General features: G+C 71.6%; 57 protein-coding genes, 1 rRNA gene and 2 pseudogenes (1 of these 60 cut by a window edge). 23 read left to right on the forward strand and 37 right to left on the reverse strand.

Going from position 1 to position 54,115, the window contains the following annotated elements; all coding sequences use genetic code 11:
• Positions 1-87 (forward strand): 5S ribosomal RNA (gene rrf, locus ABTY62_RS34970); the annotation flags it as partial.
• Positions 88-337: 250 nt separating this feature from the next.
• Here the strand turns inward: rrf and ABTY62_RS34975 are convergent.
• The 8 genes from ABTY62_RS34975 to ABTY62_RS35010 all read right to left on the reverse strand — a co-directional run bounded on the left by ABTY62_RS34975 (position 338) and on the right by ABTY62_RS35010 (position 9,597).
• On the reverse strand, positions 338-1,237 hold the full coding sequence (locus tag ABTY62_RS34975; protein ID WP_352133436.1) for a macrolide 2'-phosphotransferase: 900 nt from the start codon (positions 1,235-1,237) through the stop codon (positions 338-340).
• Between the two features lie 110 nt (positions 1,238-1,347).
• Positions 1,348-3,102 (reverse strand): type IV secretory system conjugative DNA transfer family protein, encoded by a 1,755-nt coding sequence (locus tag ABTY62_RS34980; RefSeq protein WP_352133570.1) that lies wholly within the window; start codon positions 3,100-3,102, stop codon positions 1,348-1,350.
• Between the two features lie 112 nt (positions 3,103-3,214).
• Positions 3,215-4,654 (reverse strand): ATP-binding protein, encoded by a 1,440-nt coding sequence (locus ABTY62_RS34985; protein ID WP_352133437.1) that lies wholly within the window; start codon positions 4,652-4,654, stop codon positions 3,215-3,217.
• A gap of 44 nt (positions 4,655-4,698) precedes the next feature.
• Positions 4,699-6,249, reverse strand: coding sequence for an SCO6880 family protein (locus ABTY62_RS34990; RefSeq protein ID WP_352133571.1), 1,551 nt, complete (start codon positions 6,247-6,249; stop codon positions 4,699-4,701).
• A gap of 2 nt (positions 6,250-6,251) precedes the next feature.
• A complete protein-coding gene (locus ABTY62_RS34995; protein WP_352133438.1) occupies positions 6,252-7,580 on the reverse strand; it encodes a hypothetical protein in 1,329 nt (442 codons plus the stop codon).
• Entirely contained in the window at positions 7,570-8,463 is an 894-nt protein-coding gene (locus ABTY62_RS35000) for a DUF8175 domain-containg protein (RefSeq protein WP_352133439.1), read from the reverse strand. The genes ABTY62_RS34995 and ABTY62_RS35000 overlap by 11 nt, the downstream gene beginning before the upstream one ends.
• A gap of 303 nt (positions 8,464-8,766) precedes the next feature.
• Entirely contained in the window at positions 8,767-9,075 is a 309-nt protein-coding gene (locus ABTY62_RS35005; protein ID WP_311724613.1) for a DUF8827 family protein, read from the reverse strand.
• 315 nt (positions 9,076-9,390) lie between these two features.
• Entirely contained in the window at positions 9,391-9,597 is a 207-nt protein-coding gene (locus ABTY62_RS35010; protein ID WP_014177694.1) for a DUF397 domain-containing protein, read from the reverse strand.
• A 235-nt stretch (positions 9,598-9,832) separates the two neighbouring features.
• On the opposite strand from ABTY62_RS35010, the gene ABTY62_RS35015 reads away from it, so the two are divergent.
• Entirely contained in the window at positions 9,833-10,858 is a 1,026-nt protein-coding gene (locus ABTY62_RS35015) for a C40 family peptidase (protein ID WP_352133440.1), read from the forward strand.
• A 200-nt stretch (positions 10,859-11,058) separates the two neighbouring features.
• Positions 11,059-11,784 (forward strand): phosphatase PAP2 family protein, encoded by a 726-nt coding sequence (locus ABTY62_RS35020; RefSeq protein ID WP_352133441.1) that lies wholly within the window; start codon positions 11,059-11,061, stop codon positions 11,782-11,784.
• A 111-nt stretch (positions 11,785-11,895) separates the two neighbouring features.
• On the opposite strand, the gene ABTY62_RS35025 is transcribed toward ABTY62_RS35020, so the two are convergent.
• Both ABTY62_RS35025 and ABTY62_RS35030 read right to left on the reverse strand, forming a co-directional pair.
• Positions 11,896-13,524, reverse strand: a complete 1,629-nt coding sequence (locus ABTY62_RS35025; protein ID WP_352133442.1) for an FAD-binding oxidoreductase — start codon at positions 13,522-13,524, stop codon at positions 11,896-11,898.
• A gap of 70 nt (positions 13,525-13,594) precedes the next feature.
• A complete protein-coding gene (locus tag ABTY62_RS35030; RefSeq protein WP_352133577.1) occupies positions 13,595-13,930 on the reverse strand; it encodes a hypothetical protein in 336 nt (111 codons plus the stop codon).
• A 97-nt stretch (positions 13,931-14,027) separates the two neighbouring features.
• On the opposite strand from ABTY62_RS35030, the pseudogene ABTY62_RS35035 reads away from it, so the two are divergent.
• Together ABTY62_RS35035 and ABTY62_RS35040 are read left to right on the forward strand one after the other, a co-directional pair.
• Positions 14,028-14,849, forward strand: a pseudogene (locus ABTY62_RS35035) (SCO4651 family lipoprotein); the annotation flags it as partial.
• Positions 14,850-15,270: 421 nt separating this feature from the next.
• Positions 15,271-15,459 carry a hypothetical protein gene (locus ABTY62_RS35040; RefSeq protein ID WP_311724609.1) on the forward strand — a complete coding sequence of 63 codons (189 nt, stop codon included), beginning with the start codon at positions 15,271-15,273 and terminating at the stop codon, positions 15,457-15,459.
• 43 nt (positions 15,460-15,502) lie between these two features.
• Here the strand turns inward: ABTY62_RS35040 and ABTY62_RS35045 are convergent, their stop codons facing one another.
• Positions 15,503-15,886 carry a metal-sensitive transcriptional regulator gene (locus tag ABTY62_RS35045; protein ID WP_352133443.1) on the reverse strand — a complete coding sequence of 128 codons (384 nt, stop codon included), beginning with the start codon at positions 15,884-15,886 and terminating at the stop codon, positions 15,503-15,505.
• Positions 15,887-16,080: 194 nt separating this feature from the next.
• Between ABTY62_RS35045 and ABTY62_RS35050 the strand changes: the two genes are divergently transcribed.
• On the forward strand, positions 16,081-16,701 hold the full coding sequence (locus ABTY62_RS35050) for a DUF47 domain-containing protein (protein WP_352133444.1): 621 nt from the start codon (positions 16,081-16,083) through the stop codon (positions 16,699-16,701).
• An 8-nt stretch (positions 16,702-16,709) separates the two neighbouring features.
• The gene (locus ABTY62_RS35055) at positions 16,710-17,708 is read left to right on the forward strand and encodes an inorganic phosphate transporter (RefSeq protein ID WP_311724606.1); all 999 of its coding nucleotides are present in this window, start codon (positions 16,710-16,712) and stop codon (positions 17,706-17,708) included.
• 169 nt (positions 17,709-17,877) lie between these two features.
• Here ABTY62_RS35055 and pstB read toward each other — a convergent pair whose 3' ends face one another.
• The 4 genes from pstB to pstS all read right to left on the reverse strand — a co-directional run bounded on the left by pstB (position 17,878) and on the right by pstS (position 22,123).
• On the reverse strand, positions 17,878-18,654 hold the full coding sequence (gene pstB / locus ABTY62_RS35060; RefSeq protein WP_352133445.1) for a phosphate ABC transporter ATP-binding protein PstB: 777 nt from the start codon (positions 18,652-18,654) through the stop codon (positions 17,878-17,880).
• Positions 18,655-18,685: 31 nt separating this feature from the next.
• Positions 18,686-19,762 (reverse strand): phosphate ABC transporter permease PstA, encoded by a 1,077-nt coding sequence (gene pstA / locus ABTY62_RS35065; RefSeq protein ID WP_352133446.1) that lies wholly within the window; start codon positions 19,760-19,762, stop codon positions 18,686-18,688.
• A 145-nt stretch (positions 19,763-19,907) separates the two neighbouring features.
• Positions 19,908-20,894 carry a phosphate ABC transporter permease subunit PstC gene (gene pstC / locus ABTY62_RS35070; RefSeq protein WP_352133448.1) on the reverse strand — a complete coding sequence of 329 codons (987 nt, stop codon included), beginning with the start codon at positions 20,892-20,894 and terminating at the stop codon, positions 19,908-19,910.
• A 98-nt stretch (positions 20,895-20,992) separates the two neighbouring features.
• Positions 20,993-22,123: a phosphate ABC transporter substrate-binding protein PstS gene (gene pstS / locus ABTY62_RS35075; protein WP_352133449.1), complete on the reverse strand. Its 1,131-nt coding sequence runs from the start codon at positions 22,121-22,123 to the stop codon at positions 20,993-20,995.
• A 337-nt stretch (positions 22,124-22,460) separates the two neighbouring features.
• Between pstS and ABTY62_RS35080 the strand changes: the two genes are divergently transcribed.
• Both ABTY62_RS35080 and ABTY62_RS35085 read left to right on the forward strand, forming a co-directional pair.
• Positions 22,461-23,651 carry a C40 family peptidase gene (locus ABTY62_RS35080; RefSeq protein ID WP_352133450.1) on the forward strand — a complete coding sequence of 397 codons (1,191 nt, stop codon included), beginning with the start codon at positions 22,461-22,463 and terminating at the stop codon, positions 23,649-23,651.
• Between the two features lie 358 nt (positions 23,652-24,009).
• Entirely contained in the window at positions 24,010-25,242 is a 1,233-nt protein-coding gene (locus ABTY62_RS35085; RefSeq protein ID WP_352133451.1) for a PP2C family protein-serine/threonine phosphatase, read from the forward strand.
• 105 nt (positions 25,243-25,347) lie between these two features.
• Here the strand turns inward: ABTY62_RS35085 and ABTY62_RS35090 are convergent, their stop codons facing one another.
• From ABTY62_RS35090 to ABTY62_RS35100, 3 genes are all read right to left on the reverse strand, one after another.
• Complete coding sequence (locus ABTY62_RS35090) at positions 25,348-25,692, reverse strand: DUF2516 family protein (RefSeq protein WP_352133572.1); 345 nt, start codon at positions 25,690-25,692, stop codon at positions 25,348-25,350.
• Positions 25,693-25,829: 137 nt separating this feature from the next.
• Entirely contained in the window at positions 25,830-26,456 is a 627-nt protein-coding gene (locus ABTY62_RS35095) for a hypothetical protein (RefSeq protein ID WP_352133452.1), read from the reverse strand.
• 18 nt (positions 26,457-26,474) lie between these two features.
• Positions 26,475-26,906: a helix-turn-helix domain-containing protein gene (locus tag ABTY62_RS35100; RefSeq protein WP_352133453.1), complete on the reverse strand. Its 432-nt coding sequence runs from the start codon at positions 26,904-26,906 to the stop codon at positions 26,475-26,477.
• Positions 26,907-27,166: 260 nt separating this feature from the next.
• Here ABTY62_RS35100 and ABTY62_RS35105 point away from each other — a divergent pair, with 260 nt between their 5' ends.
• Genes ABTY62_RS35105 through ABTY62_RS35115 form a run of 3 tightly spaced genes read left to right on the forward strand, consistent with a single transcriptional unit; the run spans position 27,167 to position 29,286 of the window.
• Positions 27,167-27,529, forward strand: coding sequence for a MarR family winged helix-turn-helix transcriptional regulator (locus ABTY62_RS35105; protein ID WP_014173936.1), 363 nt, complete (start codon positions 27,167-27,169; stop codon positions 27,527-27,529).
• Positions 27,526-28,959 (forward strand): MFS transporter, encoded by a 1,434-nt coding sequence (locus tag ABTY62_RS35110; RefSeq protein WP_352133454.1) that lies wholly within the window; start codon positions 27,526-27,528, stop codon positions 28,957-28,959. Before ABTY62_RS35105 ends, ABTY62_RS35110 begins: the two co-directional genes overlap by 4 nt.
• Positions 28,960-28,992: 33 nt before the next feature.
• A complete protein-coding gene (locus ABTY62_RS35115; protein WP_352133455.1) occupies positions 28,993-29,286 on the forward strand; it encodes a DUF1330 domain-containing protein in 294 nt (97 codons plus the stop codon).
• Between the two features lie 166 nt (positions 29,287-29,452).
• Here the strand turns inward: ABTY62_RS35115 and ABTY62_RS35120 are convergent, their stop codons facing one another.
• Entirely contained in the window at positions 29,453-30,124 is a 672-nt protein-coding gene (locus ABTY62_RS35120) for a class I SAM-dependent methyltransferase (RefSeq protein WP_352133456.1), read from the reverse strand.
• Between the two features lie 23 nt (positions 30,125-30,147).
• The gene (locus ABTY62_RS35125; protein WP_352133457.1) at positions 30,148-30,936 is read right to left on the reverse strand and encodes an IclR family transcriptional regulator; all 789 of its coding nucleotides are present in this window, start codon (positions 30,934-30,936) and stop codon (positions 30,148-30,150) included.
• Positions 30,937-31,144: 208 nt separating this feature from the next.
• Between ABTY62_RS35125 and ABTY62_RS35130 the strand changes: the two genes are divergently transcribed.
• From ABTY62_RS35130 to ABTY62_RS35150, 5 genes are all read left to right on the forward strand, one after another.
• Positions 31,145-31,621: a YqfO family protein gene (locus ABTY62_RS35130; RefSeq protein WP_352133458.1), complete on the forward strand. Its 477-nt coding sequence runs from the start codon at positions 31,145-31,147 to the stop codon at positions 31,619-31,621.
• Between the two features lie 130 nt (positions 31,622-31,751).
• On the forward strand, positions 31,752-33,248 hold the full coding sequence (locus tag ABTY62_RS35135) for an amino acid permease (RefSeq protein ID WP_352133459.1): 1,497 nt from the start codon (positions 31,752-31,754) through the stop codon (positions 33,246-33,248).
• Complete coding sequence (locus tag ABTY62_RS35140; RefSeq protein WP_352133460.1) at positions 33,245-33,940, forward strand: HAD hydrolase-like protein; 696 nt, start codon at positions 33,245-33,247, stop codon at positions 33,938-33,940. The genes ABTY62_RS35135 and ABTY62_RS35140 overlap by 4 nt, the downstream gene beginning before the upstream one ends.
• Before the next feature lie 58 nt (positions 33,941-33,998).
• Positions 33,999-34,781: a cyclase family protein gene (locus ABTY62_RS35145; protein ID WP_352133461.1), complete on the forward strand. Its 783-nt coding sequence runs from the start codon at positions 33,999-34,001 to the stop codon at positions 34,779-34,781.
• 91 nt (positions 34,782-34,872) lie between these two features.
• Positions 34,873-35,325 carry an Lrp/AsnC family transcriptional regulator gene (locus tag ABTY62_RS35150; RefSeq protein WP_352133462.1) on the forward strand — a complete coding sequence of 151 codons (453 nt, stop codon included), beginning with the start codon at positions 34,873-34,875 and terminating at the stop codon, positions 35,323-35,325.
• Here the strand turns inward: ABTY62_RS35150 and ABTY62_RS35155 are convergent.
• A complete protein-coding gene (locus ABTY62_RS35155; RefSeq protein ID WP_352133463.1) occupies positions 35,306-36,736 on the reverse strand; it encodes an aldehyde dehydrogenase family protein in 1,431 nt (476 codons plus the stop codon). The genes ABTY62_RS35150 and ABTY62_RS35155 overlap by 20 nt on opposite strands.
• Complete coding sequence (locus ABTY62_RS35160) at positions 36,729-37,838, reverse strand: homoserine dehydrogenase (RefSeq protein ID WP_352133464.1); 1,110 nt, start codon at positions 37,836-37,838, stop codon at positions 36,729-36,731. The genes ABTY62_RS35155 and ABTY62_RS35160 overlap by 8 nt, the downstream gene beginning before the upstream one ends.
• A 172-nt stretch (positions 37,839-38,010) precedes the next feature.
• On the opposite strand from ABTY62_RS35160, the gene ABTY62_RS35165 reads away from it, so the two are divergent.
• Positions 38,011-38,796 (forward strand): IclR family transcriptional regulator, encoded by a 786-nt coding sequence (locus tag ABTY62_RS35165; RefSeq protein WP_352133465.1) that lies wholly within the window; start codon positions 38,011-38,013, stop codon positions 38,794-38,796.
• Positions 38,797-38,904: 108 nt separating this feature from the next.
• Positions 38,905-40,017 (forward strand): MerR family transcriptional regulator, encoded by a 1,113-nt coding sequence (locus tag ABTY62_RS35170; protein ID WP_352133466.1) that lies wholly within the window; start codon positions 38,905-38,907, stop codon positions 40,015-40,017.
• A 25-nt stretch (positions 40,018-40,042) separates the two neighbouring features.
• Here the strand turns inward: ABTY62_RS35170 and ABTY62_RS35175 are convergent, their stop codons facing one another.
• Positions 40,043-41,437, reverse strand: coding sequence for a threonine synthase (locus tag ABTY62_RS35175; RefSeq protein WP_352133467.1), 1,395 nt, complete (start codon positions 41,435-41,437; stop codon positions 40,043-40,045).
• A 164-nt stretch (positions 41,438-41,601) separates the two neighbouring features.
• Positions 41,602-42,243, reverse strand: coding sequence for an NADPH-dependent FMN reductase (locus ABTY62_RS35180; protein ID WP_352133468.1), 642 nt, complete (start codon positions 42,241-42,243; stop codon positions 41,602-41,604).
• A 61-nt stretch (positions 42,244-42,304) separates the two neighbouring features.
• Here ABTY62_RS35180 and soxR point away from each other — a divergent pair.
• A pseudogene (gene soxR / locus ABTY62_RS35185) lies at positions 42,305-42,730 on the forward strand (redox-sensitive transcriptional activator SoxR); the annotation flags it as partial.
• A gap of 59 nt (positions 42,731-42,789) precedes the next feature.
• Here the strand turns inward: soxR and ABTY62_RS35190 are convergent.
• Positions 42,790-43,692, reverse strand: a complete 903-nt coding sequence (locus ABTY62_RS35190; protein ID WP_352133469.1) for a TIGR03564 family F420-dependent LLM class oxidoreductase — start codon at positions 43,690-43,692, stop codon at positions 42,790-42,792.
• Positions 43,693-43,703: 11 nt separating this feature from the next.
• Positions 43,704-44,705, reverse strand: coding sequence for a zinc-binding dehydrogenase (locus ABTY62_RS35195; RefSeq protein WP_352133470.1), 1,002 nt, complete (start codon positions 44,703-44,705; stop codon positions 43,704-43,706).
• Between the two features lie 115 nt (positions 44,706-44,820).
• On the opposite strand from ABTY62_RS35195, the gene ABTY62_RS35200 reads away from it, so the two are divergent.
• Entirely contained in the window at positions 44,821-45,420 is a 600-nt protein-coding gene (locus tag ABTY62_RS35200; RefSeq protein ID WP_352133471.1) for a TetR/AcrR family transcriptional regulator, read from the forward strand.
• Positions 45,421-45,453: 33 nt separating this feature from the next.
• Here the strand turns inward: ABTY62_RS35200 and ABTY62_RS35205 are convergent, their stop codons facing one another.
• Positions 45,454-46,701, reverse strand: a complete 1,248-nt coding sequence (locus tag ABTY62_RS35205; RefSeq protein ID WP_352133472.1) for a GNAT family N-acetyltransferase — start codon at positions 46,699-46,701, stop codon at positions 45,454-45,456.
• A 73-nt stretch (positions 46,702-46,774) separates the two neighbouring features.
• Positions 46,775-47,464, reverse strand: a complete 690-nt coding sequence (locus ABTY62_RS35210) for an RsiG family protein (protein WP_352133473.1) — start codon at positions 47,462-47,464, stop codon at positions 46,775-46,777.
• 152 nt (positions 47,465-47,616) lie between these two features.
• Between ABTY62_RS35210 and dtd the strand changes: the two genes are divergently transcribed.
• Positions 47,617-48,042: a D-aminoacyl-tRNA deacylase gene (gene dtd, locus ABTY62_RS35215; RefSeq protein ID WP_352133474.1), complete on the forward strand. Its 426-nt coding sequence runs from the start codon at positions 47,617-47,619 to the stop codon at positions 48,040-48,042.
• Positions 48,043-48,074: 32 nt separating this feature from the next.
• On the opposite strand, the gene ygfZ is transcribed toward dtd, so the two are convergent.
• The 3 genes from ygfZ to ABTY62_RS35230 are packed head-to-tail and all read right to left on the reverse strand — an operon-like array spanning position 48,075 to position 50,180.
• The gene (gene ygfZ, locus ABTY62_RS35220) at positions 48,075-49,040 is read right to left on the reverse strand and encodes a CAF17-like 4Fe-4S cluster assembly/insertion protein YgfZ (protein ID WP_352133475.1); all 966 of its coding nucleotides are present in this window, start codon (positions 49,038-49,040) and stop codon (positions 48,075-48,077) included.
• Positions 49,041-49,078: 38 nt separating this feature from the next.
• Complete coding sequence (locus ABTY62_RS35225) at positions 49,079-49,567, reverse strand: Fur family transcriptional regulator (RefSeq protein ID WP_352133476.1); 489 nt, start codon at positions 49,565-49,567, stop codon at positions 49,079-49,081.
• 49 nt (positions 49,568-49,616) lie between these two features.
• Positions 49,617-50,180 (reverse strand): heme-binding beta-barrel domain-containing protein, encoded by a 564-nt coding sequence (locus tag ABTY62_RS35230; protein ID WP_311724576.1) that lies wholly within the window; start codon positions 50,178-50,180, stop codon positions 49,617-49,619.
• A gap of 305 nt (positions 50,181-50,485) precedes the next feature.
• Here ABTY62_RS35230 and ABTY62_RS35235 point away from each other — a divergent pair, with 305 nt between their 5' ends.
• Positions 50,486-50,848: a DsrE family protein gene (locus ABTY62_RS35235; RefSeq protein WP_311724575.1), complete on the forward strand. Its 363-nt coding sequence runs from the start codon at positions 50,486-50,488 to the stop codon at positions 50,846-50,848.
• 43 nt (positions 50,849-50,891) lie between these two features.
• Here ABTY62_RS35235 and ABTY62_RS35240 read toward each other — a convergent pair whose 3' ends face one another.
• The 6 genes from ABTY62_RS35240 to ABTY62_RS35265 form a co-directional block, all read right to left on the reverse strand.
• On the reverse strand, positions 50,892-51,152 hold the full coding sequence (locus tag ABTY62_RS35240; protein ID WP_352133477.1) for a DUF3099 domain-containing protein: 261 nt from the start codon (positions 51,150-51,152) through the stop codon (positions 50,892-50,894).
• 181 nt (positions 51,153-51,333) lie between these two features.
• Complete coding sequence (locus ABTY62_RS35245; protein WP_311724573.1) at positions 51,334-51,621, reverse strand: DUF1416 domain-containing protein; 288 nt, start codon at positions 51,619-51,621, stop codon at positions 51,334-51,336.
• 58 nt (positions 51,622-51,679) lie between these two features.
• On the reverse strand, positions 51,680-52,519 hold the full coding sequence (locus ABTY62_RS35250; protein WP_311724572.1) for a sulfurtransferase: 840 nt from the start codon (positions 52,517-52,519) through the stop codon (positions 51,680-51,682).
• 162 nt (positions 52,520-52,681) lie between these two features.
• Positions 52,682-52,762 (reverse strand): putative leader peptide, encoded by an 81-nt coding sequence (locus tag ABTY62_RS35255; protein WP_352133573.1) that lies wholly within the window; start codon positions 52,760-52,762, stop codon positions 52,682-52,684.
• 254 nt (positions 52,763-53,016) lie between these two features.
• A complete protein-coding gene (locus ABTY62_RS35260; protein WP_352133478.1) occupies positions 53,017-53,712 on the reverse strand; it encodes an LmeA family phospholipid-binding protein in 696 nt (231 codons plus the stop codon).
• Positions 53,713-53,800: 88 nt separating this feature from the next.
• Positions 53,801-54,115 carry the final stretch of a hypothetical protein gene (locus ABTY62_RS35265; RefSeq protein WP_352133479.1) on the reverse strand. The gene runs 1,032 nt beyond the window's last position, so 315 of the gene's 1,347 nt are visible here — the last part of the coding sequence; the start codon falls outside the window, past its right edge; the stop codon is at positions 53,801-53,803.

Genomic DNA, 54,115 nt, shown 5'->3' on the forward strand with positions numbered 1-54,115 from the left:
GGTTACATTCCGAACCCGGAAGCTAAGCCTTTCAGCGCCGATGGTACTGCAGGGGGGACCCTGTGGGAGAGTAGGACGCCGCCGAACAATTTTTAGCCTCGGTCCCGAGTATCGGAAGATACTCGGGACCGAGGCTTTTTTATTTCATCGACGGCCGACCGGGCCGCCGCGTGTCCGAGAGCCGGACAGGTGGTACCTGGGCACACGGGTCCCGAGCAGGAACGAGGGAACTAACCGGGGCGTGACCCACCTCATGTGCCCCTAGGGATCTCCGGAAACGACGACGGCGCACCTTCCCGCCCTGGGAAGGTGCGCCGTCTTCAGACCGGGCGGGGCGTCAGGCCTGGGGGTTCAGCATTGCCGCCGCGGTGGCCAGGTCGGTCTCGGCGCCGGTGGTCAGCGCGTACAGGGCGTACCCGATCGGGGAGGCGTCCCACAGGTGCTTCGCCTGGGCTGCCAGGCCGGGGTGGACGTGCCCGCCCGCCTGCCCGTACGCGATGAGGGTGGCTTGTAGCATCTCCTCGCCCGCGGCGCCGTACTGGGCGGACAGGTCACGGGCGGGGTCGTCCACGCGGGCGGTGGTCCAGTCCAGGACCCCGGTGATCGTGCCCTCCTCGTCGAACAGCACGTGCGCGGGGTAGATCTCGCCGTGGGTCATCACGGTCTGCTCGGGCCAGCAGGTGTCGTCCTCGAGCCAGGCCTGCCAGGCATCGGTCAGGGCGGGGGAAACGGTGAAGGCCTCGCTCACGCGGGCGACGTCGTCCCGCCACGCCTGACGTACCTGGGCCGGGGTGCGGACCTCGACGCCCGCGGCCTCGGCCTGCTCCGGGGGGATGGAGTGCAGACGGGCAAGCAGGCGTCCCAGGCGCTCGGCGTAGTCCGGGCTGGCGGGGTCCATGTGCCAGTTGGGCGCCCCGGCGTCGGTCAGGGTCAGGCCCGGGGCGCCGGGCAGGGCCGGGTAGGCGATCAGCTCGGGGGAGCGGACCTGCCAGTCGGGGACCGCGACGCCGTCCTCGGCCAGGACGGGGGCGACCAGGCCGAGGATGCGCGTCTCGGCGGCCATGCCCTCGGAGACGTCGGCGCGGCGCGGTACGCGCAGCACCCACCTCTGGCCGGTCGCGTCGGAGGCCATGACGACGCGGTAGTCCAGGCCCGCCTCGTTCACGGTGGCGTCCTGCGCGGACAAGTGCGGGCCGTGGGCGGCGGCCAGGGCGATGACGTCATCGATCATGCTCATGGGACCACGCTCTCACTCGCGCCTACGCCACCTCCAGCTCTTTTCCTCACCAGCCATACTGACAGGCCACGTTCGGAACATCCCTCAGCAGTCGTCCGCGTTGTGGCGGTTCAGCCCACCAGGGTTCGGTGGGGCCACCGTGCGCGGGCCTGCTCCTGGGAGCGCATCAGCGCCAGCGTGGGCAGGCCCTGCGACGCGCCCTGGGCCAGCAGGTCCGGCAGTTGGGGCAGGGGTGCCACGGCCGCGACATCGTCCAGGACGAGGGTGAGTGGTGGGTCGAGCCGACCGGAGGATGACCGTTCGGCCATGCGCCGGCCGTGCTCGACCACGTGTGAGGCGAGTGCGGTCAACAGGGGCATCGCACCCGGATGGGTCCGTGGGTCCTCGATGGACTCGCCCATCACATACAGCGTTCCCCCTTCGCCGATGAATGACTCCAAAGCGAGGGAGTCGGACCGGCCGGGGTTGCAGGCGTCCCTGATGTGGATCGAGGACAGCGCCGCCAGCGCACGGGCCGTCAGCTCCTGGGCCATGTCGCGGCGTTCCGGGTGCGCGGTGAGCATGGCCTCCAGCTCACCCGCGGAGCCCCCGGCGGCCTTCGCGTGCGTCCGCAGGATCCGCACCGGCTCATGCGCCGAGTTGCCCTGCGCCCAGCGGTGCACATGACGGAACGGGCGGCCGTCCACGGCGGCCGCGTGCAGCCAGCAGCGGAGCATGGTCTCCGCTGCCTCCACCATGGGCCTGTCCGCGGCGTGGAGCGGGCGTACGGGGGCGAGGAGCGCGGTGGCACGGGCGGCCGCGGCATCGCGGGACTCACAGCCCGCCGCGGGGTTCCAGCGCAGCCGGGCCGGGGTGTCGAGAAGGTGGGACGGGTCGAAGACATGGGCGGGGCCGAACTTCGCGCGCGCGTCCTTGGTCGTCGCCCACAACGCGGGGTCGCTGGTGACGACCAGGACCGGGCCGTCGGCCTCCAGGACGGCCTCGGACGCGGCGTCGCCGCGCTGTGTGCCGTAGAGGACGCGGGAGTGCGTCGGCTCGGCCCCGGGGAACCCCGGGCCGCCGCGTGGGGTGGGGACCGGCTGGAGCGCCGCCGTGCCTGATGAGGCGGGCGTCTCGGCGATGTGGTGGTGGGGCGCCGCGGTGCCCGCGTCGCCGTTGCCGGCGTGGCCGTTCCAGGGGCCGTACGGGGCTGTGGGTGCGCTGGGGTGTCCGACTCCGGGCTGTCCGGCGACCGGCGCGGCCGGGCGCGGCTCCGTACCGTTCGTCGCGCAGTCGGCCTGCTGCCCGGCTTGCTGTCCGATGGATCCGGGACCGCCGGGCGTCAGGCCGGTCGCCGAATCGGCTCGATAGCCCTGGAGGTTGCCGTCGGGCCGTGTGCCCGGCGCGGCCGCCGCCCCGAGGGCCCCGGCCTCCTGCCCGGAACCTGGCCCCGGCCCTGACCCTCCCGGCCCGGCCGGACCGTTCCCGGGGACGTACTCGTGTCCTCCGTCGGCCTCACGCCTGTCCTCAGGACCGCCAGAGTGCCCGGTGTCCCGCTTCGCCGCCGCGGCGTCCTGCCGCTCCGCGCGGCGCCTGGCGCGCACCGCGCGATAGCGCGTGGCGGTGCCGATGACGAAGACCGTCAGCACGATCAGCACCATCAGCTCGCTGATGAACAGGCCCCAGAACAGCCCGTATCCCGACAGCTGTTCCTTCGGCGTGTCGGGCCAGGCCGCGGCGAGGTCGTGGGGCTGCTCGGCCAGGGAGCGCATCGCCTGCGGCGTGCGGAGGAAGCGCACGGCGTCCGGCCAGGCGCCGTGGGCGAAGAGCCCGGCCAGCCCGGTCGCGGTCCACACCAGCCCCGTCAGCCCCAGGACGAAGACCATGGCGCCGATCAGCAGCCCGTCCGGGATGCCGCCCTGGGAGGCCGGGGGTCTGCCCGGCTCTCCCGCACCGCCGTGGCCGCCCTGCCCTCCGTGGACCCGCCCCGTCGTCACGTCAGGCCACCGTCGACCCGTACGAGGGCCCGCCGTACGCGTCCGCCTCGGCGGCCTCCTGGGCGAGCTGCTGCTCCATGGCCGCGGCCGCCCGCTCCTCGGCCTCCGCTTCCGCTTCGGCCGCGAGCTGGACGGCCAGGCCGTCCTCCGTCATGGCCCGGTCGGTGTAGACGAGCGGCCGCTCGGCCTCGGTGATCAGGTGTTTGACGACCTGGACATTGCCGTTGACGTCCCAGACCGCGATGCCGGGCGAGAGGGTCGGGATGATCTCGACCGCCCAGCGGGGCAGGCCGAGCACCCGGCCGGTGGCCCGGGCCTCGTCGGCTTTCTGGGCGTAGATGGTCCGGGTCGACGCCATCTTGAGTATCGCCGCGGCCTCCCGCGCCGCCGCGCCGTCGACCACGTCGGAGAGGTGGTGGACGACGGCGACGAAGGACAGGCCGAGCCGGCGCCCGAACTTCAGCAGCCGCTGGAAGAGCTGGGCGACGAAGGGCGAGTTGATGATGTGCCAGGCCTCTTCGACCAGGAAGATGCGCTTCTTGCGGTCCGGCCGGATCCAGGTGTGCTCCAGCCACACCCCGACGATCGCCATGAGGATCGGCATGGCGATCGAGTTCCGGTCGATGTGGGAGAGGTCGAAGACGATCAGGGGGGCGCTGAGGTCGATGCCCGCCGTCGTCGGGCCGTCGAACATGCCGCGCAGGTCGCCGTCGACGAGCCGGTCGAGCACCAGGGCGACGTCGAGGCCCCACGCCCGTACGTCGTCTATGTCGACGTTCATCGCCTCCGCCGACTCCGCCTCGGGGTGGCGCAGCTGCTCGACGATGTCGGTCAGCACCGGCTGGCGGTCGACGATGGTCTGGTTGACGTAGGCGTGGGCGACCTTGAGGGCGAAGCCGGAGCGCTCGTCGAGCCCGTGGCCCATCGCGACCTCGATGATCGTACGGAGCAGGGCGAGCTGCCCCGTCGTGGTGATCGAGGGGTCCAGGGGGTTGAGGCGGATGCCGCCGTCCAGGGCGGCCATCGGGTCGAGCCGGATGGGGGTGATGCCCAGCTCCTGGGCGATCAGGTTCCACTCGCCGACGCCGTCCTCGCCCTGGGCGTCGAGAACCACGACCTGGCGGTCGCGGAACCGCAGCTGCCGCAGGACGTAGGTCTTCTCCAGGGCCGACTTGCCGTTTCCGGACTCGCCGAGGACCAGCCAGTGCGGGGCGGGCAGCTGCTGTCCGTACAGCTGGAACGGGTCGTAGATGTACCCCTTGCCGGAGTACACCTCGCGCCCGATGATCACGCCCGAGTCGCCCAGGCCCGGTGCGGCGGTGGGCAGATAGACGGCCTGCGCCTGCCCCGTGGACGTGCGGACCGGCAGCCGGGTCGTCTCCACCTTCCCGAACAGGAAGCTGGTGAACGTCTCGGTGATGGCGCCAATCGGATCGGCCACGGCAGAGCCCCTATCGTCCCAGTCGTCTCTATCGCGCTATCGCTCTATCGCCGGATGCCGGTCGCGAACGGCAGTGTGTTCACAAAGGCACGGTGGTGCTCGCGGTCGCACCACTCGAGCTTCAGATAGCTCTTGCCCGCCGAGGCCCGGATGGTCCGCTTGTCGCGGGCGAGGGCTTCGGGGGAGCGGGAGGAGACGGTGATGTAGCCGACGAGATTGACGCCCGCGGCGCCGCTCGCCAGGTCCTCGCCGCGCTGGTCGAGCCGGCCGTGTGCGGCGATGTCGCGCGGGTCGACGGTGCGGTTCATCTTGGCGGCGCGGCTGGCCTCGGCCTCGTCGTTCGTCTTCTCCGTCAGCATCCGCTCGATCGCGATCTCGGTCGGCTCCAGGTCCATGCAGACCGCGACCGTACGGATCACATCGGGGGTGTGGACCAGCAGCGGGGCGAGGAAGTTGACCCCGACCGGGGTCATCGGCCACTCCTTGACCCAGGCGGTGGAGTGGCACCAGGGCTCGCGGGTGCTCGACTCGCGGGTCTTGGCCTGGAGGAAGGTGGGCTCCATCGCGTCCAGCTCGGCCGGCCAGGCGTTCCGCTGGGTCATGGCCTGGATGTGGTCGATGGGGTGGTCCGGGTCGTACATGGAGTGGATGAGCGAGGCCAGCCGGCCCTGGCCGAGCGGCTGCCGCACCCGGATGTCGGCCTCGGCGAGCCGGGCGCAGATGTCGGTCAGCTCGCGCGCCATGACCACGGCCAGGCCCGCGTCCTTGTCGAGCTTTCGGCCGCCGCCGCTGTGGCGGGTGGCGCGGGCGATGGCCTGGGCCTCGGCCGCCAGCTCGCGGGTGTAGTGCATGCAGGCGACCAGATAGGCGCGGTGCTGCTCGGAGGAGGTGGAGACCATCGACTGAAGCTGGTCGTAGGAGTCCTTGAGCCAGTTGGGGGCGTCTCCGTCGCCGCGCCGCTCCACGTCCTTGGCGTGCGCGTCGGGGTCGGCGGGGAGGGTGCGGGCCAGCATCTGGAGGCGGGTCACAAAGCCGTCGCCGTTGGCGACATGCTTGAGCAGGGTGCCGAACCGGTCGACCAGTGCCTCCTGGTCCTCGCTGTCCCGCAGCCCGACGCCCGGGCCCTCGATCTCGATGGCGGCGGTGACGGTGCGGCGGTCGGCGTGCAGGAGCACCGCGATCTCGTCGGGGCCGAAGGGCGCCGCCAGCCAGTTGATCCGGCCGATGCCGGGCGGCGGGCCGACCTCGACCTCGCGGCCGTCGACACGGGTGCCGGCCTCGGCGGCGGCGGAGCGGTAGGCGGCGCCGCTGCGCGCAATGCGCTTGTAGGAGCGGTTGATCTCGAACCACTTGTAGAAGGTGCGGCCGTTGTACGGGACGTACACGGCGGCCAGCGCGAGGGTGGGGAAGCCCACCAGGGTGGTGATGCGCAGCATCAGCACCGGGACCAGCAGCCCGCACATCATCCCGATGAACGCGCCCCCGATGATCAACGCGATTTCGCCGGTCTCGCGGTTCTTGCCGACGATCGCGCTGGGGCGGGCGCGTCCGATCAGATATGTGCGGCGAGGCGCGATGGGAGACTGGGCCTCGATCGTCACCGCCGGTCACCTCCGGGGTTGTTGCTGGAACCGCGGTTCTGGGCGCGGGCCGCGGATGCGGCCCCGCCGCCTCCGCCCCCGCCGCCGCTGGGGCGTGCGGTGCCGCCCCCGCCGCCCTGGCCGCTGCGGGAGCTGTGCGCGGCGACGCCGCCGGAGACCGGGTTGGCGGGCTTCGCCTGCCCGGGGCGGGCCGCGGCGGCGCCGCCCCCGCCGTCGCCGCCTCCGCGGGCGCTGTGGGTGTTGATGCCCTGCTTCACGAGGGCGGCCGGGGAGCTGATGATGGCGGCGGCCTGGCGGGACGCCGGGTCCGCGCTGGCGCTGCGGGCCTTGACGATCTCATCGCCGAAGCCGGGGACGAAGCGGTAGATCATCGCGCTCGCGAAGATGGCGAGGATGATGATCGCGAGGCCGGAGACGACGGCCGAGAAGGCGTCGGGACCCTTGTCGGACGTGGACAGCGCCCCGGCCAGGGCGAGCACTATCACGACCACCGGCTTGACGAGGATCACGGCGATCATGATCCCGGCCCAGCGGCGCACATGCCCCCACATGTTCTTGTCGACCAGGCCCGAGTAGACGGCGGTTCCCAGCAGCGCGCCGACGTACAGCAGGGCGGCGCGGATGACCAGCTCCAGGCAGAGCACGCCGGCGGCGAGGATGGTCACCAGCGACACGACGATGAGCATGATCGGCCCGCCGCCGATGTCCTCGTCCTTCTTCAGGGCCTGGGCGAACGAGCCGAAGAAGGTGTCGTTGTCCGCGCCGGTGCCGGAAGCGATGGCCTGGGTGACGGCGTCGGTCGCCGTGACGACCGTATAGAGGATGAGCGGCGTGAAGGCGGAGGCCAGGACCGTCAGCCACAGGAAACCGATGGCCTCCGACAGCGCCTCGCCGAGCGGCACCCCGCGGATGGCGCGCTTGGCGACGGCGAGCAGCCAGAGGATGAGGGTGAGGACGGTGGAGGCGGCGAAGACGACGGCGTACTGGCGGAGGAAGGCCTCGTTGGTGAAGTCGACGGTGGCCGTCTCCTTGACGAGGTCGGAGAGCTTGCCGACGAGCCAGGAGGCGGCGTTGGCGCAGCCGCGGGCGAGGGAGGCGGCGGGGTCGAGCGGGGAGGTGGGGTCGGATGTGCCGCCCCCGTCACCGTTGCCGTCGCACAGATCGCTGTATTGGCCGTCAAGCCCGCAGCCGTCGCCGCTGCCGGAGGGGGACGGAGTGGGTGATGGGGCGGCTGCGGCGTGACCCGCGAGGAGAAGGACGCCTGCGACCTGAATGGCTGCCGCTGCGGAACCGATCCAGAGGACACGACGGCGGTTAGCGGGCATACGTGAACCCTCCGAAGCCTTCTACAGCGTTCGCCATGTCCTCGGCGGAGGCGGCGGCTTGGTCGCGGCCCACGGGCGCCGGGCCGTCCTTCTGGGTGTACTTGGTTACTTTCCAGTCACCCTTGATCCATTGCAGTTCGAACGTATCCGTGTGCCAGCTCTCGGAGACAGGTCTGGTCGACCCTTCCCCTGCGATCCCGAAGAGGAGGGACTGCCATACCGCGATCCGGGCCGTGTCGCCCTTGAATGTCTCCACCTTGGTGCCCACCGGGTTCGTACGGGACACGAAGGTCATGCCGTCCGGGGGGTTGCCGCTGGAGTCAAGGCCGGCATTCGACAAGATCTTGTCACCCGAGAAGGCCTTGTCGAGGCGCTTGAGCCGGGCGGTCGCGGCGTCCGGGGCATAGATCGCGTTCACGATCTGCCGCCGACCGGTGGTCTTGAACATGTCGGCCGACCCCAGCGCCACCGCGTAATTCGCCGCCGCGCTCTGCGCCCCCTGCTCCGTCTTGGCGAACCCCGACGCGATCCCCGTCACGCCGTCCTTACCCTCCACGGGCCGCTCCCCCGTCGGGGCGGTGGCCCGGCTGCTCGCGCTCGGGCCTGAGCCGTCGTCGGAGCCGCTGTCCGAGGAGCTGTCTCCGCTGCCGCGGTTGGCGAAGGCGATGGCGGCGATGAGGAGCACGACGACGCCCACCACGGTGACGAGGTTCCGGCTGGGCCTGCCGGCGCGGCCGCCGCCTCGGCGGGGTGGGCCGAAGGGGTCGTCGTCGCCTTCGGGCAGGCGAGTGCGCGTCAGGTGGCCGCCGGAGGAAGCGCCGCCCGAGCGGATCGGGTCCTGGCCGTAGTCGCCGCCGTATCCGTCATCGCCGCCCAGACTCATCGCATGTACGCCCCTTCAAACGTGTCAATCGAGACAACCGTGTCCACGGTCCCCGCCGCGCCGGCCGCGGCATCAGCCATAGTCGCTCTCCGGCCACCGCTATACGACGGTAGCGGCGCGGACCGACGTCGGGGCGGGGCGGTGTGAGTGGACATCAAGCTGACACGACCTCAGAGGGCGGAGCGGGCATCAGGAAGCAGCCTCGGGTGGGGGAGGTGGACCAGTGGGGGGCTCGGGGGCGGAGGCTTGGGGGCGGGGTGTGCGCCGCGCGTGGGGGGGTCGGCTGTGCGAGCGGGTGGTGCGCTAGACGGCCATGCCGTACACGATCGTGAAGACTGTGCCCAGTGAACCGATGATGAACACACCGGTCAGTCCGGCGACGATCAGACCCTTGCCCTGTTCGGCGCTGAAGGTGTCGCGCAGCGCGGTCGCGCCGATCCGCTGCTTGGCGGCGCCCCAGATAGCGATGCCGAAGCAGAGCAGCAGGGCCACGGCCATCACCACCTCGATCATGACGCGGGCCTCGCCGCCCAGGTCGCCGAAGGGGCCCCAGTCTGGGGCGATTCCGCCGATGATGGTGTTGATGTCGCCCTTGTCGGCCGCTAGAAACATAAGAACTCACCGCCCCTTATGGGTAGTTGTGTGCCAACGTCGGTTGGCACATGCCAGCCTCTATCTTCGCTGACGATCCCGCTTCCGCATGTCGACTTGGCGGCATTTCTTGGCGGATCTCGTACGTGTTGTGGACCACGATGACCTGACCGGCGTACAAAAGCGTCGACGCGAGGCTTTCCGGTCACTGTGTGTATCACGCACCTGGGCACTGGGCAACGATCAGCGGTGGGGTCCGGCGGGGTCCGGCGGAGTCTGGGGATCGGCGAGCCCCGGCGCCGTGTGCGCCTCGCTCGTCCGCCCCGCTCCTCCGCCTCACTCCTCCGCGAAGTCGTCGAACTCGCCGGCCTTGACCCCCTTGATGAACGCCTCCCACTTCGCCTGGGTCGTCACCACGATGTTGTCCGGATCGTTGCTCTCGCGCATGTAGATCCGGCCATCGGGGCCTGCGGCCACCTCCAGGTAGGCCTCCTGCTCCCCGTCCTCCGGGGTCGTGGCCCGCTGCCAGTCGAGCTGCGTCATCGCGTGGTCCTTACGGGTCGGTATGAGCTCTGGGACGGGCCGGACTTTACGCGCTCCGCGTCCGTACGGGAGGCGGTCGAGGGGCGGGGCCGGGCGTACCGGGGGCAGGGGTGGGGCGCAAGGGTGGGGAGGGCCGGGGCACGCGGTGCGAACGGCCCCGCCCGCCCGTATGGTTTCGGCTGGCGGGCGGCGGATTTTCGCCGTACGTGCGGAAACACGTTCGTATGACGCGCCGATGGGGGAGGATGGCCGGGTGCGCAAGGTCTGGCTGGGCGTCAGTGTCGGTCTCGGGGTGTCGTTCTCGTTCGTCGCGCTCCTTGTCGTCGGTACGTACATGGTCGCCGCGGACCTCGCGGGCGGTAAGGGCGGCACGACGGTCGGGCTGGCCAAGGGCTCCGTTCCCGCCGAGTACCAGTCGCTGGTCCAGAAGTGGGGCAATCTGTGCCCCGCCATCAACCCGGCCCTGCTCGCCGCGCAGCTCTACCAGGAGAGTGGCTGGAACCCGAAGGCGCAGAGCCCGGCGAACGCCAGGGGGATAGCGCAGTTCATCCCGGGCACCTGGGCCGCCCATGGCGTGGACGGCGACAAGGACGGCGACAAGGACATCTGGGATCCGCAGGACGCGATCCCGTCGGCGGCCTCCTATGACTGCTCGCTCGCGGGCTATGTGAAGGACGTCCCGGGCGATCCGACGCACAACATGCTGGCCTCTTACAACGCGGGCGCGTACGCGGTGATCAAGTACTCCGGCGTGCCGCCGTACCGGGAGACCCAGAACTATGTGAAGACCATCACCACCCTGGCCAAGAGCTTCGCGGCGCCCGTCCAGCAGGTGCAGCCCTCGCAGCAGTCGGCCGCGGCGATCTACTTCGCGCAGAAGCAGCTCGGGAAGCCGTATCTGTGGGGCGGCAACGGCACGCCTGAGGACGGCGGGCGGTTCGACTGCTCCGGGCTGACCAAGGCGGCGTACAAGACCGTCGGGATCGAGCTGCCGCGCGTCGCCAACGATCAGTGGAACGCCGGGCCGCATCCGAAGCGGGACGAGCTGCTCCCTGGTGACCTGGTCTTCTTCGCGTACGACCTCGACGACCCGAGATCCATCCACCATGTGGGGATCTATGTGGGCGGCGGGAAGATGATCAACGCCCCGTACACTGGTGCCGTGATCCGGTTCGACAACATCGACACGCCGGACTACATCGGTGCGACGCGGGTGACCAAAGATGGCGCAAAAGCGTTGCCGACGGCGAACTCCGCGTAAAGGCTCCGCCCTGAGCTGCGACGATGGGTCACCCTTCGATAACGTCCTGGTGATCGTTGGGTAGAGAGCGGAACGCCCCGCTCGATAAGGGCGTTTCCTGGAAGTGGATCGGCAGCGGACAACATCGGCATCGATCGCGTTGACCAACGGGGGCCGGCAGCCGCATGTAGCGACAGGCAAGAGATAAGGGGCCACGGCACATGGCTGGACTCGCACTGGACGGGTCGAACCCTGATGTCAGCCTGCTCTACGACATCAATGGACTCGCCAAGGACGCTCCCCACTGGTTCGACCGCGTCATGGAGTTCGTCGGCGAGTACGGGATCATCATCGGGCTCGCGCTGGTGATGCTCGGCGCGTGGTGGAGCGTGCGCAAGCGTCCGCAGGACGCGCCGTCCGCCGTCGCCGGGCTGGTGTGGGCGCCGCTGGCGGCCGGTCTCGCGTTGCTCGCCAACATCCCGATCCGGGAGTTCGTGGAGCGGCCGAGGCCCTTCAAGGACCATCAGGGGCTGGAAGTCCTGGTGGCGGGCAAGACGGACTTCTCATTCGTCAGCGACCACGCGACGCTGACCATGGCGATCGCCGTGGGCGTCTTCATGGCCAGCCGGACGTACGGGGTGGCCGCGATCGGCCTCGCGCTGCTCGAGGGGTTCTGCCGCGTCTACATGGGCGTGCACTACCCGACGGACGTCATCGGCGGGTTCGCGTTGGGCACCGCGGTCGCGCTGCTGCTGGCGCCGCTGGCGATGATGCTGCTGACGCCGCTGACGACGGCGGTCGCGGGCTCGCGGGTGGGCTGGCTGGTGCGGGCGGGGGCGGCCCCCGAGGCCGGGCAGGGCGGGGAGTCCGCCGAGGAGGACGTTCCGGAGTTCTCCGAGGCCCGGCAGTCGGGCAGCGAGCGCCGCAGCAAGGACCTGGCGGCCTGACCACCGGCGCCCCGGCGCTCACAGCGGTTCATGACACACGGCGTGCGCGCCGGGCCCTGCGCCCGGCGCGCACGCCGCGTTTTGGCCTTCACACCCGCTGGGTCCCGGTGGTCAGAGCGCGTGCGGGAAGTCGAACAGCCGGTCCGGGTCGTAACGTTTCTTCAGCTTTGTCAGCCGGTCCGCCGCCGAGCCGTAGTACGCGGTGCGCCAGTCCTTGAGGGCGGCGTCCGTGTAGTTCTGGTACGCCGCTCCCGACGCATGGCGCCGCATCGCCGTGTGTGTCCCGTCGAGCCAGGAGAGCTGTGCGGTCCCGGCCCCGCCGGCCGCCCAGGAGGCGGTGTACTGCGCCAGGAAGCGCGAGCGGCGGTGCACGAAGGCGGTGGCCAGGGGCGCGACGCGGTTGACGGCCCCGCCGAGCGCGGTGAGCGCGATGCTGACCGCGCCCCCGCCGCCCGTACGGCGTCCATAGGCCTCCACCTGGCCGAGCATCGCGCGCAGGCCCGCCTCGCTCAGCGAACGGGCGTAGAAGTCGGAGCGGGCCGCGTACGTCTCGCGCTGGAGCACGCCGGAGGAGCCGCGGCCCGGGGTGTCGCCCGGGAGGCGGCACTGGGCGGTGCCGGTGTCGCCGCATCCGGCGTACATCCGCATCGCCTCCACATAGCCGCGGCGGCGCAGCGTGACGGTCGAGGCGGGGCCGGGCCCGCCCGGGCCGTCGGCGAGCCGGTCGACGGCGTTCTGCAGCTCCCCGTAGGTGCCGAGCGAGAAGCAGCTCACCGAGACGGTCGGGGTGCGTCCGGGGGAGGCCTCCAGATGGAGCGCGGACCAGATCTCGTCCGGCTGCTCCGGGCCCCACTTCTGCCAGGCGCGCAGCACCGTCGCCGCCTTGGCCCACGGCCACTTCATGTAGCAGGTGACGCCGTCGGCGGCCCGGTGGGTGCGGAAGCGGAGCTCGGTGACGACGCCGAAGTTGCCGTTGCCGGCGCCGCGCAGGGCCCAGAACAGATCGGCCTCGCGGTCCTTGGACACCTGGAGGCTCCGGCCGTCGGCGGTGACGACGGTCGCTCCGGTGAGGTTGTCGGACGTGAGCCCATACGCCCGGGAGACGACGCCGTGGCCGCCGCCGAGGGTCAGGCCGGAGATGCCCACGGTGGGGCAGGAGCCGCCGGGCACGGTGACGCCCGAGGCGCCCAGGGTGGTGTAGACGTCGATGAGTTTGGCGCCCGCGCCGATCCGGGCCTCGCCGGAGGAGGTACGGATCGACTTGAGCGCGGAGACGTCGATGACGAGACGGCCGTCGCCGCTGGACCAACCGGCGTAGCTGTGGCCCCCGTTGCGGATGGCGACCGGAGTGCCGTGGCGGCGGGCGAAGTCCAGGCACTCGGAGATGTCCGAGGTGTTCGCGACATAGGCGACGGCGGCGGGCCGCAGCCGGTCGAAGCGGGTGTTGTAGAGCTGACGGGCGGTGGCGTAGTCGGCGTCGCCGGGGCGTATCAGGTCGCCCTGAAGGCCCTTGCCCAGCGCCGTCCAGTCGGTGGCCCGTGCCTTGCCGTCGGAGCCCTTGGCGGAGGCCGAGGCGGAGGCTGAGGCGGACGACGAGCGGGCGTCGGAGGCGGAGGAGGGGGCGCGGGTGGACGGGTCGCCGTCGCCCGCCGACTGTCCCGAGTTCTTCTCGCACGCGGCGGTCCCGGCCCCCGTGGTCGCCAGTGCCGTGCCCGCTGCCAGTAGTGTCCGCCGGTTCATGGCGGCCTCCCGTCCCACTTGACGCTGCTGACCCACCAGTTGGCCGGGCGGCACGCGCCGGTCCGGTCCCCTACTCAGAGGGCGGGGCCGCGCGTCCGGTTCCGTCGGCGGCGGATGCGGAACGGGAGACGGCGACTTCAGCGGCGGCATCAGCGGTGGCCTCGGAGGCGATGCCGGGGCCGGAAGGCGCGCTGCGGGGCGGTGGCGGAGCGGCTGTGCGCGCGGCCGCGGGTTCCGCGGCGAGCTCGGCGGCGTGGTCGGACGCGTCCGTACGGGCCTTGTCCCGCGAACGGCGGGCGGGTCCGTACCAGCCGCAGGAGCAGCGGGCGATACAGAAGGAGCCCTTCTCCGAGGTGGTGGTGCGGTGTTGGCCTGCGCCTGGACCTGGGTCGCCTGAGTCGAGCACACAACCACGCTACCCGGCCGTGACGGGCCGACGGGGGGAGTCGTTAAACGAACAAGTACCAAGGCGTGGACGAGCGTGGCCAGGGGGTCGGCGGTCGATGGAAATCCAGCGGCGTACGGGCGGTGCCCGGACGAGGCGCGTGGCGGCCGCCTTGGCGGGCGGGTTGCTGGCCGGGCTGATGGCGACCGTGACCGGTTGTTCCTCCGAGACGGTCGCGGACGAACGCCCCGGCGGCGAATCGCGCGCCGAGACCGACGCGGCCGCCGTGCTGCACCGCGCCGCGGATGTGCTGATCCGGTCGGGCAGTTCGCGGGTCCGTACGACGATGGAGACGGCGACGGGCGGCACCCGCGTATCGATCAGGGGCAGCGGCGCCTACGACTACGCCAGGCGGATGGGGCGGCTGCGGCTGGTGCTGCCCAGGGACGCGATGGGGGCCGCCGAGCACGAGCCGATCACCGAACTGCTCTCCTCGGGCGCGCTGTTCATGCGGAACCGGGGCGCGGGCATCCCGCCGGACAAGTGGGTGCGGGTGGACACGGCCGGCATCCCGGACGGGAACCTGGTCACCGGCGGGGCGACCGATCCGCTGGCCGCCGCCGAGCTGCTGCGCGGTGCGCGGGGCGTGAGTCTGGTGGGTGAGGAGGCGCTGGACGGCACGGTGGTCCGGCACTACCGCGGGACGACGGACATCGGGCGGGCCGCGCGGGCCGCGTCGCCGGGCGGGCGGGGGCCGTTGGCCGCCGCCGCGCGCGGGTTCGCCGAGCACGCGGTGCCCTTCGACGCGTATCTCGACCTCCAGGGGCGGCTGCGCGAGGTGCGGCACCAGTTCACGGTGACCAGCGAGGCCATCGGCCGGCCCGCCCAGGGCGGTCAGGGCGGTCAGGGCGGTCAGGGCGGTCAGGACGGAAGCGCCGACACCGGCGCCGACACCGGCGCCGACACCGGCGCCGACACCGGCGCCGACACCGGAACCAGCGCCGGCGCGACAAGCGGAACCACAAACGGAGGCGGAACCGGAACCGGAAGCGACGCCTACCGACCCGACCAGGGCGCCCCCGGGCAGCGGAGCGCCCCTGGCCCCCAGGGAGTACGGCGCACGCTGGGTGTGGCCTCCATCACCGAGCTGTACGACTTCGGCGCCCCGGCCGCCGTCACGCTGCCCAAACCATCGGATATCTACACAGGAAAGGTCGTAACCCCCCAGACCTAGCCAGCGCATGCCGTTCAGCCCCGTGAAATGGTCCATCCGTGCCATGCGCGGAGTGTGTACCGATCCCTACGCTGGGAAGCCGCTGCTCGGAAGTGCTTGCAGATGCTCGCAGGAGGAGGTGAAACACGTGGTTGCGCGTCGCGGCTCGTCGGGCCCGGACCCCGTGGCCCTCGTCGAGATCGATCTCTACGGTGAGTTGATGATCGCTGCGTCGAGCGCGGATGAGGACAGGCTCAGTCCGGACCGTATCGACGAGGTGCTCCAGGTGGCGGCGGACCGATCAGATCCAGCCGAGGGCGAGGACGCCCGGCCGTAGCGCCGGCGGCGGTGGTCCGCCGGTGCGGGGGCGGCGGGTGCCCTCAGGTCCGCAGCAGGCGGGCGATGGCGGCGGTGGCCTCGGCGACCTTGGTGTCGACCTCGTCGCCGCCCTGGACGGCGGCCGCCGCCACGCAGTGGCGCAGGTGCTCCTCCAGGAGCTGGAGCGCGAAGGACTGGAGCGCCTTGGTGCTCGCGGAGACCTGGGTGAGTATGTCGATGCAGTACACATCCTCCTCGACCATGCGTTGCAGGCCCCGGATCTGGCCCTCGATGCGGCGCAGCCGCTTGAGGTGCTGGTCCTTCTGCTTCGCGTAGCCGTGGCCGGTGTGCTGCTCGGCGAGGGCGGTCGCCGCTCCGGGCCCGGACGCCTGGCCGTGCTCCTCGCCGCCGCCGGTGGCGGAGCTGTCGGCTGCCGTGGTCGTCATGGCGTCCTCCCGTTGTTAGCGCTATGTCCCCATATACCCCAGCTGGGTATATGGTACCGGGTCTGCCAGGTTGGACCGGGTCCCTGTGATAAGCACTCTGCCCTATGGGTCACACTGGGGAACGCCGGTTACCGTGGCCGGATGATGCACCTAGCATCAACGAGACAGACCCCGATGCATTCCGAGGATCCCCAGTGCGCTTTCGTCTGACCCCCAGGGAGACGAGCTTCTACGACATGTTCGCCGCATCCGCGGACAACATCGTGACCGGCTCGAAACTCCTGATGGAACTGCTCGGGGCGGACTCCTCCGCTCGTAGCGAGATCTCCGAACGCATGCGGGCCGCGGAGCACGCGGGGGACGACGCGACTCACGCGATCTTCCACCAGCTGAACTCCTCCTTCATCACGCCGTTCGACCGCGAGGACATCTACTCCCTCGCGTCCTCCCTCGACGACATCATGGACTTCATGGAGGAGGCCGTCGACCTGGTCGTCCTCTATCAGATAGACGAGCTGCCGAAGGGGGTCGAGCAGCAGATCGAGGTGTTGGCGCGGGCCGCGGAGCTGACCGCCGAGGCGATGCCGAACCTGCGGACCATGACGAACCTCACGGAGTACTGGATCGAGGTGAACCGCCTCGAGAACCAGGCGGACCAGATCCACCGCAAGCTGCTGGCGCACTTGTTCAACGGCAAGTACGACGCCATCGAGGTGCTCAAGCTCAAGCAGATCGTGGATGTGCTGGAGGAGGCGGCTGACGCCTTCGAGCACGTGGCCAACACGGTCGAGACCATCGCCGTCAAGGAGTCCTGAGCCTCGGCATGGACACCTTCGCGCTTGTCGTGACCATTGCGGTCGCGCTCTTCTTCACGTATACCAACGGCTTCCACGACTCGGCGAACGCCATCGCCACCTCCGTCTCGACCCGGGCCCTGACCCCGCGGGCGGCGCTCGCGATGGCCGCGGTGATGAACCTCGCGGGCGCCTTCCTGGGCAGCGGGGTCGCCAAGACCGTCAGTGAGGGGCTGATCGCCACCCCCACCGGCGGCCAAGGCATGATGATCTTGTTCGCCGCACTGATCGGCGCGATCACCTGGAACATGGTGACGTGGTACTACGGCCTTCCGTCGTCCTCCTCACACGCCCTGTTCGGCGGCCTGGTGGGAGCGGCCCTCGCCGGGTCCAGCACCGTCCACTGGAGCGGGGTGGTGGAGAAGGTCGTCATCCCGATGTTCCTGTCGCCGATCGTCGGTCTGGTGCTGGGCTACTTCGTGATGGTGGCCATCCTGTGGATCTTCAAGGACGCCAACCCGCACAAGGCCAAGCGCGGCTTCCGGATAGCCCAGACCGTCTCGGCGGCCGCCATGGCGCTCGGCCACGGTCTCCAGGACGCCCAGAAGACCATGGGTGTCGTGGTGATGGCCCTGGTCATCGCGGGTGTGGAGGACGAGAGCGACGCGATTCCGGTGTGGGTGAAGATCGCCTGCGCCGCGATGCTCTCGCTCGGTACCTACGCGGGCGGCTGGCGCATCATGCGCACGCTGGGACGGCGGATCATCGAGCTGGACCCGCCGCAGGGCTTCGCCGCGGAGACCACGGCGGCCTCGGTCATGTACACGGCGTCGTTCATGTTCCAGGCGCCGATCTCGACGACCCATGTCATCACCTCGGCGATCATGGGCGTCGGCGCCACCAAGCGGGTGAACGCGGTGCGCTGGGGCGTCGCGAAGAACATCATCCTCGGCTGGTTCATCACCATGCCGGCGGCCGCCGGTGTCGCGGCCCTCAGCTACTGGATCGTCAACCTGGCCTTCGGCTGACGGCGGCACGGCGCGGCTCCATCGCGCGGCCGCACAGCGCTTCGTAAATGCGGCGGGCCCGCCCCTGGGTGATCCGGGGGCGGGCCCTTCGTCCTGTGGTGGCACCGCCATGCAGCACCACAGGACGATCCCTGCCCGCGCCGGCGGACCGGCGCGGGAGGCGGGTGCGTCAGCCGAAGCGGCCCGAGATGTAGTCCTCGGTCGCCTGGACGGACGGGTTGGAGAAGATCCGCTCGGTCTCGTCGATCTCGATGAGCTTGCCGGGCTGGCCGACGCCGGCCAGGTTGAAGAAGGCCGTGCGGTCCGAGACGCGCGCCGCCTGCTGCATGTTGTGCGTCACGATGACGATCGTGAAGCTCTCCTTCAGCTCACCGATCAGGTCCTCGATGGCGAGCGTGGAGATCGGGTCCAGGGCCGAGCACGGCTCGTCCATCAGCAGCACCTCGGGCTCCACCGCGATGGCGCGCGCGATGCACAGCCGCTGCTGCTGGCCGCCGGACAGGCCCGCGCCCGGCTTGTTCAGCCGGTCCTTGACCTCGTTCCACAGGTTGGCGCCCTTGAGGGACTTCTCGACGATGCTCTCCAGCTCGCTCTTCTTGTACGAGCCGTTCAGCTTCAGCCCCGCCGCGACGTTCTCGAAGATCGACATCGTCGGGAAGGGGTTCGGGCGCTGGAAGACCATGCCGACCGTACGCCGCACGGAGACCGGGTCGACGCCCGCGCCGTACAGGTTCTCGTCGTCCAGCATCACCTTGCCCTCGACGCGCCCGCCGGGGGTGACCTCGTGCATCCGGTTCAGGGTGCGCAGGAAGGTGGACTTGCCGCAGCCGGACGGGCCGATGAAGGCCGTCACCGAGCGGGGCTCGACGGTCATCGAGATGTCCTCGATGGCCTTGTGGGTGCCGTAGTAGGCGGTCAGGCCGCTGACGTCGATGCGCTTGGCCATGTGAATCACTTCTCTTCTTCGTGGCGTGGCCTCAGCGGCCGGACTTCGGGGCCTTCCAGCGGGCGACACCGCGGGCGAGCAGGTTGAGGATCATGACGAAGGCGATCAGGACGAGCGCCGCCGCCCAGGCCCGGTTGTACGAGGCATCGTTACCGAGCTGCCACTGCTCGTACACGTAGTACGGGAGCGAGGACTGCGCGCCGTCGAAGGGGTTGTTGTTGATCCCCGTGGCGCCGAACACCAGCAGCATGATCGGGGCCGACTCACCGGCGATACGGGCGACCGCGAGCATCACACCCGTGATGATTCCGCCGATCGCGGTGGGCAGCACCACCTTGAGGATGGTGCGCCACTTGGGCACGCCCAGCGCCAGCGAGGCCTCGCGCAGCTCGTTCGGGACGAGCTTGAGCATCTCCTCCGTCGACCGGACGACGATCGGCATCATCAGGATGGCCAGGGCCATCGCGCCGGCGAAGCCGGAGTAGTCGAAGTCCAGGACGATGATCCAGAAGGTGAGGATGAACAGACCGGCGACGATCGAAGGGATGCCGGTCATGACGTCCACGAAGAAGGTCACGGCCTTGGCGAGCCGGCCGCGCCCGTATTCCACCAGGTAGACGGCGGTCAGCAGGCCGATCGGGGCCGCGATGGCGGTGGCGATGCCGACCTGCTCCAGCGTGCCGATGATCGCGTGGTAGACGCCGCCGCCGGGGAGGATCGTCTGCACGCCCTCCATGGAGTGGCCGAGGAAGTAGCCGTCGAGGGCCGTGCGGCCCCGGTCGACGGTCTCCCAGATCAGCGAGACCAGCGGGATCACCGCGAGCAGGAAGCAGACCCAGATCAGGCTGGTGGCCAGCTTGTCCCTGGCCTGGCGGGAGCCCTCGACCTTGGCGGTCAGGCCGAAGGAGATCACGACGAACAGCAGCGCGGCGATCAGACCCCACTGGGTCTTGCTGCTCAGATCGGCGGCGACGCCGATGCCGCAGGCCAGGGCGATGGCGAGCACCGCCAGGCCGATCGGGGCCCACTGGGGCAGCCGGGGCTGCTTGAGGGCCGGACGCGGGGCGTTCCCGGCCACCTGGCTCGTGTCGATGACTGCGTTGCTCATGCGCCGCCCCTTTCGTTCACTTCTCCGCCCACGCGGCGCAGAGGCGCGGCTATCGCGGTCGTCTGCGGCCCGGAGTCCCGCCCGTCTCCCGCCACCGCCCTCAAGCGGCTGCGCTGCGCGCAGGCAGCTTTCATGCGTGCGTCGTTCACGCGGCGGCTCCCGAGTACTCCTTGCGGCGGGCGATGATCAGCCGCGCGGCGCCGTTCACCAGCAGAGTGATGACGAACAGCACCAGACCGGAGGCGATCAGCGCGTCACGCGCGGGGCCGTCGGCCTCCTTGAAGTGGCTGGCGATGTTCTGGGCGAAGGTGCCGCCGCCCGGGTCCAGCAGGCTGGCGTTGATCAGGTAGCTGGGGGACAGCACGGTGGCCACGGCCATCGTCTCGCCAAGCGCGCGGCCCAGGCCCAGCATGGAGGCGCTGATGATGCCGGAGCGGCCGAAGGGGAGCACCGACATCCGGATGACCTCCCAGCGCGTCGCGCCGAGCGCCAACGCGGCCTCCTCGTGCATCTGCGGGACCTGGCGGAAGACCTCGCGGCTGACGCTGGTGACGATCGGGATGATCATGATCGCCAGCAGGATGCCGACGGTGAACAGGGAGCGCGCGGCGCCGTCGTTGTACTCGAAGATCTTGGTCCAGCCCAGGTACTCGTCGAGCCACTTGTACAGGCCGGTCAGGTGCGGGACGAGGAAGAGCCCGCCCCACAGGCCGTAGACGATGCTGGGGACCGCAGCGAGCAGGTCGACGACGTAGGCGACCGGGGTGGCCAGCCGGCGCGGCGCGTAGTGCGAGATGAACAGCGCGATGCCGACCGCGATCGGGACCGCGATGACCATCGCGATGATCGAGCTGACGATCGTGCCGTAGGCGAGGACGGCGATGCCGAAGACCATCGGCCGGGAACTGGTGTTCCACTCGAAGGTGGTGAGGAAGTTCCCGTGGTTGTCGGAGATTGCGGAGGCGGCGCGCACGGCGAGGAAGACCGCGATCGCGGCCATGATCACCAGCAGCAGCACGCCGGAGCCTCGGGAGAGTCCGAGGAAGATCTTGTCACCGAATCGGCCGGTGTTGCGCGTCCTGACCTTGGCCGATGGGTCTGTGGGGGATGTGGGTTCTATGTCCGTTTTCATGGGTTCTCCGGTCTGCGGAGCCGTGGGGTGGGGCTCCTTGCGGCGGTGCACCGGACGGTGCGGCCGGCTCCCATGCTTCGGAGCCGGCCGCACTCGGGTCAGGAGAGGCTCGAGACGCTCTCGCGGACCTTCGTGGCAATCTCAGCCGGCAGCGGGGCGTAGCCCAGCTCCTTCAGCGAGGTCTGGCCGTCCTCGCTCGAGACGTAGGTCAGGAACGACTTGGTGGCGGCGAGGGTGTCGGACTTGTTGCCCTTGTCGCAGGCGATCTCGTACGTCACCAGCGTAATCGGGTACGCGCCTTCTGCCTTGGTGTCATATGCCAGGTCGAGGGCGAGGTCCTTGCCGGTGCCCTTGACCTTGGCCTCGGAGATGGCCTTGGAGGCGTTGTCGACGGTGGCCTGGACCGGGGCAGCGGCGCCGGTGTTCAGGTCCACGGTCTTGATGCTGCTGGCGGTCGCGTACGACAGCTCGAAGTAGGAGATCGAACCGGAGACCTGCTTCACCTGCGAGGAGACGCCGGCGGAGCCGTCCGCGGCCTGGCCGCCCTTGCCCTCCCAGGCCTTGCCCGGCTCGTGCGGCCACGCCGAGGGGGCGGCGGCCTTGAGGTACTTGGTGAAGTTGTCCGTGGTGCCGGAGTCGTCCGAGCGGTGGAACGCCTGGATCTTGAGGTTCGGCAGGTTGACGCCCTTGTTGAGCTTCTTGATGGCGTCGTCGTTCCAGTTCGTGATCTTCGAGTCGAAGATCTCGGCGAGGGTCTTGGCGTCCAGGGTCAGCTTGTCCACGCCGGGGACGTTGAAGCCGACGGCGATCGGGCCGCCGACCATGGGCAGGTTGATGCCCTGGCCGCCGCCCGTGCACATCTTCTTGGAGGCCGCGACCTCTTCGGGCTTGAGCGCCGAGTCGGAGCCCGCGAAGGCGGTCTTGCCCTGGAGCCACTCCTGGATGCCCGCGCCCGAGCCGGTGGCCTTGTAGTTGATCTTGACGTCCTTGCAGGCGGCGCCGAAGTTCTTGACCCACAGGTCCATGGCGTTCTTCTGGGCGGACGACCCGGAGGCCAGCAGCTGACCCTTGCCGTCACACTTGATGTTGCTGGCCGCCTTGGTGCCGCCGTCGCCGCCCGAGGAACCGCTGTTGTTGTCGGAGCCGCACGCGGTGAGGACCAGGGCGCCGGAGACGGCGAGGGCACCGGCGGCGATGGCGCGAAGCCGGTTGTTGCGCTGAAGCTTCACTTTCGGGTTTTCCTTCCAGGAGCCGCCGGTGGGGACGGCGCACAAGTCTGCTCGGATGGACAGGCCATGCCATGGGCGCGACCCGCACTCTGTAGGGCTGAAATTAGGCAGATCAGGTGACGCAGCTGATGGGCACGGATGAACGGAGGGTGAACCTCGGCCGTCAGGGTGGTGGCCCGGCTGAGGCCTCGGTTCCGGTTGAGCGGGGGTGAGAGCGGTGGTGAACGGCGCGTGACTCTGTCGGATTGAGGTACGGCATGTCACTATCCGTCCCTACGTACCGGTAAGTCAGCTCTGGCGCGCGGGTTACGCGACGGCTCGTGGAGGTCCGCAGGTGATGAGGAAGCGGAAGGTGGGGCGGGGCGACGGGGACGGCGGGGGAGGCGGAGGAAGCAAGGGCAGCAGGGGCAGCAGGGGAGGCGGCGCGGGCGTCGCCGCGGCCACCGCGATCGTGTGCGCCGTGGGGCTGACGGCGGCGCCGGAAGGCGCGCAGGCCGCGCCCCGCGAGCCCAGGCCGGGCTCGCCCGCGGGCGCGGGGTCCGGGGGCTCGGGGTCCGGGGGCTCGGGGTCCGGGGGCTCGGGGTCCGGGAACGACCGCCTGCGCCAGGTGCACCAGCGGGTGGAGGCGCTCTACCGCAAGGCCGAGGCGGCCACCGACGCGTACAACCTGGCCCGCGAGAAACAGACCCGCCAGGAGAAACGCATTGTGAGGATCGCCCAGTCCGTGGTGAAGGCACAGAAGCGGATGGCGGGCCTGCGGCAGCGGGCCGGGGCGGTGGCCCGGGCCCAGTACCGGAACGGCGGAATCCCGCCAGAGGCGCAGCTGCTCCTCGGTGACGACCCCGAGGGCTTCCTCAACGACGTCACGCTCGCGCGCAAGGGCCAGCAGGCGACCCTTGGCCTGATGAACCAGCTGGAGAAGACCCAGGCCACGCTCGACGGCTATGCGAAGTCGGCCTCCCGGGAGTGGGAGCGGCTCGACTCCAGCCGCGCGAAGAAGGCCGCCGCGCGCAAGGAGATCCGGGCCAAGCTCGCCCGGGCCAGGCAGCTGGAGTCGCGGCTGCGGGCGAAGGAGCGGGAGCGGCTGCGGCAGCTGGAGGAGGAGCAGCAGCGCCGGGCGCAGACGACCTGGCTGGGCTCCGGCATACTCCGCAAGATCGGCGGCAAGGCCACCTCGCAGGGGCGGCGGGCCGTGGAGTTCGCGACGGCCCAGCTCGGCAAGGACTATGTGTGGGGCGCGGAAGGTCCCGACACCTACGACTGCTCGGGGCTGACGCAGCAGGCCTGGGCCGCGGGCGGCCGCGCCATCCCGCGCACCTCGCAGGAGCAGTGGCGGCGGCTGCCGAGGGTGGGCGTCGAGCGGATGCGGCCGGGGGACCTGATCATCTACTTCAAGGACGCGAGTCATGTGGGGATGTATGTAGGGGACGGAGCGATCGTCCACGCGCCGCGCCCGGGGCGGCAGGTCACGGTCGCGGGTGCGGGCTCGATGCCGATCCTGGGTGTCGTACGTCCCGACGGGGGCTGAGTCCGCCGGATGTCGCGCCCGGTGTCGTACGTCCCGATGTGTCCGTATCCGACGGGGAGTCGGGCCCGGTGGGGGGTCGGGCCGGTCGGGGTTGGGCCGAATGGAGGAAGGGCCGGTTATTAGCATCCACATCGCTCTGTTATCCGGTCATTTCACCTCGTGTCGGCGTGATGTTCGTCATCCCGCCACCCCGCCCCGGCGCGTCAAGTCCCTTTTCTGCTTTGGCATATGACAAAAGTGGCTGTCCGAAGGTCATTCCGCTGGGACCCGCCCTAGCGCTATGGTCGCCTCTCGGTGTCCGGCGCTGTGTCAGTTCGACAGGGCGCCGCACTCTCGGGGGGAGGGAAGGAATCGAGCGATGTCCGTACCCGCGACCGGGCAGCTGGAGGCGGAGGCCACCGAGGCCCGCCCCGCCGCGCCGCCCGACAACGGGCTCACCTTGCTGGTGATCGGGGAAGACCCGGCCGGCTCCTTCACCGTCCCCGAAATGCTGGACACCGAGGGCAACCGCGTCCGCATCCGCACCGCCCGCAACCTCACCGAGGCCGAGCGGCTGCTCACCGACGACGTCCAGTGCATCCTGCTGGACCTGGCCCTGCCCGGCCCCTGCAAGAAGGCTGAGGACGAGCTCGACTCCCTGCGCGCGGTGCTGCGGCTCGCGCCCGCCCACGCGGTCCTCGTGCTGACCGCCGTGGAGGACGGCGAACGCGCCGCCGAGGCCGTACGGGTCGGCGCCCAGGACTTCCTCTTCCGCGACGAGCTGGACGGACGGCTCCTCAGCCGCGCCATCCGCTACGCCGTCGAGCGCAAACGCTCCGACCTCGCCCAGCGCCAGCTGACCGAGTCCCGGCTGCGCGCCCAGGAGAACGCCCGGCTGGAGCGCGGGCTGCTCCCCACCCCGCTGCTCCAGGGCTCGGGTCTGCGCTTCGCCGCCCGCTACCGGCCCGGCCGCAGCCGCGCCCTGCTGGGCGGCGACTTCTACGACACCGTCCGCACCCCGGACGGCACCGTGCACGCGATGATCGGCGACGTCTGCGGGCACGGCCCCGACGAGGCGGCCCTCGGCGTCGAGTTGCGCATCGCCTGGCGCGCCCTGACCTTCGCCGGGCTCTGCGGCGACCAACTGCTCGGCACCCTCCAGCAGGTCCTGGAGAACGAGCGCGCCGACGACGAGATCTTCGCGACCCTGTGCACCGTCGACATCGCGCCGGACGGGCGGCGGGCCGGGGTGTGCCTGGCCGGTCACCCCGCCCCCCTGGCGGTGCGCCCCGGGCGGGCGCCGCGGCTGCTGCCCTCCGACGACAACGGCCCGGCGCTCGGCCTGCTGCCGGGCGCCCGCTGGCCGCGCCGGGAGATCCAGCTCGGCGGCTCCTGGAGCCTGATGATGTACACCGACGGGCTCATCGAGGGGCGCATTGGGAAGGGCGTGCAGCGGCTGGGCCAGGACGGGATGGTCGAGATCGTGACCCGCGGGCTGGCATCGGGGCTGCGCGGCGAGGAACTGCTGGACAACACCGTCACCGAGGTGCGGACGCTCAACGGCGGGGAGCTGACGGACGACCTGGCCGTGCTGCTCCTGGACCGCGGCTGACGGCCTGGCGGCTGACGGCTGACGGCCTGGCGGCCGGCGGACCCGCGGCCGGCGGCCCTGCGGCTGACGATCACGGCCACAGGGCCCCGCTCGTGATCGCTGCGCCTAGCGGCCGTTGAAGGGCCCGTACGGACCGTCGGAGCTGGAGCCACGGCCGCGCGGCCAGTTGCGGCCGCCGCCGGAGACCTGCCGCAGCGCGGGGCGCACATCGACGAAGTACACGATGGTCGCGATGAGCCCGATGATCGGCAGGAAGTCGAGGATCCCCATGAAGAAGTTCACCGCGGCCGCGATCCCGAGGATGATCAGCCAGAAGGGCTTGGTCTGCTTGTCCGCGGCACGGTAGGCGTCCTCGCGGCGGATCGCCGCGTCGATGAAGGCGAAGAGGCTGAACAGGAGCAACCCCCAGGAGACCCAGTACAACAAATTGTTGAATCCCTGTACCAGCACGCCGTCCACCGCCTAGAAGATATGTATGGGAAGCGTTCCACCGGCCACCGTACCCGCTGGCAGGGCCGGGCACGCAGTGTGTGCCCGGCCCTGGGGTCCGGCTTCGGCGGACAGCCGTCCCTCAGCCCTCGCCGCCCTCAGGCCTGGGCCTTCGGCGGGGTCTTCTTGGCGCCGGGGGCGGGCGCCGGGGCCGGCTTGCGGGCCGGGCTCTTCTTGGCGGCGGCAGCGGGGGCGGGGGTGGCCGGGGTGGCGGCGGGCGCCGGCTTGACCGCGGTCTTCGTGGCGTCCTTGGACGGCTCGCCCGCGACCGGGACCGGCCGCTCCTTGGGCTCGATGGCGTCGGCCATCTCCACCATCTCGTCGGCCGCCTCGCCACGCCAGGTCTTGACGACCTCCTGGCCGTGCTCGGCCACCTCGTCGTACCGCTCCCGCGCCTTGACGGCCAGCTCGGCCGCGCGGCCCACGCCCTGGAGCGCCAGGTCCTGTGCCGTGTCGCGGAGCTTCTTCAGGTCGGTGTCGAGCGTGCCCAGCAGCTCGGTGAGCTTCTCCTGGGCGTCCTTCGCCTGCTGGGTGACCCGGTCCTGAACGGCCTTCGGGTCGGTGTTCCGTACGGCGGCGAAGCGCTCGGGGGCCTCGGCGACGATCTTCTCGACCAGCGACGGGACCTCCTTGAGCTTCTGGGCGGCGAGGTCGGCCGTGCCCGCCACGAAGTACAGGGGGGTCGGGTCGGTGAGCGTCTTACGCACATCGTCGGTGATGGCCATGCTGATGGTCCTCCCGGATCATTTCGAGGGTTCGGCGTCGTCGTCGGCGCTGCCTGTGGCGGTTCCGGCGGGGGTTCCGGCGGGGGTGTCGCCCGCGGCGGGGTCCGGTGCGTTCTCCTTGCGGAAGGACTCGTAGATCTGTAGCAGCACCTGCTTCTGCCGCTCGTTGATCGACGGATCGGCCAGTATCACACTGCGCGTCTCCGTGTCGTCCCGGTCCCGCTCGTCGAGAATCCCGGCCTGCACATAGAGGGTCTCCGCGGATATCCGCAGCGCCTTCGCGAGCTGCTGGAGGATCTCCGCGCTCGGCTTGCGCAGCCCGCGCTCGATCTGGCTCAGATACGGATTGGACACCCCGGCGGCCTCGGCGAGCTGGCGCAGCGAGAGCTGCGCGCTGCGTCTCTGTTCCCGCAGGAACTCACCGAGGGTGCCGACGTTCAGTGATGCCATGCCTCCATGCTGCCGCATGAGTGCTAACTATTGCAAGCATTCGCTTGCAGTCGTGTCATCGGCGCCCGCTGCGGCCATCGTGCTGCTGGTCCCGGCGGTCGAGGTCGCCCGCGCCGGTCGGCCATTTCTATAAACTGTGAATATAAAAATGCTATGCTTCGAGCATGAGTCGTCAAGACACCGCTCCCGGCGCGTCCGACGCCATCGGGGCAGCCCTCTACGGCCTGGCCACCAGGGCCGCGAGACGCCTGCCCCGGGACATGAGCCTGACGTCCGCCGCCACCCTGGCCACCCTGGACCGGACCGGCCCGCGGCGCATCACCGATCTGGCCGCGGTCGAGGGCGTCACCCAGCCCGCGATGACCGCCCTGGTCCGGGTGATGGAGGAGTCCGGCCTGGTCGAGCGGCGGGGCGACGCGTCCGACAAGCGGGTCACGCTGGTGTGCCTGACCGAGGCCGGCGCCTCCTACGTCCGGACGCGGCGCCAGGCGGGCGTCCACGCGTTCGAGCGGTTGATCGGCGAGCTCACCGGCGACGAGGTCGAGGCGCTGGTGGCGGCCCTTCCGGCGCTGAAGCATCTGGCAGAGCTCGAAAGCCAGGACCGCGAAGGGCCGAAGCAGTGACCGGGCAGCCGGTCGGCGGGGTCGCGGGGAAGGCGTTCCCGGTGACGCGTTCCGAGGCGCGGCTGCTGGTCCCCGCCCTGATGTTCATCGCTCTGGTCGTGGCGGCGGTCGCCAGCCTCGGGACGCCGCTCATCACCAGCGTGGCGACCTCGTTCCACGTCTCGCTCGGCAGCGCGCAGTGGACGCTGACCGTCGCGCTGCTCAGCGGCGCCGTCGCCACGCCGGTCCTGGGCCGGCTCGGAGCCGGCCCGCACCGGCGGGCCACGATCCTCGCCACGCTGGCGGTCGTCGTCGCTGGCAGCGCGCTCACCGTGCTGCCGCTGCCGTTCGCGTGGCTGCTGGCCGGCAGGGCGGCCCAGGGCGTCGGGCTCGGGCTGACGGCGCTGATGATGGGCGTGGCCCGGGACCACCTCCCCGAGGAGCGCAGCGCGGCCGTGATCGCCCTGATCTCGGTGGTCTCGATCATCGGGGCCGGCGTCGGCTACCCGCTGGCCGCACTGCTCGCCGAGCTCGGCGGGGTACGGGCCGCCTACGGCCTCGGCCTGGTCGTCACCGCCGCCGCCCTCCTGACCGCGTGGCGCTCCATGCCCGAAGCCCCCGAGGGCCGCTCCGCCCACGTGGGCGTGGCAGGCGCGGTCGTCCTGGCCGCCGCGCTGCTCCTGGTGCTGTTCCTCGCCGGCGAACGGAATCTGTGGAGCCGGCACCTCGCCGTGGCGGCGGGCCTCGCCGTCGTCGCGGTGGTGCTGCTCTGCGTCTGGGCCGTCATCGAGCTGCGCAGCACGACGCCCCTGGTCGATGTGCGGGCGGTGCGGCACCCGGCGGTCGCCGGGGCGAACCTCGCCATGTTCGTCGGCGGGATCGGCATGTACCTCCTGCTCACGCTCATCACCCGGTACGCGCAGACGCCGCACGGCGCCGGCTACGGCTTCGGGCTGACGACCTTCGTCGCCGGGCTGGTCCTCATCCCGTTCTCGGTGCTGGGGTTCGTCGCCGGCAAGCTCACGCCGCGGGTCCGGACGCGGATCGCCGACCCCCTGCTCCTGGCCGGCAGCGCCGTCGTGGTCGGCGGCGGGTTCGCCCTGTTCGCGGCGGCCCGGTCGGACCTGGCCGAACTGTTCGCGGCGATGGGCGTGCTCGGCTTCGGCGTCGGCGGCTTCTCGGCCGCGATGCCCGGCGTCATCCTGGCCGTCACCCCCAAGAGCGAGACGTCGAGCGCCATGAGCTTCAACTACGTCGTCCGCAGCGTCGGGTACTCCCTGGGCAGCGCCATCGGCGGCCTGATCCTCGCCGCGGGCACCGGCCCCGGCCACCTCTTCCCCGACGACAGCGCCTACACCACCGCGGCGCTGGTCGGCATCGGCGCCATGGCGATCACGACGCTGACAAGCCTCGCTCTCGCCCGCCGACGCTCGTCCGAGACCAACCCGTAAGTCAGACGCACTCATCCCAACACTGGAGGTTCCATGCCCAAGGGCTACTGGGTCAGCGCCTACCGCACCATTTCAGACCCTGAGAAGCTGGCTGCTTACAACAAGCTGGCCCCTCCGGCCGTCGCGGCCGGGGGTGGTCGGATCCTCGCCCGCGGCGGTCGGGTCGTGGCGCATGACGCCGGAATCGCCGAGCGCACCGTCCTGATCGAGTTCGACAGCTTCGAGCAGGCCGTCGCGGCGCACGAGAGTGCGGCCTACCAGGAGGCGCTGGTCGCCCTCTCCGACGGCGTCGAGCGCGACTTCCGCATCGTCGAAGGCATCGACTGACCGAGGTCCAGCCGGATCTTCACTGAAGAACCACCATCTTGGTTTTCGCTGGTGCGGCTGCTGGAACAGGTCCGTCCACGTACAGCGGTGGGACCACAAGGAGTCCCGGGACGACACCTGCCGTGCTCAGTCTCAGCACCCCCGTTCCGGCAGGCCGGGTCCGCCGTCATTCCGGTTTGCGGGCCAGGAACGTGGCGATCCGCCGCGTCATCCCCTCGTCCGGCTCCTGTATGACGCGCGTGGTGACGGCCAGCCCGGCCCGGCCCAGCAGATCGGCGATCCGGTCCGCCGGCAGCAGGTAGGACTCGTACGACACCGGGTGGTCTCCGTAGGCCCGCGTCGGGCGGAGGCGCTCGTCGTTTCCCACCCAGCCGGCCATCATCAGATGGCCGCCGGGCGCGAGGGTGCGGTGGAACTCGGAGAACACGGTCGGCAGCCACTCCGGCGGTGTGTGGTGGGTGGAGTAGAAGGCCAGGATGCCGCCGAGTTCGTCGTTCCCGATCCTCAGTGCGGTCATCGAGCCCACGGTGAACCGCAGGTCGGGATAGGCCTCTTGGGCGTGTCTGATCATCTCCGGCGACAGGTCGACGCCGAACGCGGGCACCCCCAGTTCGGCCAGGTGCGCCGTCACCCGACCGGGGCCGCAGCCCAGGTCCGCGACCGGGCCCCGGCCGGCGGTCCGGACGAGTTCGGCGAACGCGGCCAGCGTCGCGCGTGACAAGGGGTCCAGCTCGGCGGGCGTCTTGACGCGTGCGACATACGCGTCGGCGACGGTGTCGTACGACTCGCGGACGGCGGTGAGGTAGGGGGCGTTGGGGGCGTCGGGGGTTTCGGTCACGCGGTGAAGCTACAGAGCCGCGGTCAACGGGGGCCCGGGTGGGGGCGGTCGGGCGTCACACCCCCCCGCAGGGCGGCCTCCAGCCGGCCGGCCCAGCGCAGCGCCGAGGCCGCCAACTCCTCCGTCCGCGGGGCGAGTCGGACGCGCGGGCCCACGACCTGGAGCGCGGCCACCACTTCGCCGCGGAAGTCGCGGACCGGGGCGGCGACCGAGTACAGGCCGGGCTCGGCCTCCTCGTCGACGATCGAGTAGCCCCGCTCGCGGGTGGCGGCGAGCCGCCGGAGGAAGTCGTCGACGCCGGTGGGTGTGTTGGGCCCGTGGCGTACGAAGTCGGTGCGGGCGAAGACGGCGGTGACTTCCCCGTCGTCGGCGTCGCTGAGCAGCGCCTGCCCGCAGTCGCTGCAATAGGCGGGGTAGGGGCGGCCGATCCAGGAGCCGACCTGCCTGCTGCCCTGTGGGACGCGTTCGGCGATCGTCACGGTCGCGTCGCCGGCCAGAACGCCCAGGTAGCAGCTCTCGCCGGTCTCGCCGACCATGCCCTCGAGCGCGGTCTGTCCGTCGGTGCGCAGGCGGTGGGCGGTGAGTTCCTGGGTGTCGGCGTAGAGCCGCCAGTGCAGGGCGAGCGCCCGGGGCGAGCCGTTGCGCGCGACGTACTCCTCTTCCCGCATGGCGGCCAGGCCGCGGGAGAGCTGGCTGCGGTCGCGGGCCAGTTCGCGCGCGAGGTCGGTGGCCGAGGTGCGGCGGTGTCCTTCCGCTGTTCTGCGGGCGAGCGCCATCAGCACGTCCAGGCCCTTGCCCACGCTCGATTCCATGACCCCTCAGCCGTGTCGCCACGCCGCGCCGTGCGCCGTCCATGCGGCGCGATCAGCCATCGCCGACACCCTACTGCCCGCGCTGCCACCGCCCCGCCTCTGAAATTGTGCGTTATTTGCATCTTGCCGTGCGGTAGATGCACGCATAGCATCTCGCCATCGGTTTCCGCCGCCCCGTCGGGGCGCACGAGAAGGGACAGCGACAGCCATGACGGCGACGGTGACGTCCGCAGCCCACGCATACGGCCAGGGGCCGTGCCGCGCCGAATCGGCGATCCGCCGCCGGTCGGTACGGGCGATCAAGGTGTACTGGCCCGTCTCGCGGCAGACCCTGGCCGCCGTGGCGGCGGGGGATCTCGCGGCGCTCTACGAGGACGAGTCCCTGGCCGGGCTGTTCCGCGTCCTGGAGGGCTCGCCGGAGGTCGGAGACTTCGGCCTCTATGCCGATGTCTTCGAAGTGGGGATCGGCGCCGAGGGATTCACCGCCGTGCCCGGGTCCACCCCCACCCTCGGCGCGGTCGGCTCCCGCTCGCTGTCCCCGACCCTCACCTTCACCACGTATATGGACGCCTCCGTCGCGGACGACGAGGTGTCCACCGTCCTCTCGCGCATCGTGGCCGCCCACCCCTGGGAGGTCCCGGTCGTCGAGCTCTCCGCACCCCTGGAGCTCGTTTCCCGCGCGTGAGTCCTCCGCGCTCCGAGTGAGCGGCTCGCGGCGCGCGGACCCCGCGCGGGCCGCGAGCGCCGAAGAGGTGGCACCACCCCTCCGCCACGCCGTGTCGTCCCCGTCACCGCCACCCCGAGGAAGTCATGTCATGACCACATCACTGCCAGCGGAGAGCCCGTCGGCCCAGGCAAGAGCGACCGACCCCCCGGCCGACCACCCGCCCCAGGGCGCGTCTCAAGGCGTATCCCAGGACGCGGCCCAGGGCTCACTGCGCCGCTCCATGACCAGCCGCCACCTCGTGATGATCGCGATGGGCGGGGTCATCGGCTCCGGGCTGTTCCTCAGCTCCGGCTACACCATCTCCCAGGCCGGCCCGCTCGGCGCGGTCCTCGCCTATCTCGTCGGCGCGTTCGTCGTCTACCTCGTCATGACCTGCCTGGGCGAGCTCGCCTGCGCCTACCCCGTCTCCGGCGCCTTCCATATCTACGCCTCGCGCTCGATCAATCCGGCGACCGGCTTCACCACGGCCTGGCTGTACTGGCTGACCTGGGCGGTCGCCCTGGGCTCGGAGTTCACCGCCTGCGGGCTGCTGATGCAGCGCTGGTTCCCCTCCGTCAGCGTCTGGGTGTGGTGTGTCGTCTGCGCCGCCGTGGTGTTCACCGTCAACGCGATCTCCGCCCGGGTCTTCGGCGAGACCGAGTACTGGTTCTCCCTCATCAAGGTCGCGGCCGTGGTCGCCCTCATCGTCCTCGGCGGCGCGGCGATCTTCGGCTTCCACCCGCTGTCCGACCAGCACGCCGCGTTGCCGCATCTGTTCGAGAACTTCGACACGCCCGGCGGCCTGTTCCCCCACGGGCTGTCGGGCGTCATGGTCACCGTCCTCGCCGCGTTCTACGCCTTCTCCGGCTCCGAGCTGATCGGCGTCGCCGCGGGCGAGACGGACGACCCGTCCCGGGCGGTGCCCAAGGCGCTGCGGGTGACGGTGATCAGGCTGCTGGTCTTCTTCGCCGGGGCGATCACGGTGATCGCCGCGATGATCCCGTACGACAAGGTCGGCCTGGACGAGAGCCCGTTCGTCACCGTCTTCACGACCATCGGGATCCCCTACGCGCCCGATGTCATGAACTTCGTGATCATCACGGCGCTGCTGTCCGCGGGCAACAGCGGCCTGTACTCCTGCGCCCGGATGCTGTTCTCGCTCGCCGAGGAGGGCCAGGCCCCACAGCTGCTGCGGCGGCTGAACTCCCGGCAGATCCCGATGGCCGCCCTCGTGGTGAGCATGCTGGGCGGCCTCGCGTCACTGCTGAGCAGCGTGGTCGCGGCCCAGACCGTCTATCTCGTGCTGGTGTCGATCGCCGGGTTCGCCGCGGTGGCGGTGTGGATGTCGATCGCGGCCTCGCAGTTCTTCCACCGGAGAGCCTTCCTGCGCGCCGGCGGGGATGTGAGGACCCTGCCGTACCGCACCCCGCTCTATCCGGTCGTGCCCGTCCTGGCGTTTCTGCTCTGCCTGGTCTCCCTGGTCGGCGTCGCCCTGGACCCCGCCCAGGTCGCGGCCCTGTACTTCGGCGTCCCCTTCGTCGCCGCCTGCTACCTGTACTACTACCTGCGGCACCGCCGCAGGGGGAGCGGGACGACGGCCTCATGACCCCGACGCCGACCCCGACCCCGACGCCGCCCACCTGTCTGTTGCTCGATCTGGACGGCACCCTCGTCGACTCCGCCCCCGGAGTCCTCGCGAGCATCCACGCCGCGCTGCGCGAGGTCGGCGTCGTGGCCCCGGACCCCGGCGTGCTGCGGACGTTCGTCGGCCCGCCGATGTACGAGTCCTTCCGCCACCGGCTCGGCCTCGACGAGCCGACCGCGCTACGGGCCCTGGCGGCGTACCGCGCGCACTACGCGGCGCACGGCGCCCTCGACAGCGCGCTGTACGACGGGATCATGGAGGCGCTGAAGGCGCTGGCCGCCGCGGGCCTGCCGATGGGGGTGGCGACCTCCAAGGTCGAGGACCAGGCGTGCCGGGTCGTCGCCCACTACGGCCTGGACCCGTGGTTCGAGGCGGTGTGCGGCATCGACGACCAGGCGGGCCGCACCACCAAGCGGCAGGTGATCCGGGAGTGCCTGGCGCGGCTGGCCCGCCGCGGCGTCGACGTGTCGGCGCCGCTCATGGTCGGCGACCGGTCGTACGACGTCACCAGCGCCGCCGCCGAGGAGATCCCGGCGGTCCATGTGCTGTGGGGCTACGGGGACCGGTCGGAGTCGGCGGACGCGGTCGCCTCGGTGGCCGACCCCGCTGAGCTGACGGACCTGGTGGTCGCGGCCCGCGACCATGGCCGTTGAACAGCCACTGACGTGACATCACCGGCATGGCACCAATGACGCGAAAGAGAACCAGCACATGAGCGACAGCAGCCCCTCTCCCACCACCCCCGCCCTGTGGTCGGCCCTTCGCGAGCTGACCGCGAAGGCGACGTACACGGACCTCACCCACGCCTTCCACCCCGGGCAGCCGCACTTCCCCGCCTTCCCCGACGAGCAGCGCGAGATGGTCTTCGACATGGACCGCGGGGACGGCTTCAACGTCCACCGCTACACACTCGTGGGCCAGTGGGGCACACATGTCGACCCGCCCGTGCACTTCGTCGCCGGGGCGCGCACGCTGGACCGGATCCCCGTGGAGGAGATGGTCCTGCCGCTGGTGGTGCTCGACATCACCGAGCGGGTGGCCGCCGACCCGGACGCGACCCCGACCCTGGACGACGTGGCGGCCTGGGAGGCGCGCCACGGCGCCGTCCCCGCCGGGTCGTTCGTGGCGCTGCGCACCGGGTGGGGCCGGCGCTGGCCGGACCGGGACGCGATGGCCAACAAGGACGCGGCGGGCGTCAGCCACGCCCCCGGCTGGTCCGGCGAGGTGCTGCGGTATCTGTTCGAGGAGGCGGGCGTCACCGCGATCGGCCATGAGCAGACCGACACCGACCCGGGCTCGGCCACCTCGGCCGGCGACTTCGGCCTGGAGCGGTACGTCCTCGCGCGTGACCGGTGGCAGATAGAGCTGATGGCCAACCTCGACCAGGTGCCCGAGGCGGGCGCGCTGATCGTCGCCACCTGGCCCAAGCCCCAGGGCGGCTCCGGGTTCCCGGCCCGCGTCTTCGCCCTGTGCCCGAACGACATGAATGACTGATTGCCCGAACGACCGGCGCACGGAGCCCCGGCGGACCCGAGTCCGCCGGGGTCTCGCCGTGCGCAGAGCCACGTAGAGAACGGATACCGCGATGGAGCGACCGGCCCTGGACGCGATCGACGAGAAGATCATCGCCGAACTCACCCGCAACGCCCGCCTGTCGCACGCCGAGCTCGGCCAGCGGGTGCTGCTGTCGCGGAACGCCGTACGGCAGCGGATCGACCGGCTGGAGCGGCAGGGACACATCCGCGGCTACACGCTGGTGCGCGGCGGGCACGAGGACGAGGACATCGCCTCGGCGCTCGTCCTCGTCTACCGCAAGGACCGGCTGCGCGGCGGCGAGGTGCTGGCGGCGCTCAAGCGCATCCCGGAGGTCGTCATCTGCGATGTGCTCAGCGGGGAGTTCGACCTGATGGTGCGGATCGAGGCCAGGTCCCTGGAACGCGTACAGGGCATCTGGGAACAGATCGCCCAGATGCCCGGTGTACGCGATACGGTCACGGCGCTGACGCTCTCGCGGGTGGTCAGCCGCCCGCGAGGTTGAGGCACACGACCTTCGGCTGCGTCATGTCCTCGTAGGCGAACCGCACGCCCTCGCGGCCCATGCTGCCGTACTTGAACCCGCCGAACGGCATGGCGTCGAACCGGTAGTCGGACGAGTCGTTGACCATCACCCCGCCCGCCTCCAGCAGCCGGGCCGCCGCCATCGCGCGGTCCAGGCTGGCGGTGAAGACGCCCGCGTGGAGGCTGAAGTCGATCTCGTTGGCGCGCGCCACGGCCTCCTCGAAGGAGTCGACCGGCTCCAGCGCCACGAGCGGCGCGAACGCCTCCTGCCGCCACAGGGCGCTGTCGGCCGGGACGTTCTCCAGCACGGTGGGGCTGTAGCGGCTGCCGTCGAGGTCGTTGCCGCACAGCAGCACCGCGCCCCGCGCGACGGCCTCATCGGCCTTCGCCTTCGCGGCCCGGGCCGCCAGGGGCGTGATCATCGGGCCGACATCGGTGTGCTCGTCGCGGGGGTCGCCGGTCCGCAGCGCCCTCGTCCTCGCGACGAACGCGGCGCGGAACTCCTCGTACACCTCCCGGGCGACCAGGATCCGCTGGGCGCCGATGCAGTTCTGGCCCGCGGCCCAGAACGCGCCGGACACGCACGCCTCCACCGCGAGGCCGAGGTCCGCGTCGGCGAGCACCAGGACCGGCGCGTTGCCGCCGAGGTCCATGGCGAGCTTCTTCAGCCCGGCCTGGCGCGCGATGGCCTCCCCGGTCGCGAAGCCGCCGGTGAACGAGACCATGCGCACCTCGGGGGCGGCGACGATCGCGGCGCCGAGGTCCGCGCCGCCGTTGACGACGGTGATCACCTCGTCCGGCAGCCCGGCCTCGACGAGGGTGTCGACCAGCCGCAGCGCGGACAGCGGGGTGAGGTCGGAGGGTTTGAGGATGACGGCGTTGCCGCCCGCGACGGCCGGCCCGAGCTTGTGGGCGACCAGGTTGAGGGGGTCGTTGTACGGGGTGATCGCGGCGATGATGCCCAGCGGCTCCCGCGTGAACCAGCCCTGGCGGTCCTCGGACCCCTCGTACGCGTCGAAGGGCACCACCTCGCCCGCGTTCCGGCGGGCCTCGGCGGCCGACAGCGCCAGGGTGTTCACCGCGCGGGCGGTCTCCTTGCGGGCCTGGGTGATGGTCTTGCCCGCCTCGGCCACGATCAGCCGGGCGAAGGACTCGGCGCGCTCGGAGACCAGCCGGGCCGCGCGGTCCAGCACCGCGGCCCGGGCGGCCCGCGAGAGGGCCGCGGCGGTGGCGCGCCCGCGGCGGGCGCGGGCCATGACCTCGTCGACGGCGTCCGCCGTCGTGGCGCAGACCGACCCGATGACCTCGTCCGTGTACGGGTTGCGCACGGCGACGAAGCCGTGGTCGTCGTCGCCGGTGTGCGGGAGAGCGGCGAGGGTGGTGTCAGTCACGGAGGGCCTCCTCGAGGACACGGCCGACGGGGACGGAAGCGGGGGCGATGGGGCCGGTGCCGTGCCGCTGGTGGATGGCGATGATGTCCGACAGCAGGGCGTACGCGGTCTCGGTGCGCCCGGCGCCGGGGCCGGAGACGGTGACGGTGCCGAGCAGATCGGTGTGGAAGGCCACGGCGTTCACGGCGCCGCCGACCGAGGCCAGCGGGTGCTCGACCGGCAGCGCGACCGGCGCCACGCGCGCGTCGACGCCTCCGTCCGCGCGGCGGGCGACCGAGCCGATCAGCTTCCACCGCAGCCCCCGGGCGGCGGCGTCGCGCATGTCCGCCGGGGTGAGCCGGGTGATCCCCTCCCGGGCGATGTCCTCGCGGGACAGCGTGGCGCCCAGCACCTCATGGGCGAGGATCGCGACCTTCAGCTGGACGTCGAAGCCCTCGACGTCCGCGGTGGGGTCGGCCTCGGCGTAGCCCGCTTCCTGGGCCTCCTTGACGGCGTCGGCGAAGCCGACCCCCTCTTCGAGCCGGCCGAGGATGTAGTTCGAGGTGCCGTTCATGATGCCCTCGACGCCGGTGACGCGGGCGCCCGCGAGCAGCCGGTCCGCCGTACGCAGCACCGGCGTGCCGCTGAGCACGGTCCCCTCGAACTCGAAGCTCACGCCGCGCTCCGCCGCGAGCCGCTTGAGCGCGTCGCAGTGCAGGGCGACCGGACCCTTGTTGGTGGTGCACACGTGCTTGCCCGCCTCCAGCGCCCAGCGCACATGCGACAGCGCGGGCTCGCCGTCGGCCGGGTTGGTGAACGTGGCCTCGGCGACGATGTCGGCGGGCACGGACCGGATCACCCACTCGTTGCGCGGATCGGCGCTGCCGCCCTCCAGGCCGGAGAAGTCGAGCTCGCCCGGCGCCACTGCGAGCAGCGGCGCCAGGTCGATACCGTCGGCCCGCACCAGGGACCCGGCCCGCAGGTCGGTGATCGCGACCACCCGCAGGCCGAAGCCCAGCTCCTCGGACAGCTCGTCGCCACGCTCGGCGATCAGTTCGGCGAGCGCGCGGTTGACGCCACCGAATCCGATCAGGGCGAGGTCGTATCGGGTCATCAGCGTCATCAGCATCTCCTTCGGTTGTGACCTTGCCCAGCGTCACCTCCGCGCCCGTCATCGCGGCCATGCCGAAGCGACCGGCGGCGATGCCGATGTGCACCGTCCCGCGAGCGGTTGTCCTGCGGCGGCCGCGGATCATGCCGGGATCACGTGGGGATCGCGTTGCTAGAGTGAGGCCGTGACAGCGAACCCGCCGAAGGCCCAGGCGGCATCCTCGCTGCGTACCGGCCTCCAGATCATCAACGCGGTCCTGGAGCGGGAGACCTCCGGGCGCACCGGGTTCAACGTCGCCAGGCTCGCCCAGGAGATCGGCATCGACCCCAGCAAGGCCTCCCGGATGACCCAGGAGCTGTGCGACCGGGGGTTCCTGGAGCGCCGTGAGGACTCCACACTGCGCGTCGCCGCCGGGTTCCACGAGCTGGGCCGGGCCCTCAACCACGGTCTGCTGCGCGGGGCCCGGCCGGTCCTTCGCCGGCTCGCGATCGAACACGGGGCCGGCGCCCGGCTCTCGGTGCGCGACGGCGTGCTCGTCCGGCTGCTGCGCGGGGAGGCGGCAGCGGCAGCCGAGCCATGGCCGGTCAGGGCCGGCCTGGTCACCCCATGCTGGTGCACGGGGGCGGGGCGCGCGCTGCTGCTCGACCACTCCGGCGACGAGATCGCCGCGCTGCTCCAGGGGTACGAGCTGATCGGCGTCGGCGGGCCCAACGCCGCGCACTCCGCCGACGAGCTGGCAGCGGCCAACGACCGCGACCGGCCGGGCGGGATGGTCGCCGCGCACGGGGAGTTCGAGCACGGCATCACCGAGTACGCCGTACCGGTGCGGGACGGCCAGGGCCAGATCTTCGCGGCGCTCGCGGTCCTGGGCCGGCAGACGGACCTCCGGCCGCGGGAGGAGACGATCCGCGCCGATCTGACCGCCTCGGCCGCCGCGCTCGGGCGGCTCATCGACGTCGCCACGCCGTAGCCGACCGCTTTTCCTTCTCGACCTCCTCGACCTCCTCCTTGACCTTGTCCTTGGGGGAGGCCACAGCATCGATGTGCCGGGCGAGGGGCCCGGCGCGAGGAGGCGGACATGGGCCTGCTGACCATCGGGGCGTTCGCGAAGGCGTCCCGGCTGTCGCCGAAGGCGCTGCGGCTGTACGACGAGCTGGGGCTGCTGTCCCCGGCCCGGGTCGACCCGGCGACGGGCTACCGGCTCTACGCACCGGAGCAGCTCGAACGGGCCCGGCTGGTGGCCTGGCTGCGCCGCCTGGGTATGCCGCTGGCCCGCATCGGCGAGGTCTGCGAGCTGCGCGAGCTGGACGCGGCCGCGGCGGCGCGCGAGGTCCGGGCCTACTGGGCCCAGGTGGAGGCCGAGACCGCCGCCCGGCGAGACCTGGCCGCCTTCCTCGTCGGCCATCTGTCATGGAAGGACCCCGACATGTCCCCGACCACCAAGCCCCTGGGAATCCGCTACGCCGCGCTGTCCGACACCGGCCTGGTCCGCGAGAGCAACCAGGACACCGCCTACGCCGGGTCCCGTCTGCTCGCCGTCGCCGACGGCTTCGGCGCGGGCGGCGCACCGGCCGGCGCGGCCGCCGTCCAAGTGCTCAAACGCCTGGGCGTCGAGGGCGTCACCGAGGGCGTCGGCCCGGGCCTCCCGGTGGGCGAGATCCTCAACGCGCTGGAGGACGCCGTCGAGCAGGCGGGCCACGCCGTGCGCGACATCGCCGGAGCCGACCCCGCGCCGCGGGAGGTGGGCACCACGCTCACCGCGCTGCTGTGGACCGGATCCCAGCTGGCCATGGTGCACATCGGGGACTCCCGCGCGTACCTCCTGCGGGACGGCGGGCTCTTCCAGATCACCCACGACCACACCCTCGTCCAGGCGATGGTCGACGAAGGGCGGCTCACCCCGGAGGAGGCCGCCTCCCACCCGCAGCGCTCCCTGCTGGCGCGGGCCCTGACCGGAGAGGCCGGGGCCACCGCCGACATACGTCTGCACGACGCCAGGCCGGGGGACCGCTATCTGCTCTGCTCCGACGGGCTGTCCGCCGTGGTGCCGACCGGGGACATCCGCGGGGTGGTCACCTCGGCCCGCGACCCCGAGGGGGCGGTGCGCGAGCTCGTCGCCCTGGCCAACCGGGCGGGCGGCCCCGACAACGTCAGCTGCGTGGTCGCCGATGTTCTGGAGCCGGAGGAGTGACACCGCCCGGGGGCCGAGCCGACGGTCATCGGGACAGCGCCCCCGCCACGGCGTCCCAGCCCGCGGGCATGGGCGGGTAGGTACGGGTGCCGGTGGCGCTGTCCTTGAAGCCGCTGGACGTGGCGATGCATACGACGGGGCCGCCCGAGGCATCCGGGGCGTCATGCGGGCCGTCGTGGTGGGCGCGCAGCGCGGCCAGCCCGGCGGCGGAGGACAGCTCGACCCACATGCCCTGGGCGGAGAGTTCGGCGCGGGCGGCGGCCATCTGCTCGTCGGTGACGGTCAGCGCCTCGCCCCGGCTCTCGCGTACGGCGACCACCCCGCGGTAGCTGCCCACCGGGCAGGCGATCCCGTACGCCTCGGTCGGGCCGACCGGGACCTCGGTGGCGGGGCGGCCGGTGCGGATCGCGGTGGCCAGCGCGCCCGCGGCGGCGGGCTCGCACGCGTACAGCCGCGGGACGCGGTCGGCCAGGCCCAGCAGGGTCAGCTCGTGGAAGCCCTTCCAGACGCCGAAGAGCAGCTCGCCGTAGCCGGTGGGCACGTACACCGCCTCGGGCGTCTCGCCGAGGTCCAGGAAGATCTCGTACGCGATGGTCTTGTAGCCCTCGGGGCCGAAGGGGTGGCCGGTGTGGGCGTTGTCGGTGAGGCTGCTGACGGGGTGGTAGCCGAACTCCGCCACCACGCGTCGCGCCAGCGGTCGCAGCGACTCGCGGGGGACAGTGAGCACCGTGGCCCCGTACGCGCGCACGAAGGAGGCGACGGCGGGCGGGGCGTGCGGCGAGGTGAACACGGCGCACGGCAGACCGGCGCGAGCCGCGTAAGCCGCCGCCGAGGCGCCGTGGTTGCCGGAGGAGCACACCACGACGCCGCGCGCCCCGCTCGCCTTCGCGGCGCTGACGGCGACGCGGTTGAGGCGATCCTTGTGGCTCCACGTGGGGTTGCGCGACTCGTCCTTGACGTAGACGCCCTCCGCCAGCCGGACCAGGGGCGTGTTCCCCTCGCCGAGCCCGGGGGCGGACAGCGGCGGGAGCAGCGGGGCCCAGCGTTCGAGGCCGTGTGCGGCGGGGCGGTCGAACAGGTCGGCGGGCACCCGGTCGTAGGCGTAGTCGACCTCCAGCGGGTACGCGACCGCGTCGGTGGAGGTGCGCGGGCAGCCGTTGGTGAGCGGTGGCCACAGGGCGTAGTGGATCGTGGGATCCCCCAGGGACCGCTGACCGGTCGCGAGCGACAGCGAGTGGGCCCGCGAGCGGGCGCGCGAGGCCTTGGGCTGTGCTGGTGGGGCGTCGGACTGTGTGCGGTCGGTCTGTGTGCGGTCGGTCTGTGTGGGGTTGTGGGGTGTGGGATGGGGGCGCGTGGGGCGGGAAATGGACCGCGCGGGGCGGGAGTTGGGCGGGGCGGGCCGGGAGTTGGGCTGTTGCATGGCCCGGATCATGCCAGGCTTGCTGGTCAGACGCCCGACGCCGCCGTAGGGCCAGGGGCCGGGGCTCGGCTCGCGGGCCCGACGGCGACGTCGGCGGGGCAACCGGTCGGGGGCGATCGGTCAGGGGTGACCGGTGATCGGGGGCACCCGGTCGGCGGGGGTGGTCAGCCCTGGTACGGGCGGGTGACGCGGGCCTCGCGCAGCGCCCACCCCCACCACGCCAGCTGGTCGAGCATCGTCGAGGCGGCCGCCTCGGCCGCCTTCGGGTCCTTCAGCGTGCCGTCCGCGTCGAAGAGCTCCCCGGCGTTGTGGAAGCTCACCGTGTCGCGGACGGTGACCGCGTGCAGTTCGGCGAAGACCGTCCGCAGATGCTCGACCGCGCGCAGACCGCCGGAGATCCCGCCGTACGAGACGAACCCGACGGGTTTGGCCCGCCACTGTGAGTAGTGCCAGTCGATGGCGTTCTTGAGGGAGGCCGGGTAGCTGTGGTTGTACTCCGGGGTGATCACGACGAACGCGTCGGCGGCCTCCAGCCGGGGCGCCACGGCCGCCAGGGCCGCGGCGTCCTCGGGGCCGGGCCGGTGGCTGAGCGTCCCGGGCAGTGGGGTGTCGGCCAGGTCGATGACGTCGGTGCGCAGGTCCGCCCGGGGTGCGGCGCGGCTGGTGAACCAGTCGGCGACCTTCGGGCCGAAGCGCCCCTCGCGGGTGCTGCCGATGATGACGGCGAGCTGGAGGGGAGTGGCGACGGAGGCGGAAGCAGCGGGGGCGGTGATGGCGGCGGTGTGGCCGGCCGTTTCGGTAACCATGCCTCCAGGCTCGGACTTAAACATAACTTGAAGTCAAGCTACGCTCGTTTTTATGAGCCAGATGTCGTGGAAGACCCATGAACTCACGGTCGGTGACCTGTCCCAACGCAGTGGAGTCCCCGCCTCCGCGCTGCGCTTCTACGAGCGCGAAGGGCTCATCCACAGCCGCCGCACCACCGGAAACCAGCGCCGCTACACCCGCGACACGCTGCGCCGGGTGGCGTTTGTGCGCTCCTCGCAGCGCGTCGGCATCCCGCTGGCCAGGATCCGGGAGGTCCTCTCGCTCTTCCCCGAGGACCACGTCCTCAGCAAGGAGGACTGGGCCCGGATCTCGGAGCGCTGGCGCGAGGACCTCAGCGAGCGGATCGAGCAGCTGCTGAATCTGCGCGACAGCCTCACCGACTGCATCGGCTGCGGGTGTCTGTCGATCGACAAGTGCGCGCTGGTGAACCGGCACGACAGACTCGGCGAGCAGGGCCCGGGCGCGCGCCGGCTGCTGAAGTCCTGCTCCGATGCGGACGGGCCCGGGGCCTGCGGACCCGTCGATCAGGACGTGGCCAGCTCCGCCAGCAAGGCGAGCGTGCGGGCCTGTTCCTCGGGCGTGCCGACCGGGGAGGCGATGAACTCGGTCGCCCCCGCGTCGACCAGCTCCCGCAACCCCTGCTCGACGGTGGACTCGTCGCCCAGTGCCGCGGTGTCCTGCGGGCCCGCCGAGCCGTCGCGGTCCAGCACGGCGCGGTAGTGCGGGATCTGGTCGACCTGACTGAACTGTTCGGCGATCTCCGCGCGGCGCGCCTCCGGGTCCGCGGTGACGCCCACGGCCTTGAAGACGACGATGCGCGGCGCGGGCCGCCCCGCGTGGGCCGCCGCCCGGGTGATCGTGGGCACGATGTGGTCCGCGAGCGCGGCCCTGCCCGCCCAGACGGCGATGGTGCCGTCGGCCAGCTCGCCCGCCACCTTGAGCATCGCCGGGCCGAGCGCGCCGACCAGCAGCGCGGGCGGCTCGGCGCCGGGCGCGGTGACCGCGCCGACGGCCTTGAGGGTCTCGCCCTCGTGCGTCACGCTCTCGCCGCGCAGCAAGGGCACCAGAGCGGAGAGGTATTCCCGCAGATGTCGGGCCGGCCGGTCGAAGGGGTGGCCGAACTTCCCCTCGATGACGTGCCGGTGGCTCACCCCGACGCCGAGCGTGAAGCGGTTGCCGGTGGCCGCCTGGGCGGTCAGCGCCTGGGCGGCGAGCGTCAGCGGGTGGCGCGGATACGTCGGGACCACGGAAGTGCCCAGCGTGAGACCGGGCACCTGGGGGCCGATGGCGGCGGCCGCGGTCAGGGCGTCCCAGGCGCCCAACTCGGGCAGCCAGGCGGTGCCGAGACCCGACGCGGCGATGTCGCGCGCCTGCGCGACGACCGAGTCGAGCGGGCCGAGGAGGTTCAGGAGGAGTCCGATACGCATGGGATCGCCTTTCACGCGGTCGTGGCGGTCGTGGCAGTGGTGGGGACGGGCTTCGCGCTCGCGTCGGGGCCCGTGGAGGGGCCGATGTCCAGGACGGCCTTGCCCGGCACGCGACGCCCGAGCAGCGCCTCCGCCGCCGCCGCGACCCGCTCCCAGGACCCGCGCCAGCCGATCTCCGGCGAGAGCTCGCCGCGCGCCACGAGGCCGACGAGGGCGGCGAGGTCAGGGCCCGGGTGGGAGGGGTCCGCGAACGAGTGCAGCGACTTGGCCGCGCCGAGCGAGAAGATGCCGTTCGGCGGGAACACGGCGGGCTGGTCGTGGGCGGCCCAGCCGATGCTCTGGAGGTTGCCGCCCGGCTTGAGCAGGTTCCAGGCGGCCACCAGCTGGAGCCCGCCGACGTTCTCCAGGACCACGTCCACGGGCTGCTCGACCGGATCAAGCCCGACCACGACCTCGTCCGCGCCGAGCTCCTTCAGCCCCTCGCCGCGCGCGGGCGAGCCCACCGAGGCGATGACGTACGCCCCGGCCCGCCGCGCCAGTTGGACGGCCATCCGTCCGACGCCGCCCGAGGCGCCGGTGATCAGCACCCGCTTGCCCAGGATGCTCCCGGCCGCGCGCAGCGTACGCAGGGCGGTGATGCCGACCAGCGGGAGCGCGGCGGCGTCGGCCAGGGCGACGGAGTCGGGCAACTCGGCGAGGCTGTCGCTCGCGAAGGCCGCGCGCTCGCTCCACGCGCCCGGGCCGAAGGCGACCACGCGGGCACCCGCCGCGGGCCCGGAGCCGTCGGCAGCGGCGCGGAGCACGACTCCCGCCGCGTCGTAGCCCATGACGGAGCCGGGTGGCTGATGGGTGGCCCACCGCACCTCCCCGTAGTTCATCGATGCGTGCCGCACCTCGACCAGCGCCTCGCCCGGCCCCGGCGCGGGCTCCGGTACGTCCGCGAAGCGCAGGGACCCCGGCGCCTCGGGGTCGACGATCACCGCGCGCAGGGTGGCTGCTGTGCTGCTGCTCATGGCTGCCTCCTCGGGGCAGACAAGTAAAGTGGACCGGCAGTCCGCTTGGCTATTGGCAGATACTATGGGGACCGACGGTCCGGTTACAACCGCCGGCCGGACGGGAGGAGGTGCCGTGAGCGAGGCCACGACAGCGCACAGCGCCGGACGCGGCGAGCGCGCCGACGCCGCGCGCAATCGGCGCGCGATCCTGCGCGCCACCGAGGAGTTGCTGGCGGAGTGCGGCGCCGAGCATGTGTCCCTCGACCGGGTCGCGGCCGCCGCGGGGGTCGGCAAGGGCACCGTCTTCCGCCGCTTCGGCAGCCGTACGGGCCTGTTCCGGGCGCTGCTGGCCGACCGCGCGGCCCAGCTGGCGGAGGCGATCCACGAGGAGGCGGCGCCGCTGGGCACGGCCGCGCCCTCAAGCGAGCGGCTGTCGGCCTTCCTCGACGCGGTGGCCGGCATCGCCGAGCGCCATCTGTCCCTGATCGCCGCGCACGAACGCGCCTGCGGCGACGGCAAGTTGGACGACCCCACCTACCTTGGGTGGCACGCCCACCTCTGCGAGCTGCTCAGGGAGCTCAGGCCGGGCCTCGACGCCGAGTTCGCGGCCCACTTGCTGCTCGCCGCGTTCGACGGGGAGCTGGTGCGGCGGCTGACGGCGGACGGGGACTGGGCGCGGTTCCGCCAGTCGGTCAGGGACCTGGCCGACCTGCTGATCGGCCAGGGGAAGTAACGGCCCGGGCGCGCGGCCCGGGCCCGGTCGGAATCAGAAGATGTCCGGGCACCAAGGGCGGCGCGACGTGCGCAGCAGGAGCTCCGCCCGCGCCGCGGCGCCCTCGCGCTCCTCGGCGACCCGCCCCAGCGCGGCCAGCCGGACCACGGACTCGTCCCCCAGCCACAGCGTCCCCAGCTCACCGATGTCCATGGTCAGGTCGGCGGACCGGGTGGTCGGCGCGCAGGAGGCGCCGTCGGGCCCGGCCTCCAGCAGATAGCGGCCGCCGGCCAGGCCGGCGCGGTCGGACAGCTCCAGGACCAGCGAGCCCGGGACGGGGTACGTACGGGCCTCGAGCAGCCGGGGCACGTCCAGCGGCCGCAGCCACAGGAAGTCGGCGTGCGTCGTGACCTGGGCCGCCCGCGGGTCGCCCAGCAGCAGCGGCAGTAGGTCGTCCGGCGGGCGGTAGCCGGTGGCGACGTGGGTGACCCAGTCGACGGAGAACAGGAAGTGCCACAGCGCGCGCTCGGCGGCCGGGGAGGCCGCGAGCATCCCGAGCACACTGGCGGTGTTGCGGGGGAGCTTGCCCTCCCACTTGCTGTCGCCCGCGTAGGCGAGCAGACCGTCCACGGAGCCGTCGGGGGAGCGGTACAGGACGTAGAAAGGCTCCGTCCACGGCTGGTTGGGGAAGGGCAGCAGGCCGGTGTTCACCTGCCACCACCTCTCACGGCGGTCGATCATGCCGTGCTGCCGGGCGCGCAGCCGCTCGTGCAGCGCGGGGCCCAGCTCCCGTACCTCGGCGCCTTCCGCGAAGTCCACCCGGCCGCCGCACGCGGGCCCGGAGTAGCGCGCGTCGAGCCCGGCGCGCGCGATGTCCACCCGCCACTCGGTGACCCAGGTGGCCGGGCCGAACCCGTACCGCCCGTAGATCGGGTACTCGGCGGCTATCAGCGACGCCACCACGTCGCCGCGCTCCTGCGCCGCGCGCAGGTCGCGCTCCATCATCCGGCTGAGCAGCCCCTGGCGGCGGTGCGTGGGGGAGACCGAGACGTTGGTGATGGCGTCGGCCGCGACCTCCGTCCCACCGACCGCCGTCAGCCGCTGCGCGAAGCTGCGGAAGGTGCCCACGCAGCGGCCCCGGTCGAAGGCCCCCTGCACACGGTCCAGTTCCTGGCCGATGTGCGACCGCCGGATGTCGACCTCTTCCTTGCTCGCCTCCGGCGGCCGCAGAAAGCCGGTGTTGAGCGCGCGGGTCCAGTCGGTGAGGTCGGAGTCGGCGACCGTACGGATCTCTGGGGCCATGAACCCCACGGTATGCGGCCGATACCGCCGGGCGCACATGGATATCCGCGGGGTTCCCCCTGCCCCGGACGGCTTACGAGAGCAGGTCGTCCACGTGTGCCTCTCCCTCGCGGTACCTTCGGGTGATCTCCGCGCCGCAGTCGTCCGCCGTGCGCTGTAGCTCCCGCCGCTGCCGCGAGACCTGCCGCTCGTAGTCGGCGAGCCGGCCCATCGCGCCGGCCAACTCCTCGTCCGTACGCGCCCCCAGATCGGACAGGCCGATCTCGGCCAGCGTCTCCTCGGCCAGCCGCCGGTACTCCGCGCCCTGTGGAGTGCCGAGCGTCACATGCCGGGCGGAGGAGCGGTGCCCCGACGGCCCGTCGGCGAGGATCTCCGGCAGCAGGTCCACCACCGGCGAGCCGGGGGCCGAGCGGCGGTTCAGCTCCGCCCGGAGGATGTCGACCCGGCCCTGGAGCAGCCTGCGCACATAGCTCAGGTCCGCCTCCTCGCGCTGGGCCGAGCGCCGCAGCGCCCGCAGCTCCGACAGCCGCAGCCCGGCCGGCTCCCGCGCCGCCGAAGCGGACGCCGAAGCGGATGCCGAAGCGGATGCCGAACCGGAATCGGCCTGTCGGCCGCCGCGCTGGCTCGGCGGCCGCGGTGGCCGTAGGTCCGTCGGCTGGAATCCCTGCCGCTGTAGGGCCTCGGTGGCCGCCTGGAGCAGGCCGCCGTCTCCCGGGCGCGTCGATGCGGGCCCGGGCGGCTGCCCGGTGCCGGATGTGATCATGCGGTTTCCGTCCCCTCCATGCGGTGCTACGCGAGCTGATCGCGTTGTGCCCATTGCGCACCGCTTGCACGCATCGTGCCACTGTGCGAGGTCCGTCCGCAGCGCGCTTCCACCCGATCGGCCCCGGAAGAAGGCAGGGCATGATGGACCGTATGCGTGCTGTGGTACAGAGGGTGAACGGGGCCAACGTCGTCGTGGACGGCGAGACGGTCGGGGAGATCGTCGGGCAGGGGCTGTGCGTCCTGGTCGGGGTGACCCACGACGACACCCCGGAGAAGGCGGCGCAGCTGGCCCGCAAGCTGTGGACCGTACGGATCCTGGAGGGCGAGAAGTCCTGCTCGGACCTGGGCGCCCCGCTGCTGGTCATCAGCCAGTTCACGCTCTACGGCGACGCACGCAAGGGACGCCGGCCCACCTGGAACGCGGCGGCGCCGGGCGAGGTCGCCGAGCCGCTGGTGGACGAGGTCGTGGCGCGGCTGCGGGAGCTGGGCGCGCAGGTGGAGACGGGCCGGTTCGGAGCGGACATGAAGGTCTCGCTCACGAACGACGGCCCGTTCACCGTGATCGTCGAGGTCTGAGGCGAGGGCCGGGCCCTCGCCTACGCCCGCGTCTACGGCTCGACGACGACCTCCTGCGAGGCGGCCGTCGTATCCACGATCAGCGCCGCGTCCACGGGCACGTTGCGCTTGACCAGCGCCAGCGCGATCGGCCCCAGCTCGTGGTGGCGGGCCGACGTCGTCACAAAGCCCAGCGGGCGCCCCGCCGTGCCGTCCGAGGCGAGCCGCACGGGAGCGCCGTGGCCGGGCAGGGTCACCTCGCTGCCGTCCAGGTGGAGAAAGACCAGGCGGCGGGGCGGCTTGCCGAGGTTCTCCACCCGGGCGACGGTCTCCTGACCGCGGTAGCAGCCCTTGTGGAGGTGTACGGCGGTGCCGATCCAGCCGAGCTCGTGGGGGATCGTCCGGTGGTCGGTCTCCAGGCCGATCCGCGGGCGGTGCGCCTCGACGCGCAGCGCCTCGTACGCCAGCACACCGGCCGGCGGGCCGCTCGCCGCCGCGAAGGACTCCAGGTCGGCGCGGGGCAGGAACAGGTCCCGGCCGTACGGGGTCTCGCGGACGACGGCGCCCTCGGGGGCCTCGGTGATGCTGCCCGCCGGGAGGTGGACGACGGCGAACTCCTCGGTGCGGTCCGCGACGTCCACCCGGTAGAAGAACTTCATGCTCTCCAGGTACGCGAGCAGATCACCCTGGGTGTCGGGCTCCACATGGGCCCAGGTGGTCTCGCCGTCGTCGACTATGTAGAGCGCGTGTTCGATATGGCCGTGCGGGGAGAGGATCAGCGCCTCCGTGGCCTCACCGGCCGGGAGTTCGCTCACGTGCTGGGTGAGCAGCAGGTGCAGCCAGCTCAGCCGGTCCGCGCCGGTGACCGTGACCACACCGCGGTGCGAGAGGTCCACGAAGCCGGAGCCGTCGGCGAGCGTGCGCTGCTCGCGGAACAGGTCGCCGTAGTGCGCGGCGACGCCTTCGTCGGCGCCCTCGCCGGGGACGGCGCCGGGCAGCGACAGCAAAGGGCTCTTCATGCGCTCAGCCTACGACTCGTCGAGTCCTAGGACCTGGCCTAGGACTCGCTTCCGGGGGCCTCGGGGGCATCCGCCCGGGAGGCGTCGTCCGCTCGGGAGTCGTCCGTCCGGCCGGCGGAGCACTTGGCGCAGCGGCCGAAGATCGCGAAGTGCTTCATATCGGTGTCGAACCCGAAGCTCGCCCGCAGCTGCCGGGTGAAGGGCTCGGCCACCGACAGATCGGCCTCGATCACATCCGTGCAGTCCCGGCAGACCATGTGGATGTGGTGGTGCCGGTCGGCCAGGTGGTACGTGGGCGCGCCGTGCCCGAGGTGGGCATGGCTCACCAGCCCCAGCTCCTCCAGCAGCTCCAGGGTGCGGTAGACCGTGGAGATGTTGACGCCGCTCGCGGTGCGGCGCACCTCGGTGAGGATGTCGTCCGGGGTGGCGTGCTCGAGGTGGTCGACGGCCTCGAGCACGAGCTGGCGCTGCGGCGTCAGGCGATAGCCGCGCTCCCGCAGATCTGTCTTCCAGTCGGTGGTCGCCACGGGCCCAGTGTAGGCGTGGGCCCGGGCGGCCGTGCGGTCCGCGGGCCGGTCAGCGGAAGAAGGCGATGCCGTCGTCCGGGAGGTCCTTGAGGTCCTTGGCCCATTCGCGCGGGTCCACGACCTTCTTCAGGTGCGCGGACATGTACGGCCGCAGCGGCACCTCCGGGGTGGCCTTCTCGCCGACCCACATCAGATCGCTCTTGACGTAGCCGTAGAGCCGCTTGCCGCCGGAGTACGGGCCGGAGGCGGCGGTCCGGGCCACGGCGTCCGTCACCACGTCGATCTGCGGCTTGCCGTCCGCCAGCTCGCCGTACCAGACCTCGACGACGCCCTGGTCGCGGATCATGACGATCTCGACCTTGCGGTCCTTGTCGATCCGCCAGAAGCCGTACTCGGACTCCAGCGGACGGACCTTCTTGCCGTCGCCGTCGAGCACCCAGGTGTGCGAGATGTACTCCAGGAAGTCGCGTCCGTCGTGGGTGAACGTCACTTCCTGCCCGAAGTTGCACTTCTCGGTCCCCGGGAAGTCGTAGACGCCCGCGCCCTCCCAGTTGCCGAGGAGGAAGACGAGCGGCACGAGGTCCGGGTGCAGGTCGGACGGAATCTCGATCATGAGTTCAGGCGATCTGTGGGAAGGGGAATGGAGGGGAGGGGGCGAGGTGCCCCCGGGTGCCGGGCAGCAGGCGGGTCAGCGCTGGCCCTGGTACAGCTTCTTCCAGGTCAGCGCGGCGAAGCCGAGCGTGGCGACGACGACCAGGATCATCAGGGTGGTGAAGACTGCCTCAAGCACGTGCGCGCTCCTTGGAGGAGTGGGTGTTCCGGTGGGACTGGCGGAACGGTCGTGGACCGGGGCCGAGTCTAGTCGCCGGTGTGGTGGTCGGCTCTTCGAGGTCTCCCGGTCCGGCCTAGGCTGGCCGCATGGCGAAAAAGCTGGTGATCAAGGTGACGGCGGGCGCGGACGCGCCCGAGCGGTGCTCCCAGGCGTTCACGGTGGCGGCGGTGGCCGCGGCGAGCGGCGTGGAGGTCTCGCTGTGGCTGACGGGGGAGTCGACCTGGTTCGCGCTCCCGGGCCGCGCGGCGGAGTTCGAGCTGCCGCATGCCGCGCCGCTGCCGGATCTCATCGACGGCATCCTCGCCGGTGGCTCGATCACCGTGTGCTCGCAGTGTGCGGCCCGCCGGGAGATCGAGGAGAAGGACCTCATCAAGGGCGCCCGGATCGCGGGGGCACAGGTGTTCGTCAGCGAGATCATGCCCGACGGCGTCCAGGCGCTCGTCTACTGACCGAGGACTTCGCCTCTTCGGCCCGGTCGGGCCGGAGATCGCGCTAATGGCGGTGGTGGTCGTACTCGTCCAGCTCCCGCCACCATCGGTCGGACTCCTCGTCCCCCGACTCGTCCCACCACCGGTCGCCCGGTCCCCTGCGGTTGGCCACGATGGCGGCCAGTGGCGGGATCACCATGGCGACGACACACATGGCCACGGCGGCCGGGACGGACCACAGGCGTACGAATCCCCATGCCGAGACGAACAGCGTCAGACACGCGCCCATCAGGATGAAGTATGCGTGGCGGCGTCGCGCGTACATATCCCCAGGATACGTCCGGGGACGCCGCTCGGACAGGTCGAGGACAGCCCCGCGCAGCCCCAGTACGGGGCCCGTACGGGCCCCGTACGGCCCCGAAGTGCCCGGAGGGCCGCACCCCGCCGAGGCGTCCAACCCCGGGGTGCGGCCCTCCGGCCGTGCTGTCCGTGACGCGCGGGTGGCGTCAGACGGCGATGGCGACCTCCGCCAGGCCACCCTTCTGGGCGACGACGGTGCGGTCCGCGGTCGCGCCAGGCACCAGGGCGCGCACCGTCCAGGTGCCCTCGGCCGCGTAGAAGCGGAACTGTCCGGTCGCCGAGGTGGGGACCTCGGCGGTGAACTCGCCGGTGCTGTCCAGCAGCCGGACGTAGCCGGTGACCGGCTCGCCGTTACGGGTCACGGAACCCTGGATGGTGGTCTCGCCGGGCTTGATGGTCGACGCGTCGGGGCCGCCGGCCGTTGCTCCACACATGGGTGACTGTCCTTACGTTCGGGGAGATCGGGGAGGGGAGGGGGCGGGGGAGGAAGGCTCAGCTGTTGGCGCCCAGCTCGATCGGCACGCCGACGAGGGAGCCGTACTCGGTCCAGGAGCCGTCGTAGTTCTTGACGTTGGTCTGGCCGAGCAGCTCGTGCAGGACGAACCAGGTGTGAGCGGAGCGCTCACCGATGCGGCAGTAGGCGATGGTGTCCTTCGCCAGGTCGACGCCCTCGCCCTCGTAGAGCTCCTTGAGCTCGTCGTCGGACTTGAAGGTGCCGTCGTCGTTGGCGGACTTCGACCAGGGGATGTTGCGGGCGGACGGCACGTGGCCCGGGCGCTGCGACTGCTCCTGCGGGAGGTGCGCCGGGGCGAGCAGCTTGCCGGAGAACTCGTCGGGGGAGCGGACGTCCACCAGGTTCAGCGAGCCGATGGCCGCCACGACGTCGTCGCGGAAGGCGCGGATCGAGACGTCCTGGGCCTTGGCCTGGTACTCGGTCTTCGCCCGGGACGGGACCTCGGCGACCAGGTCGCGCGAGTCGAGCTCCCACTTCTTGCGGCCGCCGTCGAGGAGCTTGACGTCCTGGTGCCCGTAGAGCTTGAAGTACCAGTAGGCGTACGACGCGAACCAGTTGTTGTTGCCGCCGTAGAGCACGACCGTGTCGTCGTTGGCGATGCCCTTCTCGGAGAGCAGCTTCTCGAAGCCCGCCTGGTCGACGAAGTCGCGGCGCACCGGGTCCTGGAGGTCCTGCTTCCAGTCGATCCGGATGGCGTTCTTGATGTGGTTCTTGTCGTAGGCAGAGGTGTCCTCGTCAACCTCCACGATGACCGTCTTGGGGTCGTCGATGCGGGCCTGTACCCAGTCGGCGTCGACGAGGACGTCACTGCGGCTCATGTTTTTCTCCTCCGGGGCAGTTGCGGCGGTACGGGTACGCGTCGGAATGCGGGCTACGCGCGGTTCGGTAGCGGGCGTACGAGCGGAGTGCGGGCAGGCCCGGCTGACTGACGGGCCGATAGGACGGGGCCGTGAGGTGAAGGAGCGGGCCGCGCGTCCTCGTCAGGCGGCGCGACAGAGCATGGCGGCCACGCGGCACAGGTCTACTGCCCGCCGCTTTGTGAGATCCGCCTGTCGCTTCATGCGTCCGATCGTAGGGACGGACAGCCGGGCATGTCACCGCCGTGTCGGATGATGAGACGGGATTGTCCGCGATGTGAAATGAGAAGGGCGCCCGGCGCGTCGCGGAGCGGTCCGCGGGGCGTCGGGCGCCCATGAATGTCCGCCGTCGCGGACGAGACCGTCTCATGGAATGGACGACCGTGGAACGCGGGGCGGGTGGGGTACGGATGGGGGTGGGTACCGGGCGGCCGCGGGGGCGCTGCGGCCCCGGATGATCAGCCCGCCAGCTCGACGTTCTTACCCACGACCGACACGTTTACGCCCTCCTCGTCCGTCTCCACCTTGTCCAGCGTCATGCCCGCCGGGAGACCGTCGATCTTGCGCTCCATGTCGGTGCGCTGCCGCACCTTCTGCTCCCACTGCGGGATCTTGCTGCCGGGGACGGACTCGGCGTGCAGCTTGATCGTGTCGCCGTTGACGATGGTGACCGTGGAGTACGTGCTGAGGCTCAGGCCCATCAGCTGCCCGGTGATCTTGACGCGGCCGCGCCCCGACTCGTCCGCCCCGGCGTAGCCGACCGTGATGCCCTGGCCCGCGGCCGTGGACAGGTCCGCGTAGCTGATGTGCGCGGACCCGGTGGCGCTGTCGGCGGTGGCGGAGGAGAAGCTGCTGGAGATCCGGACGTTGTGCAGCGTGGCGTCGAGCTTGGTGACGCGCACCGTACGGCCGCCCCCCGCGTCCGTGGTCAGCCCGTCCACGCCGATCTCGACCTCGTCCAGCTCCTTGCCGGCGACCTGGGTCAGGAAGGGGAAGCCGTTGATCGAGACATCGGGGGTGCTGGTCAGCCCCTGACTGCTCTTGATCTTGTCGGCTGCCTCGGACTCCGCCATATAAAGCGCCAGGCGGTCGGCGGCGACGAACAGAACGCCGAGTACGACGAAGACGATCAGTGTGATTCGCAGTGCGCGCATTGCGTTGGGTCCCCCAGGCTCTGGCTCAGGCCGTCGCCTGAGGCTGCGAGCCTAACCGCAGCGGTGCGGGCACCCCCTAGGGCCAGGATCACACCAGCGCGCGCCCGATCACATAGACCGCGGGGGCCGCGGCGGCGAGGGGAAGGGCGACGCCCGCGGTCATGTGCACGAAGCGGGAGGGGTAGTCGTAGCTGGCCACCCGCAGCCCGATCAGCGCGCACACCCCCGCCGCCAGGCCCAGCCCCATGGCGCCGGCGGTGCCGGTGCCGGTCAGCTGGGCGGCCGCGAGGCCCGCGCCCGCGGACGCCATCAGCGCCAGGACCGCGGAGACGGCGCCCGGCAGCGGCAGGGCGCGCACCAGCGCCGCCACCGCCACGGCGGCGGCCCCCACCACGACGGCGTC

Source organism: Streptomyces sp. NPDC097640, assembly GCF_040302705.1.
GTDB lineage: Bacteria > Actinomycetota > Actinomycetes > Streptomycetales > Streptomycetaceae > Streptomyces.

What these genes read in the sequence shown, in the direction of transcription:
- pstC (WP_352133448.1), bottom strand. Translation starts at nt 20,894, where the DNA reads ATGAAAACGGACATAGAACCCACATCCCCCACAGACCCATCGGCCAAG.
- ABTY62_RS35095 (WP_352133452.1), bottom strand. Translation starts at nt 26,456, where the DNA reads ATGGCCATCACCGACGATGTGCGTAAGACGCTCACCGACCCGACCCCC.
- ABTY62_RS35020 (WP_352133441.1), top strand. Translation starts at nt 11,059, where the DNA reads ATGGCTGGACTCGCACTGGACGGGTCGAACCCTGATGTCAGCCTGCTC.
- ABTY62_RS35115 (WP_352133455.1), top strand. Translation starts at nt 28,993, where the DNA reads ATGCCCAAGGGCTACTGGGTCAGCGCCTACCGCACCATTTCAGACCCT.
- ABTY62_RS35025 (WP_352133442.1), bottom strand. Translation starts at nt 13,524, where the DNA reads ATGAACCGGCGGACACTACTGGCAGCGGGCACGGCACTGGCGACCACG.
- pstB (WP_352133445.1), bottom strand. Translation starts at nt 18,654, where the DNA reads ATGGCCAAGCGCATCGACGTCAGCGGCCTGACCGCCTACTACGGCACC.
- ABTY62_RS35235 (WP_311724575.1), top strand. Translation starts at nt 50,486, where the DNA reads ATGGCGAAAAAGCTGGTGATCAAGGTGACGGCGGGCGCGGACGCGCCC.
- ABTY62_RS35160 (WP_352133464.1), bottom strand. Translation starts at nt 37,838, where the DNA reads ATGACGCTGATGACCCGATACGACCTCGCCCTGATCGGATTCGGTGGC.
- ABTY62_RS35015 (WP_352133440.1), top strand. Translation starts at nt 9,833, where the DNA reads ATGGGGGAGGATGGCCGGGTGCGCAAGGTCTGGCTGGGCGTCAGTGTC.
- ABTY62_RS35145 (WP_352133461.1), top strand. Translation starts at nt 33,999, where the DNA reads ATGAGCGACAGCAGCCCCTCTCCCACCACCCCCGCCCTGTGGTCGGCC.
- ABTY62_RS35055 (WP_311724606.1), top strand. Translation starts at nt 16,710, where the DNA reads ATGGACACCTTCGCGCTTGTCGTGACCATTGCGGTCGCGCTCTTCTTC.
- ABTY62_RS35170 (WP_352133466.1), top strand. Translation starts at nt 38,905, where the DNA reads ATGGGCCTGCTGACCATCGGGGCGTTCGCGAAGGCGTCCCGGCTGTCG.
- ABTY62_RS35130 (WP_352133458.1), top strand. Translation starts at nt 31,145, where the DNA reads ATGACGGCGACGGTGACGTCCGCAGCCCACGCATACGGCCAGGGGCCG.
- ABTY62_RS35230 (WP_311724576.1), bottom strand. Translation starts at nt 50,180, where the DNA reads ATGATCGAGATTCCGTCCGACCTGCACCCGGACCTCGTGCCGCTCGTC.
- ABTY62_RS35245 (WP_311724573.1), bottom strand. Translation starts at nt 51,621, where the DNA reads ATGTGTGGAGCAACGGCCGGCGGCCCCGACGCGTCGACCATCAAGCCC.
- ABTY62_RS35255 (WP_352133573.1), bottom strand. Translation starts at nt 52,762, where the DNA reads ATGAAGCGACAGGCGGATCTCACAAAGCGGCGGGCAGTAGACCTGTGC.
- ABTY62_RS35140 (WP_352133460.1), top strand. Translation starts at nt 33,245, where the DNA reads ATGACCCCGACGCCGACCCCGACCCCGACGCCGCCCACCTGTCTGTTG.
- ABTY62_RS34975 (WP_352133436.1), bottom strand. Translation starts at nt 1,237, where the DNA reads ATGAGCATGATCGATGACGTCATCGCCCTGGCCGCCGCCCACGGCCCG.
- ABTY62_RS35210 (WP_352133473.1), bottom strand. Translation starts at nt 47,464, where the DNA reads ATGATCACATCCGGCACCGGGCAGCCGCCCGGGCCCGCATCGACGCGC.
- ABTY62_RS35150 (WP_352133462.1), top strand. Translation starts at nt 34,873, where the DNA reads ATGGAGCGACCGGCCCTGGACGCGATCGACGAGAAGATCATCGCCGAA.
- ABTY62_RS35085 (WP_352133451.1), top strand. Translation starts at nt 24,010, where the DNA reads ATGTCCGTACCCGCGACCGGGCAGCTGGAGGCGGAGGCCACCGAGGCC.
- ABTY62_RS35250 (WP_311724572.1), bottom strand. Translation starts at nt 52,519, where the DNA reads ATGAGCCGCAGTGACGTCCTCGTCGACGCCGACTGGGTACAGGCCCGC.
- ABTY62_RS35195 (WP_352133470.1), bottom strand. Translation starts at nt 44,705, where the DNA reads ATGAGCAGCAGCACAGCAGCCACCCTGCGCGCGGTGATCGTCGACCCC.
- ABTY62_RS35125 (WP_352133457.1), bottom strand. Translation starts at nt 30,936, where the DNA reads ATGGAATCGAGCGTGGGCAAGGGCCTGGACGTGCTGATGGCGCTCGCC.
- ABTY62_RS35080 (WP_352133450.1), top strand. Translation starts at nt 22,461, where the DNA reads ATGAGGAAGCGGAAGGTGGGGCGGGGCGACGGGGACGGCGGGGGAGGC.
- pstA (WP_352133446.1), bottom strand. Translation starts at nt 19,762, where the DNA reads ATGAGCAACGCAGTCATCGACACGAGCCAGGTGGCCGGGAACGCCCCG.
- ABTY62_RS35000 (WP_352133439.1), bottom strand. Translation starts at nt 8,463, where the DNA reads ATGAGTCTGGGCGGCGATGACGGATACGGCGGCGACTACGGCCAGGAC.
- ABTY62_RS35045 (WP_352133443.1), bottom strand. Translation starts at nt 15,886, where the DNA reads ATGACGACCACGGCAGCCGACAGCTCCGCCACCGGCGGCGGCGAGGAG.
- ABTY62_RS35005 (WP_311724613.1), bottom strand. Translation starts at nt 9,075, where the DNA reads ATGTTTCTAGCGGCCGACAAGGGCGACATCAACACCATCATCGGCGGA.
- ABTY62_RS35240 (WP_352133477.1), bottom strand. Translation starts at nt 51,152, where the DNA reads ATGTACGCGCGACGCCGCCACGCATACTTCATCCTGATGGGCGCGTGT.
- ABTY62_RS35100 (WP_352133453.1), bottom strand. Translation starts at nt 26,906, where the DNA reads ATGGCATCACTGAACGTCGGCACCCTCGGTGAGTTCCTGCGGGAACAG.
- ABTY62_RS34980 (WP_352133570.1), bottom strand. Translation starts at nt 3,102, where the DNA reads ATGGTCTTCGTCCTGGGGCTGACGGGGCTGGTGTGGACCGCGACCGGG.
- ABTY62_RS35190 (WP_352133469.1), bottom strand. Translation starts at nt 43,692, where the DNA reads ATGCGTATCGGACTCCTCCTGAACCTCCTCGGCCCGCTCGACTCGGTC.
- ABTY62_RS35260 (WP_352133478.1), bottom strand. Translation starts at nt 53,712, where the DNA reads ATGCGCGCACTGCGAATCACACTGATCGTCTTCGTCGTACTCGGCGTT.
- ABTY62_RS35135 (WP_352133459.1), top strand. Translation starts at nt 31,752, where the DNA reads ATGACCACATCACTGCCAGCGGAGAGCCCGTCGGCCCAGGCAAGAGCG.
- ygfZ (WP_352133475.1), bottom strand. Translation starts at nt 49,040, where the DNA reads ATGAAGAGCCCTTTGCTGTCGCTGCCCGGCGCCGTCCCCGGCGAGGGC.
- ABTY62_RS34995 (WP_352133438.1), bottom strand. Translation starts at nt 7,580, where the DNA reads ATGCCCGCTAACCGCCGTCGTGTCCTCTGGATCGGTTCCGCAGCGGCA.
- ABTY62_RS35105 (WP_014173936.1), top strand. Translation starts at nt 27,167, where the DNA reads ATGAGCCTGACGTCCGCCGCCACCCTGGCCACCCTGGACCGGACCGGC.
- dtd (WP_352133474.1), top strand. Translation starts at nt 47,617, where the DNA reads ATGCGTGCTGTGGTACAGAGGGTGAACGGGGCCAACGTCGTCGTGGAC.
- ABTY62_RS35180 (WP_352133468.1), bottom strand. Translation starts at nt 42,243, where the DNA reads ATGGTTACCGAAACGGCCGGCCACACCGCCGCCATCACCGCCCCCGCT.
- ABTY62_RS35175 (WP_352133467.1), bottom strand. Translation starts at nt 41,437, where the DNA reads ATGCAACAGCCCAACTCCCGGCCCGCCCCGCCCAACTCCCGCCCCGCG.
- ABTY62_RS35205 (WP_352133472.1), bottom strand. Translation starts at nt 46,701, where the DNA reads ATGGCCCCAGAGATCCGTACGGTCGCCGACTCCGACCTCACCGACTGG.
- ABTY62_RS35010 (WP_014177694.1), bottom strand. Translation starts at nt 9,597, where the DNA reads ATGACGCAGCTCGACTGGCAGCGGGCCACGACCCCGGAGGACGGGGAG.